This window comes from Pelagibius litoralis, from assembly GCF_011683915.1.
Classification (GTDB): domain Bacteria; phylum Pseudomonadota; class Alphaproteobacteria; order Kiloniellales; family Kiloniellaceae; genus Pelagibius; species Pelagibius litoralis.
Map to the genome: position 1 here is coordinate 1 of NZ_JAAQPH010000033.1, position 40715 is coordinate 40715.

At 63.4% G+C, this 40715-nt stretch carries 38 protein-coding genes and 1 pseudogene; 28 read left to right on the forward strand and 11 right to left on the reverse strand.

The features are described from left to right. Positions 1-29: 29 nt before the first annotated feature. Genes HBA54_RS26340 through HBA54_RS26360 form a run of 5 tightly spaced genes read right to left on the reverse strand, consistent with a single transcriptional unit; the run spans position 30 to position 5397 of the window. Positions 30-545: a DUF3833 domain-containing protein gene (locus tag HBA54_RS26340; protein WP_240932925.1), complete on the reverse strand. Its 516-nt coding sequence runs from the start codon at positions 543-545 to the stop codon at positions 30-32. A gap of 4 nt (positions 546-549) precedes the next feature. Beyond that, on the reverse strand, positions 550-1956 hold the full coding sequence (locus tag HBA54_RS26345) for an MFS transporter (RefSeq protein WP_167230887.1): 1407 nt from the start codon (positions 1954-1956) through the stop codon (positions 550-552). A gap of 6 nt (positions 1957-1962) precedes the next feature. Beyond that, entirely contained in the window at positions 1963-3162 is a 1200-nt protein-coding gene (locus HBA54_RS26350; protein WP_167230890.1) for an SAM-dependent methyltransferase, read from the reverse strand. A 46-nt stretch (positions 3163-3208) separates the two neighbouring features. After that, positions 3209-4039, reverse strand: a complete 831-nt coding sequence (locus HBA54_RS26355; protein WP_322096126.1) for a DUF1365 domain-containing protein — start codon at positions 4037-4039, stop codon at positions 3209-3211. Beyond that, the gene (locus HBA54_RS26360) at positions 4036-5397 is read right to left on the reverse strand and encodes an NAD(P)/FAD-dependent oxidoreductase (protein ID WP_167230893.1); all 1362 of its coding nucleotides are present in this window, start codon (positions 5395-5397) and stop codon (positions 4036-4038) included. The genes HBA54_RS26355 and HBA54_RS26360 overlap by 4 nt, the downstream gene beginning before the upstream one ends. Positions 5398-5770: 373 nt before the next feature. On the opposite strand from HBA54_RS26360, the gene HBA54_RS26365 reads away from it, so the two are divergent. From HBA54_RS26365 to HBA54_RS26380, 4 genes are all read left to right on the forward strand, one after another. Continuing rightward, on the forward strand, positions 5771-7078 hold the full coding sequence (locus HBA54_RS26365; protein WP_167230896.1) for a replication-associated recombination protein A: 1308 nt from the start codon (positions 5771-5773) through the stop codon (positions 7076-7078). Positions 7079-7231: 153 nt separating this feature from the next. Further along, complete coding sequence (locus HBA54_RS26370; protein ID WP_167230899.1) at positions 7232-7897, forward strand: cysteine hydrolase family protein; 666 nt, start codon at positions 7232-7234, stop codon at positions 7895-7897. A gap of 126 nt (positions 7898-8023) precedes the next feature. Then, positions 8024-8419: a fluoride efflux transporter CrcB gene (gene crcB / locus HBA54_RS26375; protein ID WP_167230902.1), complete on the forward strand. Its 396-nt coding sequence runs from the start codon at positions 8024-8026 to the stop codon at positions 8417-8419. Beyond that, complete coding sequence (locus tag HBA54_RS26380) at positions 8416-9462, forward strand: RluA family pseudouridine synthase (protein ID WP_167230905.1); 1047 nt, start codon at positions 8416-8418, stop codon at positions 9460-9462. The genes crcB and HBA54_RS26380 overlap by 4 nt, the downstream gene beginning before the upstream one ends. Positions 9463-9528: 66 nt before the next feature. Here the strand turns inward: HBA54_RS26380 and HBA54_RS26385 are convergent, their stop codons facing one another. Next, positions 9529-9945 (reverse strand): hypothetical protein, encoded by a 417-nt coding sequence (locus HBA54_RS26385; RefSeq protein ID WP_167230909.1) that lies wholly within the window; start codon positions 9943-9945, stop codon positions 9529-9531. A gap of 336 nt (positions 9946-10281) precedes the next feature. Beyond that, positions 10282-10851 (reverse strand): hypothetical protein, encoded by a 570-nt coding sequence (locus HBA54_RS26390; RefSeq protein WP_167230912.1) that lies wholly within the window; start codon positions 10849-10851, stop codon positions 10282-10284. A 122-nt stretch (positions 10852-10973) separates the two neighbouring features. On the opposite strand from HBA54_RS26390, the gene HBA54_RS26395 reads away from it, so the two are divergent. The 3 genes from HBA54_RS26395 to HBA54_RS26405 are packed head-to-tail and all read left to right on the forward strand — an operon-like array spanning position 10974 to position 14543. Next, complete coding sequence (locus HBA54_RS26395) at positions 10974-11663, forward strand: HAD-IA family hydrolase (RefSeq protein ID WP_167230917.1); 690 nt, start codon at positions 10974-10976, stop codon at positions 11661-11663. Then, entirely contained in the window at positions 11660-13792 is a 2133-nt protein-coding gene (locus tag HBA54_RS26400; protein ID WP_167230920.1) for an AsmA family protein, read from the forward strand. Before HBA54_RS26395 ends, HBA54_RS26400 begins: the two co-directional genes overlap by 4 nt. Positions 13793-13808: 16 nt before the next feature. Beyond that, the gene (locus tag HBA54_RS26405) at positions 13809-14543 is read left to right on the forward strand and encodes an ATP12 family chaperone protein (protein WP_205944938.1); all 735 of its coding nucleotides are present in this window, start codon (positions 13809-13811) and stop codon (positions 14541-14543) included. Between the two features lie 64 nt (positions 14544-14607). Here HBA54_RS26405 and HBA54_RS29550 read toward each other — a convergent pair whose 3' ends face one another. Together HBA54_RS29550 and HBA54_RS30040 are read right to left on the reverse strand one after the other, a co-directional pair. Beyond that, positions 14608-15237: a globin family protein gene (locus tag HBA54_RS29550; protein WP_437126267.1), complete on the reverse strand. Its 630-nt coding sequence runs from the start codon at positions 15235-15237 to the stop codon at positions 14608-14610. Then, positions 15235-15534, reverse strand: a pseudogene (locus HBA54_RS30040) (methyl-accepting chemotaxis protein); the annotation flags it as partial. The gene HBA54_RS29550 and the pseudogene HBA54_RS30040, both read right to left, overlap by 3 nt. 236 nt (positions 15535-15770) lie before the next feature. Between HBA54_RS30040 and HBA54_RS26420 the strand changes: the two are divergent. The 8 genes from HBA54_RS26420 (at position 15771) to HBA54_RS26455 (ending at position 23911) form a co-directional block, all read left to right on the forward strand. Continuing rightward, positions 15771-17303, forward strand: coding sequence for an acyl-CoA carboxylase subunit beta (locus HBA54_RS26420; protein ID WP_167230923.1), 1533 nt, complete (start codon positions 15771-15773; stop codon positions 17301-17303). 69 nt (positions 17304-17372) lie between these two features. After that, on the forward strand, positions 17373-17987 hold the full coding sequence (locus HBA54_RS26425) for a glutathione S-transferase family protein (protein WP_167230926.1): 615 nt from the start codon (positions 17373-17375) through the stop codon (positions 17985-17987). Between the two features lie 142 nt (positions 17988-18129). Next, the gene (locus HBA54_RS26430; RefSeq protein ID WP_167230929.1) at positions 18130-20136 is read left to right on the forward strand and encodes an acetyl-CoA carboxylase biotin carboxylase subunit; all 2007 of its coding nucleotides are present in this window, start codon (positions 18130-18132) and stop codon (positions 20134-20136) included. A gap of 15 nt (positions 20137-20151) precedes the next feature. Continuing rightward, complete coding sequence (locus tag HBA54_RS26435) at positions 20152-20592, forward strand: hypothetical protein (RefSeq protein ID WP_167230932.1); 441 nt, start codon at positions 20152-20154, stop codon at positions 20590-20592. Next, positions 20589-20867, forward strand: a complete 279-nt coding sequence (locus tag HBA54_RS26440; RefSeq protein ID WP_167230935.1) for an acylphosphatase — start codon at positions 20589-20591, stop codon at positions 20865-20867. Before HBA54_RS26435 ends, HBA54_RS26440 begins: the two co-directional genes overlap by 4 nt. Positions 20868-20909: 42 nt before the next feature. Beyond that, positions 20910-22349, forward strand: coding sequence for an MltF family protein (locus HBA54_RS26445; protein WP_167230938.1), 1440 nt, complete (start codon positions 20910-20912; stop codon positions 22347-22349). A gap of 86 nt (positions 22350-22435) precedes the next feature. Beyond that, positions 22436-22762, forward strand: a complete 327-nt coding sequence (locus HBA54_RS26450; RefSeq protein ID WP_167230941.1) for an ArsR/SmtB family transcription factor — start codon at positions 22436-22438, stop codon at positions 22760-22762. Between the two features lie 84 nt (positions 22763-22846). Beyond that, positions 22847-23911, forward strand: coding sequence for a permease (locus HBA54_RS26455; protein ID WP_167230944.1), 1065 nt, complete (start codon positions 22847-22849; stop codon positions 23909-23911). Here the strand turns inward: HBA54_RS26455 and lipB are convergent. Then, positions 23875-24594 carry a lipoyl(octanoyl) transferase LipB gene (gene lipB / locus HBA54_RS26460; protein ID WP_167230947.1) on the reverse strand — a complete coding sequence of 240 codons (720 nt, stop codon included), beginning with the start codon at positions 24592-24594 and terminating at the stop codon, positions 23875-23877. The genes HBA54_RS26455 and lipB overlap by 37 nt on opposite strands. Positions 24595-24774: 180 nt before the next feature. Here lipB and HBA54_RS26465 point away from each other — a divergent pair, with 180 nt between their 5' ends. Together HBA54_RS26465 and mgtE are read left to right on the forward strand one after the other, a co-directional pair. Beyond that, positions 24775-27054, forward strand: a complete 2280-nt coding sequence (locus HBA54_RS26465) for an NADP-dependent malic enzyme (protein ID WP_167230950.1) — start codon at positions 24775-24777, stop codon at positions 27052-27054. 6 nt (positions 27055-27060) lie between these two features. Beyond that, positions 27061-28464, forward strand: a complete 1404-nt coding sequence (gene mgtE, locus HBA54_RS26470; protein ID WP_167230953.1) for a magnesium transporter — start codon at positions 27061-27063, stop codon at positions 28462-28464. Positions 28465-28508: 44 nt separating this feature from the next. On the opposite strand, the gene HBA54_RS26475 is transcribed toward mgtE, so the two are convergent. Further along, positions 28509-28733 (reverse strand): hypothetical protein, encoded by a 225-nt coding sequence (locus HBA54_RS26475; RefSeq protein WP_167230956.1) that lies wholly within the window; start codon positions 28731-28733, stop codon positions 28509-28511. A gap of 171 nt (positions 28734-28904) precedes the next feature. Between HBA54_RS26475 and HBA54_RS26480 the strand changes: the two genes are divergently transcribed. From HBA54_RS26480 to HBA54_RS26530, 11 genes are all read left to right on the forward strand, one after another. Next, on the forward strand, positions 28905-29381 hold the full coding sequence (locus tag HBA54_RS26480; protein ID WP_240932926.1) for a PaaI family thioesterase: 477 nt from the start codon (positions 28905-28907) through the stop codon (positions 29379-29381). Between the two features lie 90 nt (positions 29382-29471). Beyond that, positions 29472-30644 carry an isovaleryl-CoA dehydrogenase gene (locus HBA54_RS26485; protein ID WP_167230998.1) on the forward strand — a complete coding sequence of 391 codons (1173 nt, stop codon included), beginning with the start codon at positions 29472-29474 and terminating at the stop codon, positions 30642-30644. Between the two features lie 71 nt (positions 30645-30715). Then, positions 30716-30907: a DUF1272 domain-containing protein gene (locus HBA54_RS26490; protein WP_167230959.1), complete on the forward strand. Its 192-nt coding sequence runs from the start codon at positions 30716-30718 to the stop codon at positions 30905-30907. 61 nt (positions 30908-30968) lie between these two features. Further along, entirely contained in the window at positions 30969-31649 is a 681-nt protein-coding gene (locus tag HBA54_RS26495; protein WP_167230962.1) for an SDR family oxidoreductase, read from the forward strand. Between the two features lie 18 nt (positions 31650-31667). Further along, a complete protein-coding gene (locus tag HBA54_RS26500) occupies positions 31668-32165 on the forward strand; it encodes a DUF3291 domain-containing protein (protein ID WP_167230965.1) in 498 nt (165 codons plus the stop codon). Beyond that, complete coding sequence (locus tag HBA54_RS26505) at positions 32156-33292, forward strand: acyl-CoA dehydrogenase family protein (RefSeq protein WP_167230968.1); 1137 nt, start codon at positions 32156-32158, stop codon at positions 33290-33292. Before HBA54_RS26500 ends, HBA54_RS26505 begins: the two co-directional genes overlap by 10 nt. 45 nt (positions 33293-33337) lie before the next feature. Next, positions 33338-33940: a 2-hydroxychromene-2-carboxylate isomerase gene (locus tag HBA54_RS26510; RefSeq protein ID WP_167230970.1), complete on the forward strand. Its 603-nt coding sequence runs from the start codon at positions 33338-33340 to the stop codon at positions 33938-33940. A gap of 115 nt (positions 33941-34055) precedes the next feature. After that, entirely contained in the window at positions 34056-34949 is an 894-nt protein-coding gene (locus HBA54_RS26515) for an adenylate/guanylate cyclase domain-containing protein (protein ID WP_167230973.1), read from the forward strand. 189 nt (positions 34950-35138) lie between these two features. Beyond that, complete coding sequence (locus tag HBA54_RS26520; RefSeq protein WP_167230976.1) at positions 35139-35921, forward strand: PP2C family protein-serine/threonine phosphatase; 783 nt, start codon at positions 35139-35141, stop codon at positions 35919-35921. 63 nt (positions 35922-35984) lie between these two features. Then, entirely contained in the window at positions 35985-38720 is a 2736-nt protein-coding gene (locus tag HBA54_RS26525; RefSeq protein WP_167230986.1) for a protein kinase domain-containing protein, read from the forward strand. A 238-nt stretch (positions 38721-38958) separates the two neighbouring features. Then, a complete protein-coding gene (locus HBA54_RS26530; protein WP_167230988.1) occupies positions 38959-39909 on the forward strand; it encodes an OmpA family protein in 951 nt (316 codons plus the stop codon). The last annotated feature ends 806 nt before the right edge of the window (positions 39910-40715 follow it).

Sequence of the window (40715 nt, forward strand, 5' to 3'; positions counted from 1 at the left end):
TCGACCGGGATCTGCTCTAGTGTGCGATGTTACTCGGCAGCGATGCTGTGGCCTTCAAGTGCCGCGGCGTTCTGTGCCGGAACTTTTTGAAAAAAAATCGTCACCTCGCCGATGTCGAAACCGAACTTGCTGACGCGGGCGCGGTTCATCAGAACGTCGTCCGGCTGCAGAAACATCCAGTCATCGAAGTGCACGTTCCAGATGGAATCGCCGACCTTCAGGGCCAGGGTGTAGCGCCAGTTCAGGGCGTTGCCGTAGGAAACGCCTTCGGCGGTGCCGATGACATCCGCGGCGGTGCCTTCGTAGCGATGATCGTCGAGCTTGTTGATCGTCCAGATGCGCTGCTGTTCTTCCCCATCCGAGTAGACGAAATCTTCGACCAGGGTCAGTGTCTTGCCATCCCAGGTGCCGGTGATGTCGACAACGAACTCGCGGCGCAGATTGCCGAAGCGATCCACGAACAGGCCCCAGGCCCGGGTCTCTCCGGCGAGGTAGTCTTCGATCAAAAGGCGCGGCTCGCGGCCGTCGAACTGTTCGGGGGTCATGCTGCTACAGCCTGCTGTGAAGAGAAGAAGGATCGCTGCGAAGCAACGGAGAAGAACCATCGTCGGCCTCTGGCGTTGTTGATCGTCTGCTTTCGCGCCTGTTGATCAGCGCACGAATGCGGTGCTGGCGTTGTGCCGTGATGGGGAAGTTCCAGACCAGCAGGATCGCCGCCAGCTTGAACACAACCGGTGCCAGGCCGTAGAGCAAAGCCAGGGCCCAAACGGCGCCGGGTTGTTCTGCGGCGGGGGTGAAGCCGGCAAGATCCAGCAGCGGAAAGGAAAGGCCGACGGCCAGCGCCAGGGCGAGTTTCGTCGCAATGCCCCAGAGGCCGAAGTACACCCCCGCCCTTTGCCGGCGGCTGTGCAGGCTGTCCAGGTCGATGACGTCGGCCTGTATCGCCGGCGGCAGCGCCAGGTCGGCGCCCAACGCGAAGCCGGAGAGAATGCAGACCACAAGAAAGGCCCAGGTGTCGCCGGGGCCCAGCAAGGGCACCCAGATGAAAACGCCGCAGGCCAACAGCATCGCGAGGCACCAGGCCCTGTGCTTGCCGATCCGCGAGGCGAGGCGCAGCCAGAGTGGCAGCGCCGCGATCCCGCACACGAAATAGGTCAGCAGCAGAGGTCCGGTCCAAGATTCAGCTTCCAGTCCGAATTTCACATAAAGCAGGAACAGCGTGGACGGCAGTCCGATCGCTATCCCATTGAGGAAATAGGCCGAAACCAGCCTCAGGAAAGGGCCGTTGCGCAACAAAATCGCGACGGAGCGGCGCCAGGGCAGGGTGGTTTTCTGCGCTATCGCGGGTTCGTTTACCGAAAGGCAGGTCGCTGCAACGCAGAGTGGCAGCGCGACCAGTATCCCGATAAAAAGCCACTCGAGCGTCAGGCTCCGGTCATCTCCGACCAGGCTTGGCAGCGCGGCTGCGATCACCGTGCCGACGACCACGAAGCCTTCGCGCCAGGCGGCGATCCGGCTGCGCTCGTTGTAGTTCTGCGACAGCTCTGCGCCCCAGGCGGAATAGGGCAGGAGGATCATGGTGCTGCCCAGGTAGAGGGCCATGGTCCAGGCTGTCAGGTAGATGAAACCCGGCGCCTGCGCGGGCAGGAAAAGGAACCAGGCGCTGATCAGGAGGATCGGAACGCCCAGCAGCATCCAGGGACGCCGGCGCCCCCAGGGTGTGCGCAGGGCATCGGAAAGGCGCCCCATCAGGGGGTCGGTGAAGAGATCCCAGATGCGGGCGATGAGAAGGGCCCCGCCGACGGACGCCAGGCCGAGGCCCAGTTCCTCCGCATAGAAAGCCGGAAGGTAGACGTAAAGCGGCACACCGATGGCCGCCAAGGGCAGCCCGGGCAGACCGTAGGCAAGCAAGAGGGGCCGGGAGAGACCCGCGCCCTTGGCGTTTGTGTCTGGCAAAGCCGGTTACCCGCGGGACAGGGCGATCTGACGGACATCGATACGGCCGATCTGAAATCCCACCTCGCAGTAGGCGAGGTAGTAGTGCCACATCCGCCGGAAGCGTTCGTCGTAGCCGAGCGCCGAGATACCGGGCCAGGCGGCTTCGAAACGCTGGGCCCAGTCCGCCAGAGTGCGGGCATAGTCCAGGCCAAAACCACGGTCGCCGACCCACTCCAGGCCGGCCTGTTGAATGTTTGATTTCAAAGCCTGGCGCGACGGCAGAAGACCGCCTGGAAAGATATGGCGCTGGATGAAGTCAGCACCGCGTCGGTAGGGCTCCCAGATCGCATCGTCGATGGTGATGATCTGCAGTGCGATCCGTCCGTCGGGATGCAGGGCCTCACGCAGTTTGTCGAAGAAGACCGGCCAGTAGCGCTCGCCCACCGCTTCGAACATTTCGATCGACGCCACGCGGTCGAAACTGCCCGTTACGTCGCGGTAGTCCTGACGCCTGATTTCGACCTTCTCGTTCAAGCCGTCCAGGTGAACCCGCTTGCGGGCATAGTCGTACTGCTCTTCGGATATGGTGATCCCGGTCACCCGGCAACCGGTCTGCTTTGCGGCATAGGCGGCAAAGCCGCCCCAGCCGCAACCGACCTCCAGCAGGTGATGGTCGGGGTTCAGCTCGGCGAGCTGCGTCATGGCCTGGTACTTATTCTGCTGCGCCGATTCCAGGCTGTCGGCTTCGGAGGCAAAGACCGCCGACGAATAGGTCATGCTGGGGTCCAGCCACTGCTCGTAAAACGCGTTCCCGAGATCGTAGTGGTAAGCGATGTTGCGCTTTGACCCGGTCTTCGAATTGACCCGCAGCAGGTGCGGCAGGCGGTGCAGGAAGCGCATGAACGGATGCCCGTTGACCACTTTCTGCCAGGCGGCTTCGTTCAGCGCACCGACCTTGATCACCGCCGCCAGGTCTTCGGTTTCAAAGTCGCCGTCCACATAGGCTTCGGCAAAGCCGTTGTGTCCGCCAAGCAGCAAGCGGCGGACAAAGCGTGGCCTGATAACCCTGAGCATTGCCGAAGGGCCGGGCTCCGCACCTTCAAAGAGATGCCGCGAACCGTCCGGCAGTTCCAGAAGCACAGAACCGGCGCGAAGGCAGCGGCCCAGGGTGATCAGGAGTCTGTAAGGACCTAAGGACACCAGATTGTTTTGCCTAAGGTTCATCGCGATGTCCAGTTGGCTTGTGTAAGGGATTGACCTGAAAAGGCTGTTACGGAGCGGCCCGGGTAACCGCCTGCGCCGGCGGTGCGCCACGCCGGTAAAAGCGCCCGCCCTTGCGCCAGATCCAAAGCGCCTCCCAATGGATCGCAGCCATCACCTTGGCGGTCATGAGAGGGTAGCGCAGGAGCGCACGCCACAGCCCGCCGTGATCGATGGCGACCCGCCGCCCGGTGAGCGTTGCCAGAAGAACTTCCCCTTCGGCGACGGCCTGGCGGATCAGGATTGAAAGACTCTCCTGCGGTTCGCGCAGCCTGAAACGATAGGCGGAGGCCATCTCAATGAAGGGTGAGACGTAGAATTTTTTCTCGCAGCTTTGCAGGATCGGTTTGTTGTCGCGATTGTCCTCGGCAACCGGGATCAGATAGCAGTGCTGCTCGCCGAAGGTGTTCTTCACCTCGTAGATAATGGCGCGCAGCGACCCGTTGCGATGATGGCAGAACCAAACCGAAAGAGGGTTGAAGACGTAACCCAGGATACGCGGAAAACAGAGCAGGCGAAGGGCGCCACCCTCCAGGTCGATGCCCGCTGCCAGCAACTGCGCTTCCGCCCAGGGCCTCAGTGGCGTTCCGTCCCGCGGCCCGTGATCGCTATCGCGAAAACTGAAGATGTTGAAGCGGTTGTGAGAAAGCAGCGGCAGGCTGCGGGTCAGGCGCGGCAACTCGTCCAGATCGAGAAAGAGCGAAAAAACGCTGTAGCGAAAGCGGTGCGTGAAGGGACGCATACGTTTGTGCATCACCTGCCCGAAGTAGAGGCAGGATCGAAGCGCCCCGCTTTCCGCGACGGTCGCAGCCGGGTCTGTCTTTGCCGGGTGTCGCGTCACTCGGCAGCCTCCATGACGGCGGCGGGAACCACGGCCTCTGCCGCGGGGCTGCGCGGGATGACGTCTTGCGCCCAGGGGGCCGGCGCGCCGAGGGCGGCGGCGACACCCAGGCCGGCCTGCAGCCCGTCCTCATGAAAGCCATAACCGCAGTAGGAGCCACAGAACCAAGTGCGCAGGGAGCCCTGGATATCCGGCAGGGTCCGTTGTGCCTGCAGGGCCGCGGCATCGAACAGCGGGTGGTCGTAGACGAAGCTTCGCAGTACCGAGCCCAGCGCCGGTTCGCGCTCCGGGTTCAGGGTAACGAACAGCGGATGGCGCCGGTCGATGCCCTGCAGTTGGTTCATCCAGTAAGTGACAGAGACCTTCTGCGTATCGAAGTCGCCCAAGGTCGCCCCGTCGGCCGGCGCGGCGATGCTGCCGCTGGTGTAGTTCCAGCTTGCCCAGGCGCCGCGCCGCCGCGGCATCAGGCTGGCATCGGTATGCAGCAGGGCACGATTTTCTTCGTAGCGGAAGGCGCCCAGGACGGCCCGCTCCTTGTTCGTCGCACCGGCACCGAGCATGCGCAGAGCCTGGTCGGCATGGCAGGCGAGCACGACCTGATCGAAGCGTTCCTCATCCCGGCCGGCGGCGCGCAGGTAGACGCCGTCGGGCGCGCGCCGCAGGGCGGCGATCGGGCTTGCCAGGCGCACCTCGCCCCTAAGCGCGTCCCTGATGCGGCTGACATACTCGCGGCTGCCGCCGGTAACGGTGCGCCACTGCGGCCGACCCTTCATCAACAGCAAGCCATGGTTCTCACAGAACTGGATGAAGGATTGGGCCGGGAAGGCCAGCATGTCTTCCAAGGGCGTCGACCAGATCGCCGATCCCATCGGCAGCAGGTGGTCCCGGGTAAAGGCTTCTCCATAGCCGCCATGGGTGAGGAGTTCACCAAGGCTCATGCTGGCGGTTTCCGCCTCTCGCATGGCGCCGGGGGCATCGCGGTAAAAGCGCAGCAGATCGCGCAGCATCGACCAGAAACGCGGCCGCAGAAGATTGCGCTTCTGAATGAACAGCCCGGCGGCACTGCCCCGGTATTCCAGGCGGCCGTTGTCGAGCGAGACCGAGAAGGACATATCGCTGCGCTGGGTCGGCACAGCCAGTGCCTCGAAAAGCCTGGTCAGGTTGGGGTAGGCAAGTTCGTTGTAGACGATAAAGCCGGTATCGACGGCCAAGGGCGCCCCGCCCAGGGTGATGTCGACCGTATTGGCGTGACCGCCAAGGCGTCCTTCCGACTCAAAAAGCGTTACGTCATGACTTTTGTCTAAGGCCCAGGCCGCACCCAAGCCGGTGATGCCGGCCCCAACAACTGCAATCTTCATACTCTTCCCTTATCGACCTGCGCCTTTGGGCGGCTCCGTGATTTTTACGATCCCGGTCTGCCGAGGGCACAACCTCTCTTTTAGATACCTAGTGCGGCGTACCGCGCAGGGACAGGCCGCTTTTCAATCCGTTGTCGATCTTTCCGGAACGCCCCACCCTGTGTGCCGCTGCGCCCTGACCAACGCATATTCACTTGTACTGATACGCGGCTAAATCCTTAATGGATCATGATCTTGGATAACCGATAGGCTGTCGTAGGGGGCCGTCGCCTTGTTGTAGGCTCCATTGGTCGGCTGCCGCCACAGGCGGGCCTTGAAGCGGAGAGTCCAATGCGTCAGAAAGCCCGATGACGGGAGAAAGGCGCGCCACGCCATGACAGGACTATTTGAAAGCCAGGCCCCGCGGCCCTTGGCCGATCGTCTCAGGCCGCAAAGCCTCGCCGAGGTGGTGGGGCAGGACCACCTTCTGGGGCCGGAGGGCCCCCTTGGCCGGATGCTGGCGTCGGCCCGTCTGGCATCGCTTGTTCTTTGGGGGCCGCCGGGTTGCGGCAAGACCACGATTGCGCGGCTGCTGGCCCAGGAGACGACCCTGGAGTTCGAACCGCTCTCGGCGGTCTTCTCCGGCGTCGCCGATCTCCGCAAGGTTTTCGAGCGGGCCAAGCAGCGCCGTCTCGCCGGCCGCGGCACTTTGCTTTTCGTCGATGAGATACATCGCTTTAATCGGGCCCAGCAGGACGGCTTCCTGCCTTTTGTCGAAGACGGCACCGTTGTTCTGGTGGGCGCCACGACCGAGAATCCTTCCTTCGAGCTGAACGCGGCTTTGCTGTCGCGCTGTCAGGTCCTCGTCCTCAAGCGGTTGGAGGAAGCGGCCCTGCGTGAGCTTCTGGCGCGGGTCGAGGCCTTGGAGGGCCGCAATCTGCCGCTGACCTCCGAGTCGCGGGCGGCCCTGATGGCCATGGCCGACGGGGACGGGCGTTACCTTCTGAATCTGGCCGAAGAGGTGCTGGCGCTCGCCGGCCGGGAGCCCCTGGACACCGCCGCCCTTGCCGCGGTGGTCCAGAAGCGCGCGCCGATTTACGACAAGGGCCAGGAAAGCCACTACAACCTCATCTCGGCTCTGCACAAATCGCTGCGCGGGTCCGACTGCGATGCGGCGCTCTACTGGTTCGCCCGGATGCTGGCCGGCGGCGAGGACCCCCACTTCATCGCCCGCCGTCTGGTGCGCTTTGCCGTCGAGGATGTCGGCCTGGCTGACCCGGATGCGCTGCCGCAGTCGATGGCTGCCTGGCAGGCTTTTGAGCGGATCGGCTCACCGGAGGGCGAGTTGGCCCTGGCCCAGGCGGTGATCTATCTGGCCACCGCGCCAAAGTCCAACGCCGCCTACAAGGCCTATAAGGGCGCGCGCAAAAGCGCCGGGGAGAGCGGCTCGCTGGCGCCACCGGCGCATATTCTGAACGCGCCGACGGGCCTGATGCGCGACCTGGGTTACGGCCAGGGTTACCATTACGACCACGACACGGCAGAGGGTTTTTCGGGTCAGGATTATTTTCCTGAATCCTTGGGGCGACAGCCCTTCTACCGCCCTGTCGAGCGCGGGTTTGAGCGAGAGATCCGCAAACGGCTCGACTATTGGGCGAAGCTTCGCAACCGTCAGCAAAGCGGTGATGGAAGCGAGGGTTAGAGCCAGCCTTGCGTTTCGCGCGCGGCTGCCATTCCGCCTTGCCTGTTGTTTGCTGGCGTAATGGTCGTAGTTTGTCACCGTGACAATGACGCCGGGCTGCTTAGGGCCCGAGTGGCAAATTAACCAAACTCACTAGGATCATAGGGGCGTTGCATGGCCAACTACTGCGTGCCTGATAAGGGCAAAGCAGCTCTTCTTTGTATCTCTGCGCAGCGTGATTTCATCACGCCGGGCTCGCCGCTGCGGGCCTCGGGAACCCGTTCGGCGCTGCCGAACATGAAGCGGCTTGTTGAGGCGTTTCGGGCCCAGGGCGCACCGATCTTTCACTCGGTCCGGCTGTATAAGGCCGATGGTTCCAACGTCGATGCCTGCCGCCGTCAGGCGGTCGAAGAAGGCATGCGCATTCTCATGCCCGGCACTTTGGGCGCCGAGCTGATCGACGATCTGCAGCCCAGCGCCGACATGCGCCTGGATCCGGAGCTGCTGTTCTCCGGCGAGTTCCAGGAGGTCGCGGGCAACGAGTTCGTCCACTACCGCCCGCGTTGGGGCGCCTTTCACGATACGGCGCTGGAAGCCAAGCTGCGCGAACAGGAAGTAACGACCCTGGTGATCTGCGGCTTCAGTTTCTCGACGGGCGGCCGCGCCTCGGTCTACGAAGCGTCGGCACGCGATTTCAGGATTATCCTGGCGACCGATGCGCTTTGCAACGCGACCGAGGACTCGGTGCGCGAACTCGGCCGGATCGGGGTCTATCTCATGGACAGCGCCAACTGCCTGTCCTGGATGGGCAGCGGTGGCCCCCGTTCGGTGGCTGCATAGAGCGCAGACCCGAAAGGGCCCACACCGCAGCAAGGGCGTTTGCGCCCCGGTTTCGTCTCTGATAGCTAGAAAGCCGCCGCCGCCCGATCGGGCGGACGGCCTTGGTTTGGCAAGGGGACGGGGCGCATGCAGGTTCAGGTCTTGGCGAGCGTTGCGCTGGGCGGTGCCCTGGGTGCGCTTGGACGCTATTTGATGATCGCCCAGGTGAGCCATTGGTTCGGTCCCTGGATCGGGGGGTTTCCGCTGGGGACCCTCAGCGTCAATGTGCTCGGGTCTTTCGTCATGGGGCTCCTGGTGGAGGTCATGGCGATAACCTGGTCGCCCTCGGCAGAGCTTCGCGCGCTCCTCACCATCGGATTTCTGGGGGCATTCACCACCTTCTCGACTTTTTCCCTGGAGGCCTTTCTGCTCTACGAGCGCGGCGCCGTCTTCCAGGCGGCAGGCTATGTCGCCGCTTCCGTGGTCTTTTCCATCGCCGGTTTTGCTGCGGGCCTCTATCTGGTGCGGATCAGCGTCGGATGAGCCAGGTTCAGCAGATCACCGTTGCGGCGGAAGAAGCCGGCCAGCGGCTGGACCGATGGTTCCGCCAGCGCTTTCCCCAGGTCACCCAGGGGCGCCTGGAAAAGCTCCTGCGAAAGGGCGAGGTGCGGGTTGACGGGAAACGGGCAAAGTCGGCCCACCGGATCGAGGCCGGAGAAACCGTTCGCATACCTCCCTTGCCGGACCCGGAAACAGCGCGGCCGGCAAGTGATCGGCCCGGGCGGGTGCGCCTCTCGGCGGAGGCCGAGGCGGACCTGCTGGGCAGGGTCCTGTACCGCGATGCTTCGGTCATTGCCCTGGACAAGCCGGCCGGCCTGGCGGTGCAGGGCGGCAGCGGTCAGTCGCGTCACCTGGATGGTATGCTCGACGCCCTTCGGTTCGGCTCTGGCGAGCGGCCGAGACTGGTCCATCGGTTGGATAAAGATACCGCCGGGGTCCTGCTGCTGGCACGCAACGCCGCCAGTGCCCGCGCGCTGACGGCGGCCTTCCGCGGCAAGACTACCCAGAAAGTCTATTGGGCCCTGGTCAGGGGCGTGCCGGAAGAGCGGCGGGGCTTGATCGACCTGCCTTTGGCCAAGGTCCGGTCCGCTTTGGGCGACGCAGTGGCGCCCGCCGGCGAGGACGGCAAGGCCGCCCAGACCCTGTACCGCGTGGTCGAGAGCTACCGCCGTGATGTGGCCTGGCTGGTGCTGATGCCACTGACCGGGCGTACGCATCAACTGCGGGTCCATTGTGCGGCCATGGGTACGCCCATCGTTGGGGACGGCAAGTACGGTGGACGCGATGCCTTTCCGGCGAAGCTGGATCTGCCGAAGTCCATGCACCTCTTGGCGCGGGAGCTTGCTTTGCCGCATCCGGATGACGGCACCACCCTGCGGACCACGGCACCCTTGCCGGCCCATATGGCGGAAAGCTGGAAGAAGCTGGGGTTTGATGAACGAAAAGGCGAGGCGGCTTTCGAAGCCCTGTTGGCCTATGCCGAAGGCATCAGCCACTCACCCGGCCAGGGCCACAGGTCTTACTAGATCGCCGCATCCACATCTTTGGATTGGCGTCTTTGCCTAGAGGCCCTGTTTGCCCTTACAGACCGGCTAGAATGCGGAGAGACGACGCGGCTCGGATCGCTGTACCAACTGGCGATAGCGCTTGCTCTGGGCCGTGACAGTCGGACGGTTCTGGTTGCGCAGGGCGGCGGCGGTTTTCTTGCGCCATTCCATATCGCTCATCACCGTGGCCAAAGAGAAGCCCCACTCGGAACCTGCCTCCGGCTGATATTTAGTGCTCTCCGCTGCCGAATAGTGACGCTCAACTGAATTGAGCCAGTCGTCGGCGGCTGCCGGAGAAGAAATCGCGATGGCCGTGGCCGCGGCGATGGTGAAACCCGCAAGTTTGCCCGTGATGTGTTTAGAGAACATGCCCACCCTCTGGATTTGTTGTCTGGAGCCCAAGGTATAAGCATGATTTTTTCTTAATTCTCCTTCTAAAATCTTAATATCCAAAAATGACATCAATCAAAACCCATAGATGTCACAGCATTAGTCAAGGATATGGCATTTTTACTTGGTTAATTGTTTGTTAATAGTTGGGCAAATGTGACCGAAATGTGGTCTACTCATAAAGAATCTTTTTTTATCAGGTAGATAGGGCTGTGGATAAGGGTGCGGCAAATAAGATGGGTGACAGATTTGGCCCCACTTCGGTCACCATTTGCGAGGCAAGGCGCCATATAAGCACTTCACCTTTTAGCCACGAGAATGAGGCGGAACTGCCGCATTGGTTAAGGAATTGCGACGATCAGAGACGGTTCAGGCAGACTCGGTTGGCCCATCGCCGGGCACCGGCGTTTACTCGCCCTTGCGCCGGGGACTGAAGAGGTCGCGGGCCACCTGCCTGATAAGCTGTTGGAAACGATCGGAGTCCGGCGCTTCAGCCTCCTCGACCCATCCCTGTACTGCGGAAACCAAGCGTTCCCCGTTGCAAAAAGCCGCCAGAACCTCGATGCGGCCGTCGCTGCGCGCTTCGCCCCCGTCGGGCTGGTTCTTGCAGAGGGCCAAAACCTCGGTAGAGGCTGGGGCGTTGAACAGCAGCAAGAGCTTGAAGCGGGGATCCTCTGCTTCTGACGGTTCGGTGGCAACGCGCAGCCTGCGTGTCTGAATAGCCTTCTCCATCGTCCCGGCGATCAGGGCTTCCAGCGCCGGCGACGCGGCAAAGGCCTGGCCGTGGATTTCCAGGTGAAGCGGCCCCTGGTTCCTGGTGGCGGCGATCAGGAACTCCTGTGCGCCGCTGGGGTGCATGAAGCGGGTGTTGGTGGCGGGGCCCTGGTCGCAGGCGCTCACGGCCAGCATCAGGCCCAGAGACAGGCAGAGCCGGGGCCGGCTAGGGTGTCTGCTGCCGGGTTGCGCTGTGTTTGCCATGCTGGCGCCTCGCTGCTTGGGCCGGGTCCGGGACCGTCATTCCCCGCCATTGCAGAAAGTCGCGGCGGGAAAGGGCGAATCACCTTAAGCATGCGGGCCCAACGTGATAGAGACAACGCGCAATGAATCAGCTCCCTTTTCGCCACCGCTTCATCGTTTTCGACCTCGATGGAACACTGGTCGACAGCCAGCACACCATCGTCCACTGCATGGGCCAGGCATTCCGCGCCGACGGCTTGGCGGCCCCGACTGCGCCTTCGGTTCACAGCATCATCGGGCTGAAGCTGGAGGTGGCGGTCAACGTGCTGTTGCCGGAACCCGATGAGGGCCGGGCCCAAAGGGTCGCCGGCCTTTACCGTGAAGCCTTTCACGAGCGCCTCAGCCAGCCCGATCATGAAGAGCCGCTGTTCGAAGGCGCGCGGGATGTCCTGGCGGCCCTTGATCACCCGGAGCTGATGCTCGGCATCGTCACGGGCAAGGGACGGAACGGCCTGGTCAGGGTGTTGGAAGGGCATGGCATCGAAGACTGCTTCGCGACGCTCAGAACAGCGGACGACGGCCCCAGCAAGCCGCATCCCCATGTCTTACAATTGGCCATGGCGGATGTCGGGGCCGATCCGCAGGATACGGTGATGATCGGCGACACGACCTTCGATATTCAGATGGCGCGGGATGCCGGCTGCGATGCGCTGGGCGTGGATTGGGGTTACCATCATCGCGATCAGCTGCATGCCGCCGGAGCGGGCCTGGTGATTGATAAGTTTACTGATCTACATGAGGCTCTTGTGAGCCTTAGCGGAGCAACAGGATGAGATTGAGGCGGGTTCTCTATTGGAGTGTCGCGGTGGTTACCGGGATTGTGGTCGCCGGTTACGCCGCGCTGTCGTCGCTGCAGTTCGACGACCTGACGACGTTGCTTCAAGGAGAAGTCAAACGGGCGACCGGACGCGATCTGGTGATCGCCGGGCCGGTCGACCTGCAGATCTCCTTCAGCCCTTCGGTCGATCTTCAGGATATTCGCTTTGCCAATGCTTCCTGGGGCAGCCGCGCGGAAATGGCCACCATCAGCCGCCTGGAGGTGGAGGTCGAACTGTTGCCGCTGCTGACCGGCGATATCGTCGTCAATCGGCTGGTTCTGGTCGATCCGGATATACTGCTGGAGACCGACGCCGAAGGCCGCGGCAACTGGGAGTTTGAAACGGCGGCCTCCGGGGCAGCGGATCAGGGGACGGAGACGGCGGGAAAGGATAGCGGCGGCGGCTTGCCCGACATACAGGCCTTTGCGGTTCAGGGCGGTCGCCTGACGGTCAAGGGTGCGACCCCCGAGGAGCAGTTGCGGGTCGATCTGACCGAGGCTTCCGGCCTGGTTCCGGAAGGTGGCGCAGCGCGCAGTCTGATGGTGGCGGGACGTTACAACGACAGTCCGTTTCGGGTGGAAGGCACCTTCGGCAGCCTGCGGGCCGTTCTCTCAGGCGATGCCAGCCCGCTCGATCTGGCCGTGGAGGCAGGGGGGGCCAAAGGAACCATCAAGGGAACCGCCGGCGATCTTGTCGGGGCTGCGAGGGCGAAGCTGGCCGTTACCGCCCAGGGTGACAGCCTGGCGGCACTGACCCCCCTGGCCGGGACCGAGATCCCCAACCTGGGGCCCTATAAGTTGACAAGCGATGTCAACATTAATGGGAATCTCATTGATTTTTCTGGATTAACGGCGCAGGTCGGCGGCAGCGATCTGGCCGGCGCCGGTACGCTTGATCTCAGTGGCAAGCGCCCGGTTGTGACCGCTGATCTGGCCGCCAAGACCCTGGATATGGCGGACTTTGCGCCGCCGACGGAATCGTCGGCCCCTAACGATCAAGAGAAGGCGGAGCAAAGCGGAGAGAAGGGTGGCCGGATCTTCTCGAAAGAGCCGTTGGCGCTCGATGGGCTCGCCGCCCTGGACGGCGAACTGGCGCTCAGCGCTGGGGAACTGCGGGCGACGCCGCGGGTCATTCTGAATGACGTAAAGCTCTCCGCGCACCTGAAAGAAGGCCGGCTGCAGGTTGAGCCGATGCAGGCGGTCTTGGCCGGCGGCACGCTGACTGGCCGCGGCAGCCTGGATGCCCGGCGGGAGCCGGCTGTCGTGGACCTGGTGCTGCAAGGCGAGGGCATGGATTTCGGGGAGTTGCTGCAGGCCGCTGAAATCAGCGACCGGGTCGGTGGGCCCTTGGCGCTGGACGTTGCCTTGTCGGGCAAGGGCGGCAGCGCCCATGCCCTGGCATCCAGCCTCGACGGACATGTCCAGGCGGTCTCTCAGGACGGGACCATCGACAATGCCCTGCTCAGCTTCTTCAGCGCCGGCCTCAGTAACATTACCGGTCCGCTGTTCGGAACGGCTGATCAGGCCAATCTGGACTGTATCATCGGGCGTTTCGATATTGTGGCGGGCCAGGCCAAGAGCCGCGCGCTGGTGATGGATACCGGAACCTTCGCCATTGCCGGGCGCGGCGGTATCGACCTGGAGGCTGAAAGGGTCAGCCTGACCTTCGACACCGAGACCAGCGAACCGAGCCTGGCGAGCCTGGCGGTGCCGTTCAAGGTCATCGGCCCGATGGAGGACCCCAGCATCGTCCCCGACGCGATCGGGGCGGCGGTGAATGTGGTGGGGACAGTCGGGACGGTGGCCGAGACCAGCGGGAACATTGTCGCCGGTGCGGTCGATACCCTGGGGGGGCTGGTCGGAACCGGTCCGCTGATCGGCAAGATCGGCGGCGATCAGACCCTTTGCGGCGAGGCGCTGACGGCCATCGGCCTGGCCCAATCCGGCCCGGCTAACTCTGATCCGGCCAACTCCGAGGTCCAGCCTGCCGGCGGCGCTGCGCCGGGCCAGGCGACCGAAGAGCCGTCACCCACAGGTGTGATCGAGGATATCGGAGAAGGCCTTAAGAACCTGTTCGGTAACTGATTTTTCGGTTTACTTCATGCAAAAGATCAAGCGTTTCTACAAGACGGCCACGGCGGGCGCCGATGCCGGCGATGCCCCGGGTTTTCAGGTGCTGCTTGACGGGCGGCCTGTCCGCACGCCGGCCAAGGCGCCTCTGGTGGTGTTGTCGCAGCCGCTCGCTCAGGCTATCGCCGAGGAATGGCAGGCGCAGGATGAAGAAGTCGATCCGGCGCTTATGCCGCTCAACAGTCTCACCTGCACGGCAATCGATATCGTTGTTCCGCAGCGCGACAGGATCGTCGCGGATCTGGCGGACTATGGCGGCCATGACCTGATCTGCTACTGGACCGATGAGGTGGGCGAACTGCTGGGCCTGCAGCAACAGCACTGGCAGCCGCTGCTGGATTGGGCGGCTGATCGTTTCGCGGCACCGCTTCTGAAAACCGGCGGGGTCGTTTCGCAGGAACAGCCGGCGGCCAGCTTGGCGGCCCTGAAGCAAGCCGTGGCCGATCACCAGGGTATGGCCTTGACCGGGCTTGCGGCAGCAGTACAGGCGGCTGGCTCCCTGATTATCGGCCTGGCCCTGTCGCATGGTAGGCTGGATGCCGATCAGGCCCATGCCGTGTCGCAGCTGGACGATACCTACCAGGCACGGCGTTGGGGCGAGGACGCCGAGGCGGCGGCACGGCGCGAGAATCTGCGCCAGGAGCTGCTGTCGGCGGAGCGGTTTCTGGAACTGCTGCGATGCGGCGAGGGTGTTGCTGCTTCCTAGAAGCTGCTCAGACGCCAGGCGGTTGATGTGGACGCGGGCGCGCTTTCCGGTCTCGATCGGATCCCTAGACGTCCCGCGTGGCCGGCGGCTCCTGCGCGCCTGTCATCATGACTTCTGCCAGGGTGCCGTAGGTCTTGGCCCAGGCCGCCTCGACCGCTGGCGTATAGGCGTCCTGCAGGCCCTGCTGGAGAGTCCAGAGCAGCGCCTCGGCGACGCTCGTGTAGTGCTTCAACTCGACGCCGTAAGCATGGTGGCGCTGGCCCATTACCTTGACCGCCGGTACCAGCTTGTCGAGTTTCTCGAGGCTTGAGACCGCAGTCTTCAGCACGGCCATGAGCTTGCGGCCCTGCTCGGTCATGTCACCTTTGAAAAGCGGCTTGGTGCTGGGGTCGATCTCGAACAGCCTGCCGTAGAACAGGGCTGCGGCGTCATCGGCGATGGGCTCGACCAAAGCAAAGGTTTCCTGCACCAGCTTGATCTCTGCGGCCGAAAGCGGGCCGCTGACCACAGGCGCAGGCTTTGATGCCCTGGCCGGCGCGCTTGCCTTCGCCCTGGTTGGCCGCGCCGCCGGTTTGGGCGCTGCGGTCCGCTCAGGTGTGGTGGGCTGGGGGGCGACGTGAACCGGGGCCGGCTGGCGTTCGGCGTCTTCGTTGAGTTTCGACAGCTGATTGATCCGGTGGGTCAGGCTGCCCACGATATCGCCGATCTGGTTGGTCGCCTTGCTGGTCTGCCCCGCCAGCTGCTTCACCTCGCCGGCAACCACGGCAAACCCCTTGCCGGCTTCACCGGCGCGCGCCGCTTCGATGGTGGCGTTCAGGGCCAGCAGGTTGGTCTGCTTGGCGATCGCTTCGATCTGCCCGGCCATGTTGGCGACATTTTCCACCTCGCTGCGCAGCGCCTCGATCTGCTCGGCGATCCCGCCGGCGGGTTCCTGCCCCGCATTTTCATTACTCTTAACGTTTGCTGCGGTGCGGGCGTGACTGGCTGACATAGGGTGTCCCTGCTGAAGCGGTTTCGGTGTCTGGGGATGGTTTCCTCATTCGTTTCTATCCAGACGTCGTTAACAATCGGCTAATACTAATCAATTTGTTCAGACTTAACCCAGGCGGGGCGGGCCAGCCGGAGGCTCGGCAGTGGTGCTGCCTCCTGGCACGTGCTATCAGCTTTTGCGGATATATCCACCGGCAGCGGGTGGCCAGTTTCTTAGGGCAGGGGACGACAACGACGATGCAGGACATCCTTCAGCAGCTTCAGGCCAAACGGGATCAGGCGGCGATTGGCGGCGGCCAGCGGCGCATCGACTCGCAGCACGCAAAAGGCAAGCTGACGGCGCGCGAACGGCTGGAGATCCTGCTCGATGAAGGCTCCTTCGAAGAGTGGGACATGTTCGTCGAGCATCGCTGCAGCGATTTCGGCATGGAAAGCCAGACGGTCGCCGGGGACGGTGTCGTTACCGGGCACGGCACCATCAATGGCCGGCTGGTCTTCGTCTTCTGCCAGGACTTTACCGTGTTCGGCGGGTCGCTGTCCGAGGCGCATGCCGAGAAGATCTGCAAGGTAATGGATAAAGCGCTGCTGGTGGGCGCACCGGTGATCGGGATCAACGATTCCGGCGGCGCCCGCATTCAAGAAGGCGTGGCCTCGCTGGCCGGCTATGCGGAGGTGTTCCAGCGCAACGTGCTGGCTTCCGGTGTGGTGCCGCAGATCTCCATGATCATGGGGCCCTGCGCCGGTGGTGCGGTCTACTCGCCGGCCATGACCGACTTCATCTTTATGGTGAAGGACAGCTCCTACATGTTTGTCACCGGCCCCGACGTGGTGAAGACCGTGACCCACGAAGAGGTTTCGGCCGAGGCGCTGGGCGGTGCCACCACCCACACCACCAAGTCGGGCGTGGCCGATCTGGCCTTTGAAAACGATGTCGAGGCGCTGCTCGAATTGCGACGCTTTGCCGATTTCCTGCCGGCCTCCAACCGCGAAGCGCCGCCCTGGCGGCCGACCGACGACCCCGCCGCCCGGGAGGAATCCTCGCTCGACAGTCTCGTTCCCGCCGATCCCAGCAAACCCTACGACATGAAGGAGCTGATCGAGAAGGTCGTCGACGACGGCGATTTCTTCGAACTGCAGCCGACCTACGCCGGCAACATCCTTACCGGTTTCGGCCGCATGGAGGGCCAGACGGTGGGCTTTGTCGCCAACCAGCCGATGGTGCTGGCCGGCTGTCTGGATATCGCTTCCTCCATCAAGGCGGCGCGCTTCGTGCGCTTCTGCGACTGTTTTAATATCCCCATCGTCACCTTCGTCGATGTGCCGGGTTTCCTGCCGGGCACCTCCCAGGAGTTCGGCGGCATCATCAAGCACGGCGCCAAGCTGTTGTTTGCTTATGCCGAGGCCACTGTACCCAAGGTCACCGTCATCACCCGCAAGGCCTATGGCGGGGCCTATGACGTGATGGCCTCCAAGCATCTGCGCGGCGATGTGAACTATGCCTGGCCGACGGCGGAGATCGCCGTCATGGGCCCCAAGGGCGCGGTGGAGATCATCTTCCGCGGCGACATCGGCGATGCCGACAAGATCGCTGCGCGCACCGAGGAATACCGCCAGAAGTTCGCCAACCCCTTTGTCGCCGCTTCCCGCGGTTTCATCGACGACGTGATCATGCCGCACGGCACCCGGCGGCGGCTCTGCCGGGCGCTCGCCATGCTGCGCGACAAGCAGTTGGAAAACCCCTGGAAAAAGCACGACAACCTGCCGCTTTGAGCTTGGCGGGGCGATTGTCCGAATGCCGGGTGAGATGAAGTCGCCGTGACCTCAGAGGAGAGATCGTTCGTGAAACTCTACGCCGATTCATCGTCAGGAAACTGCTATAAAGTGCAGTTATTATTGAGTTTTCTTGGCCTTCCTTACGATCTGGTCGAGGTCAACGTTCTATCAGGCGACACCCGCAAACCGGGGTTTTTGGCCAAAAACCCCAACGGCCGTATCCCGCTGCTGGAACTGGATGACGGCAGCCTCCTGCCGGAATCCAATGCCATCCTGTTTTACCTGGCCGAGGGCACGCCCTTCCTGCCTGAGGATCGCCTCGGGCGGGCGCGGGCGCTGCAGTGGATGTTCTTCGAGCAATACAGCCACGAGCCCTATATCGCCGTGCTGCGGTTCTGGCGAAAGTATCAAGGCAGGACGCGCGAAAGTGAGCCCGGCTGGGCCGAGCGTGAGGAGAAGGGCTACGCCGCCCTGGATGTCATGGAGCGTGCGTTGATGGAACGGCCTTGGTTTGTCGCTGAAAGCCCGAGCATCGCCGACATTGCGCTTTACGCCTATACCCATGTCGCCGCCCACGGAGACTTCGACCTTTCTTGCTATGGCGCGATCAATGGCTGGCTGGACAGGCTGGCGGCTCTGCCCGGCTACATTGCCATCGCGCCACCTCCCGGGCGTGCCTAGAGCAACGGCGCGACCGCCAAGCGGATTGCAACACCAGCCGCAAAACAAGTACATATCCAGAGGTAACAAAACAGCAAAACAACAGGGTGTCGCTTGTCCGGGCTTCGATCCGGACTTCAACAAGCCGACGCGATAGGGGCGGATGTTCAAGAAGATCCTGATTGCCAACCGCGGCGAGATCGCCTGCCGCATCATCAAGACCTGTAAACGCCTGGGCATTCAGACCGTTGCGGTCTACTCCGCAGCGGACGCCGACGCCCTGCACGTACGCCAGGCCGACGAGGCGGTTGCCATCGGCCCCGCCGCGGCGGCCGAGAGCTACCTGGTGATGGACAAGATCATCGCCGCGGCCAAGGAAACCGGCGCCGAGGCGGTGCACCCGGGTTTCGGTTTCCTGTCGGAGAACGCCGCTTTCGTCGAGGCCCTGGAGGCTGCCGGCCTGATCTTTATCGGCCCGCCGGTGAAGGCCATCGGCGCCATGGGTGACAAGATCACCTCGAAGAAGCTCGCGGCGGCGGCCAAGGTCAGCACGGTTCCCGGCCATCCCGATGCCATCGAGGACGAGGAAGAGGCGGTCAAGGTCGCCGGGGAGATCGGCTATCCGGTGATGATCAAGGCCTCGGCCGGCGGTGGCGGCAAGGGCATGCGGGTCGCGGCCTCCGAGGCCGAAGTGCGCGAAGGTCTGCGCTCCGCCCGCAACGAGGCCCGCTCCAGCTTCGGCGACGAGCGCGTTTTCATCGAGAAGTTCATCGAGCAGCCGCGCCATATCGAAATCCAGGTATTGGCCGATGCCCATGGCAACACCCTGCATCTGGGCGAGCGCGAATGCTCGATCCAGCGCCGTCATCAAAAGGTGGTGGAAGAGGCGCCGTCGCCCTTCCTGGACCCCAAGACCCGTGCCGCCATGGGGGCCGAGGCGGTGGCCCTGGCGGCGGCGGTCGACTATCGCTCCGCCGGTACGGTTGAGTTCATTGTCGATAATAAGAAGAACTTCTATTTTCTTGAAATGAATACGAGAATTCAGGTTGAACATCCGGTAACCGAACTGATCACCGGGCTCGATCTGGTGGAGTGGATGATCCGGGTGGCGGCGGGCGAGCCGCTGGCCTTTGCCCAGGAGGACGTCCAGTTGAACGGCTGGGCTGTCGAGACGCGGGTCTACGCCGAAGACCCGCTGCGCGACTTCATGCCCTCCATCGGCCGTCTGGTGCGTTACCGCGAGCCGGTTCAGCCGGAAGAGGGCGGCATCACCGTGCGCATCGACAGCGGTGTCGAGGAGGGCTCGGAGATCTCCATGTTCTACGATCCCATGATCGCCAAGCTGGTGACCCACGGTCCGGACCGCGCCGCTGCGATCAATGCCATGCAGGCGGCCCTGGATGCCTACTGCGTGCGCGGCATCAACCACAACATCGCTTTCCTGACCGCGGTGATGACCAATCCGCGGTTCAGGGCCGGCGACATCTCGACCAATTTCATCGCCGAGGAGTTCCCCGATGGGTTCCAGGGCGCCGTTGCCGCCCCTGAGACCTTGGAGGCGATGATCGGCATTGCCGCTATCCTGCAGCACCGCCGGGCCGGCCAGGAAGCCGCCATCTCCGGCCAGATGGACGGGGTGCCGGACTTTGATCCGGCCAAGCCGGGGGACTGGGTCGTGATGCTCGGCCAGGATCAGCATCCCCGCCGGGTGACCCCGGTCGAAGGCGCCTATCGCGTCACGCATGGCGAAGCCGCCTTGTTAATCGAGGTCGAAGGACGCCTGGGCGATCTGGTGACGGCCTGTTTCATAGACGGCCGTCCGGTGACGGTGCAGGTCGAACGGCGTGGCCCGGCGCTACGCCTCAGCCATGCCGGCATCGTGGTCGAGGCCCTTGTCCTGGCACCGCGCGCCGCCGCCCTGGCCGCCCTGATGCCGGTGAAGGAGCCGCCCGATCTGTCGCGATTCCTGCTGTCGCCCATGCCGGGCCTGCTGATGTCGCTGGCGGTCGAAGAGGGGCAGGCCGTGAAGGCCGGCGAGGAATTGGCGGTGGTGGAGGCGATGAAGATGGAGAACATCCTGCGCGCCGCACGCGACGGCAGGGTCGCCAAGGTCCACGCCGGGCCGGGAGAAAGCCTGGCGGTCGATCAGGCGATCCTCGAATTCGATTAGAGCCGGGCACGGGCTGTGGATCAGCTTGAACGCCCCTCAGAACTTTTGTGGGATGAGCGGCGCGCCTGGTTCGAAGAGCAGGAGGCGCAGCGCGCCAAAGCCGGGGCACCGGCGCCCAGCGAGCAGGCCTGCGCCTTGATCATCGACCTTCAGGCCGTGTTCTGCAGCGGGGCCTGGGCCGCGGCGGTGATCTTGGCCTATGCCATTGCTGAGGCACAGAGCAGCCACCGGGCCGCGCGGCCCGAGGGTGTCGGCGAAGGCGACTGGAAATGGCTGCGCGCTCTGCGCAATCGGCTGGTACACGAGAACCCGGGCAAGGCCAGCTTCACCGTCGAAGACCAGTGGATGCGCCGCGACCTCTGGGAGGAGCGGGCGCGGCACGCCGTGGTCATTGCCTTTGCCGCCCTTTACCCTGACCTGTCCGGACGAGAGAACGCGGCGGGGGAACGGCCGTGACCAAGGCTCTGCACGTCGTGATCTCCGGCCGGGTGCAGGGGGTCTGGTTTCGTGGCTGGACACGCCAAGCTGCGGCATCGTTCGGCCTGGACGGCTGGGTGCGCAACCGGCGCGACGGCAGCGTCGAGGCGGTCTTTTCCGGCGATGCGAAAAAGGTGGAGGCCATGCTCCAAGCCTGTTGGCAAGGGCCGGATAGGGCCCGCGTGACCACCGTGGACAGTTCCGTGTATGATGACAAAGTTGAACCGGGTTTCGTTGTAAAGACAACGGCTTGAAGTGGTTTTCTTGGCGCGCGCTTGAGGATGCTGGAGAGCATAATGAGACGATGTCGGCTGTTGATTGTCGCTTTGCTCGTGGTGCATCTGCACCCTTGCGGTACTGCCCTGGCCGATGCCGAGGGCGACCCGGACGCGCTTGTCGAGGCCGCACTGAAGCCTTGGACCGGCGACCTCGCGGGCATAAAGGCGCGCGGCTTCCTGCGCATGGCGATCCCGCACAATCCCCTTTTCCTGGCCTTTGACGGTGAAGCGCGGATCGGTGTGGCGGCGGAGATCGAGCGCGAACTCGAGGCTTATCTGCGCAAGAAGCTGAAGGCGCGGGTCGATGTCGTTTTGATGCCCTTGGCGCGCGACCGGCTGTTGCCGGCGGTGATTGAGGGGCAGGCCGACATCGCCGCGGCAAATCTGACGGTTACACCGGAACGCGAGGACATCGTCGCGTTCTCCAACCCGACGCGCAAAGGGGTCGCTGAAATCATCGTCTCCGGGCCGGCGGCCGGTGCAATCGCCAGCTTTGACGACCTGGCCGAGGTCGGTCTGCATCTGCGACGCTCCAGCAGCTACTACGGTCATGTCACCGCCCTCAATGCCGCGCGGGAAGCAGACGGCAAGCAGGCGATCCCGATCATCGAAATGGACGAAGCGCTGGAAGATCACGATTTGTTGGAGATGGTGCAGGCGGGCATCATTGAGGCCATCGCGGTCGATGACCACAAGGCGGGCCTCTGGGCGCAGGTCTTCGACAAAATCGTACTGCACGACGGCTTGGTGCTGGCCGACGGAGGACAGATCGCCTGGGCCCTGCGCAAGGACTCGCCGGAGATGTTGACGCTGATCAATGGTTTCGTGGCGACCGTCCGTAAGGGCACGCTGCTGGGCAACATCCTGGACAAGCGTTATCTGAAATCATCCGACTGGGTTCAGCGGGTCGACTCCCGCGAGGCCCGTGCGAGGTCCCTGGAAGTGGCGACGCTGATCCGTGACTATGCCGGCCAGTATGATTTCGACTGGATCATGATCCTCGCCCAGGGTTTTCAGGAATCCGGTCTCGATCAGTCGAAGCGCAGTTCTGCCGGCGCCATCGGCATCATGCAGTTGCTGCCCACGACAGCCCGGGACCCGAATGTTGGTATTCCGGATATCACCTTGGCCGAGAACAATGTCCACGCTGGCGTGAAGTACCTGCGGTTTTTGAGAGACCGGTATTTTTCCGGCGATGAGATCGCGCCGCTGGATCGGGTCTTGCTTTCCTTCGCCTCTTACAACGCAGGGCCGGGCAATATCGCGCGGGCGCGCAAGCGGGCCGCGAAGATGGGGTTGGACCCCGATATCTGGTTCGACAATGTGGAGATCGCCGCCGGCAGGGTGATCAGCCGCGAGCCCGTTATCTACGTCCGCAATATCTTCAAATACTCGGTGGCTTATGCCCTGAGCAGCGAGATCGCCGAGACCCGCCGGGCTCTTTCAGGGAACCAGTAAGCGTCGTCGAATACCGCTTTTCTGGTCATTTCTATAATTCTAGAAATATCGTTGACTCCTTGTCTCCCCCGGCGTAGGGTTTGAGGATGGAATTGAATCAGGCTGCCCGCTGCCTTGAGAAACTCGGCCATCCGATCCGCCTGGAGGTCTTTCGCCTGCTGGTGCGGGCCGGGCCGGAAGGCTTGCCGGTCGGGGAGATCCAGGAGCACCTGGGGGTGCCGGCCTCGACCCTGTCGCACCATATCGCCCATCTGGTGAACGTCGGGCTGGTGGCGCAGGAAAGGCAGGGGCGCCAGCTCATCTGCCGCCCTGAGTTTGGCTTGATGGACGGTTTGATCGATTTCCTGACGGCGGAGTGCTGCATGCTGGTGGACAAGCCATCAGAGGAAGATAAGACGCGCGAGGCGGGCTGAGCTTTCGGGTTTGCGCTCTTTTTTTGATGAAATAATTCGAAGATCCCGGAAGGGTCGAAGCTAAATCCTGGAAGGAGTGATCAGATGACCAGCCTTGTTTCCGCCATGTCCGGTGCGGTATTTGGCGCCGACGGTTTCGTCCGGCGCATCGACCGCGTCTGGCTGGCGCTGCTGCTGCTCTTTGCAGGCCTGGCGCTGGCGGTTCCGAGCCAGGCGGTCGACAGCCTGGCTTTCATGCTGGACGCCTTTTTCTGGCTGCTGCCCTTCCTCCTGCTCTCGGTCGCCCTGGCCGCCTCGCTGAAGGCCGCCGGCGCCGACAGCCTGATCGCCGGGGTGGCCAGCCGCTCGGCGACCACGGCGATCGTCATCGCTTCGCTCGCCGGGGCGGTTTCACCTTTCTGTTCCTGCGGGGTGGTGCCGCTGATGGCGGCGCTCTTGCTGGCCCGCGTGCCGCTGGCCCCGGTGCTGGCTTTCTGTGTCGCCTCGCCGTTGATGGACCCCGAGCAATTCATCCTTATGGCGGCGACTCTCGGTCTGCCTTTCACCCTCACCAAGACCCTGGCGGCCATGGGCCTGGGGCTTGCTGCGGGCTTTGCCACCCAGGGCCTCCAGCGGGCCGGCCTTTTTGCCGATCCTTTGAAAGCGGCGATCGGTTGCGGTGGTTGCGGCACCCCCAGCCTGCCGGAGGGAAGCCTGCGCTGGGCCTTTTGGGATGAGGCGCCGCGCCGCGCGACCTTTGTTGCCGAGGCGCGTTCGACGACCCTGTTCCTCAGCAAGTGGCTGCTGCTGGCTTTCGCCCTGGAAAGCCTGATGGTGGCCTGGATCCCTGCCAGCCTTGTCGCCAGCACCCTGGGTGGCGACGGCTGGCAGGCGATCCCCCTGGCCGTGGTGGTCGGCGTTCCCGCCTATCTGAACGGTTTTGCCGCAATCCCCCTGATCGGCGAGCTGATGGCCATGGGCATGGCGCCCGGCGCGGCCTTCACCTTTCTCATCGCCGGCGGCGTTACCAGCCTGCCGGCCGCCATGGCGGTCTATGCGGTGGTGCGCCGCGCCGTCTTCTTCTGGTATCTGGCGGTGGCACTGGCCGGTTCGCTGCTGGTCGGCGTTGCGGTTCAGGCTTTCCTGACCACCACCGGATCGACGTTCTGAACCGGGCCGAAGATCCCCTCGAAGCTGCCGCGCAGCGCCGCATCCAGATCGGCCATGGTCACCGGCAAGCCCAGGTCGACCAGTGAGGTCACGCCATGTTCGGCGATGCCGCAGGGGACGATGCCGCTGAAGTGCTCCAGATCCGGCTCCACGTTGATGGCGAGGCCGTGGTAGGTCACCCAGCGGCGGATGCGCACACCGATGGCGGCGATCTTGTCCTCGCGCGGCCCCAGCGCTCCGTCGTTGCGCGCAACCCAGATACCGACGCGGCCCTCGCGCCGTTCCCCGGTGACGGCGAAACTCGCCAGGCTGCGGATGATCCATTCTTCCATGTCGTGGACGAAGTGGCGCAGATCGGGGCCCCGGCGCTTCAGGTCCAGCATCACGTAGACGACGCGCTGGCCGGGCCCGTGATAGGTGAACTCGCCGCCGCGCCCGGTCTTGAAGACGGGGAAGCGGTCCGGCGCGAGCAGGTCCTCGTTGCGGGCCGAGGTGCCGGCGGTGTAGAGCGGCGGGTGTTCGACCAGCCAGATCAGCTCCGGCGCGCCCTGGTCGCGGATCGCCGCAACGCGCCGCTCCATGACGGCCACCGCATCGGGATAGGCGGTCAGCCCCGGCTCGACCCGCCATTCCAGCGGGGCGGGGTCCTGCGGTGTTACCAGTTTTGCGGCCGAAGCATCCATGACCGCAGAAGATAGCCACTGGCGGCGGAATTACCATCGGTTTCGCTATCCGGCGGGGGGCCTTAGGCTCTTGCGCTCGGGCGCAGCGGCGGTCATCTTCTGACCGTCGTACACCATTCGCCTGGGTTTGCAGCCTGGCCTGCGGCGGGCAAAAAGAAGAAAACAGAGATGGGGGACAGCATGGCAAAAGATCTTCGCGAAGCGGCCTTGGCCTATCACCGCGAGCCAAAGCCGGGCAAGCTGGAGATCTCTGCCACCAAGCCCCTGAGTACCCAACGCGACCTGGCCTTGGCCTATTCGCCCGGTGTGGCCGCCGCCTGCGACGCCATCGTCGAAGATCCTGCCGAAGCCTCCTCGCTGACCGCCCGCGGCAACCTCGTGGGGGTGGTGACCAACGGGACGGCGGTTCTCGGTCTCGGTGCGATCGGCCCGCTGGCTTCCAAGCCGGTGATGGAGGGCAAGGCGGTCCTCTTCAAGAAATTCGCCGGTATCGATGTGTTCGATATCGAAGTGGATGCCCTTGATCCGGATCGCTTCATCGACGTGGTGGCGGCGCTGGAGCCGACCTTCGGCGGCATCAATCTGGAAGACATCAAAGCGCCGGAGTGCTTCGTGATCGAGGCGGCTCTGCGTGAGCGCATGAACATCCCGGTGTTTCATGACGACCAGCACGGCACCGCGATCATCGTGGCCGCGGCGATCTACAACGGCCTGCGTCTGGTCGGCAAGGACATCGGCGATGTGAAGCTGGTCACCTCCGGTGCCGGGGCGGCGGCGCTCGCCTGTCTCAACCAACTGGTCTCCCTGGGCGTCAAGCGCGAGAACATCTGGGTAACCGACATTCTGGGTGTGGTCTACGAAGGCCGCGAGGAGCAGATGGACCAATGGAAGTCCATCTACGCCCAGCCCACCGAGGCGCGCGGCCTGGGCGACGTGATCGCCGGGGCCGATGTCTTCATGGGGCTTTCCGCCCCCGGCGTTCTGAAGCCGGAGATGGTGAAGCAGATGGCCGAGAAGCCGATCATCATGGCGCTGGCCAATCCGACGCCGGAGATCATGCCGGAGGAGGCCAAGGAGGCCCGGCCCGATGCGATCATTGCCACCGGCCGATCCGACTTTCCCAATCAGGTGAACAACGTTCTCTGCTTTCCCTACATCTTCCGCGGCGCCCTGGATGTCGGGGCGACAACGATCAACGAAGAGATGAAGCTGGCCTGCGTCAGGGCCATCGCCGATCTGGCCATGAAGGAGCAGAGCGAGGTCGTGGCCAAGGCGATGGGCGGCGAGGGGCGCAGCTTCGGGGCCGATTATCTGATTCCCAGCCCCTTCGATCCGCGCTTGATCTTGGAGATTGCCCCTGCGGTGGCACGCGCGGCTATGGACAGCGGCGTGGCGACGCGGCCGATCGAGGATTTCGAGGCCTACTGCCAGAACCTGCAGCGCTTCGTTTTCCGCTCAGGCCTGATCATGAAGCCGATCTTCCAGCGCGCCAAAGAGAACCCCAAGCGGGTGATCTACGCCGAGGGCGAGGACGAGCGGGTTCTGCGCGCCGTCCAGGTGGTGATCGACGAGGGGCTGGCACAGCCGATCCTGGTGGGTCGCCCGGAAGTGGTCGAGGTGCGCGCCAAGCGCCTCGGCCTGCGCCTCAGGCCGGGTGAGGATGTGCCGCTGATCAATCCGCAGGACGATCCGCGCTTTCGCACCTACTGGCAGAAGTATCACGAGCTGATGGAACGCAAGGGTGTGTCGCCGGAGGCGGCGCGGGAGATCGTGCGCACCCGCCCCTCGGTGATCGCCGCCCTGGCGGTGAAACTCGGCGATGCCGATGCCATGATCTGCGGGACGACAGGCCGCTACAAACGCCACCTCGACCATGTGACCGGCGTGATCGGCAAAGCGGAGGATACGGAGGATTGTTCGGCCATCAGCCTGGTGATTCTGCCGAGCGGTTCTTTCTTTATTGTCGATACCTACGTCACGCCCGATCCGACGGCGCGCGAACTGGTGGAGATGACCGTGCTGGCATCCCAACATATCCGCCGCTTCGGACTGCAGCCGAAGGTGGCGCTGTTGTCCCATTCCAACTTTGGCTCCGGTGACACCGCTTCGGCGAAGAAGATGCGCAGCGCCCTGGAAATTCTGCAACGCGACTATCCGGACCTGGAGGTCGAAGGCGAGATGCATGCCGATGCGGCCCTTTCGGAGACCATCCGCGAGAACGTTTTCCCCAATTCCAAGCTGAAGGGCACCGCGAACCTGTTGGTTATGCCGACGCTGGACGCCGCGAACATTGCCTTCAACATGGTGAAAGCCTTGGGCGAGGGCCTCTCGGTCGGACCGATCCTCATCGGCATGTCGGCACCGGCCCACATCCTTACCCCTTCGGTCACCGCCCGTGGTATTGTGAACATGAGCGCGATCGCAGTTGCCGACGCACAGGATCGTTCGATCGAAGAGTAGCCGCCCATGGCAGAGACGCCGCCCGAACATGACGACAGCGACCCCTGGCTGCCTGAGGTTCAGCCGGACAGCTACGGTATTTCAGCGGAACTGGTCCGCAAGGTAGCCAAGGCGCTGGCGGCGGGTAAGGAACGCAAGGTACACCGGCTTGTCATCGACCTGCACGAAGCCGACCTTGCCGATCTGCTGGAGCATCTTGACCGCGACGATCGCCCGCGGTTGATCGAGTTCCTCGGAAACGACTTCGATCTCGAGGTTCTGACCCACCTCGACAGCTCTTTGAGAGAAGAGCTGATCGAGGCGATGGAGCCGCGCCAGTTGGCGGACTCGCTTTCCGACATGGACAGCGACGATGCGGTGGACATCTTCGAGGACCTTGACGAGGACGCGCAGCGCGAGGTCCTTGAAGCCCTGCCGCGGGCGGACCGCTTGGTGCTGGAGGAAAGCCTAAGCTTTCCTGAAGACTCTGCCGGCCGCATTATGCAGCGCGAGCTTCTGGCGGTGCCTTCCAGCTGGACGGTCGGCCAGACCATCGATTACATGCGCGCGGCCAAGGACCTGCCCGACGATTTCTACGACCTCTACATCGTCGATCCCAAGCACCAGCCGATCGGCTTCGTTCCGCTCAGCCGGGCGATGCGCACCAAACGGCCGGTGCCTCTGACCGACATCATGACCGATGACATGAAGGTCGTGCCGATTGAGATGGACCAGGAAGAGGTCGCCTACCTCTTCCGGCAGTACGGTCTTGTATCGGCGCCGGTGGTCGATCCCGGCGGGCGGCTGGTCGGTGTGGTGACCGTCGACGACGTGGTCCACATTATTGACGAAGAAGCGGAAGAGGATTTGCTGAAGCTGGCTGGCGTGAAGGAGACCGATCTTTACAGTGCGGTCCTGGATACCACGCGTTCGCGTTTCTCCTGGCTGCTGATCAACCTCTTCACTGCGGTGGCGGCCTCAATCGTTATTGCCGTATTCGAGGAGACCATCGAGCGGGTCGTTGCCCTGGCGGTTCTGATGCCTATCGTGGCGTCAATGGGCGGCAACGCCGGAACCCAGACCCTGACCGTGGCCGTGCGCGCCCTGGCCATGCGCGATCTCTCTGCCGGCAATGCCTGGCGTTTCGTCGGCAAGGAGGTTCTGGTCGGTCTGGCCAATGGCTTGATGTTCGCCGTCCTGGCCGGTGCCCTGGCATGGCTCTGGTTCGACGCGCCCATGATCGGGGTGATCATCGGCGCGGCCATGGTGATCAATCTGGTGGTTGCGGCGCTTTCAGGCGCTTTGGTGCCGCTCGGCCTGGAAAAGCTGGGGGTCGATCCGGCGGTCGCTTCCAGTGTGCTTCTGACCACGGTGACGGACGTGATCGGATTCTTTGCTTTTCTTGGCCTGGCGACTGTTTTCCTGCTGTAGCGGGCGGAGACTAACGGACGGGCCAACGGGCGGTCCGGCGGCGATCAGTTGTTCTTTATCCGTTGCTTTCGTCTCTGAAATTTCTTCGGATCGTAGGGATCGGGGTTCACCGTGTTGAGGTTTTCCTTCAATTCCTCGACATTGAGGGTCTCGATATAGGCCTCCCGCTCTTCACGGGCGGCCCGCTCGGCGGCCGACTCGCAGGCGGCTGTCAGTCCCACGGCCGCCAGGGCCAGTACTATGCCAAAGGTGCGTATACGCTGCGTCATATCCCTCGATCCAAACAGGCCGGCTGCGCGGCTTCGCCCCGCCGCCGCTCCGAAGACCGGCAATATCGCGCGTCAGAGGGGGGCTTCGCAACCCGTCTGAGACGGTTATGGTACAGATTAGCGTGAGGCGAGGGTGCGGCAGCGGGCTGCGCAGAAGGGGACTTTTCCGGAATGCCTGAATTCAAGATGCCTGAGTTCAAGCCCAGGGACGCGGGCTTTGCCGCGCGGGTCCGCGACAGTTTCGGCCGCCAGAGCATCATGGATCTGATGGGCGCGCGGCTGACCCGGGTTGATCCGGGGGAGGTGGAAATCGAGCTGCCGTTCCGCCCGGATCTTTGCCAGCAGCACGGGTTTTTCCATGCCGGCGTCACCAGCACCATCGCTGATTCCGCCGGCGGCTATGCTGGCTTCAGCCTGTTTCCGGCCGATGCCTCGGTGCTGACGGTGGAGTTCAAGATGAACCTGCTGGCCCCGGCTGACGGGGATCTGCTGCGCGCCGTCGGCCGGGTCATCAAGCCCGGCCGGACCCTGACCGTCACCGAGGCCGAGGTGATCGTGGTGAAGGACGGCAAGGCGAAAGCCTGCGCCCATATGCTGCAGACCCTGATGTGCCTGCAGGGCCGCGCCGACATGCCGGCAGCGGGTTAGGCACAGATGTGGCAGCGGCCATTGATCCTTTCGGGCCACGGTCCGGCGGCTTAGACTGGGGCCGACAGGAACCAGATGAGCGGCAGGTCCATGATTCCCAATCAGCTTCCCAGCCTTAACTTCGACCTCGGTGAGACCGCCGATATGCTGCGCGATACGGTGATGAGTTTCGCTTCGGAGGAGATCGCGCCGCTGGCGGCGGAAATCGATCGCAGCGACAGCTTTCCACGCCAACTCTGGCCCAAGATGGGCGCGCTCGGTCTGCATGGCATGACGGTGGGCGAAGAATACGGCGGCAGCGGTATGGGCTATCTGGAGCACTGCGTCGCGATGGAGGAGGTGAGCCGTGCCTCGGCTTCCGTCGGCCTCAGCTATGGCGCCCACTCGAATCTCTGCGTCAACCAGATCCACCGCAACGGTACGGAAGAGCAGAAGCGCCGCTATCTGCCCAAGCTGGTTTCCGGCGAGCACGTCGGCGCCCTGGCCATGAGCGAACCGGGCGCCGGTTCGGACGTGGTCGGCATGCGCACCCGCGCCGATAAAAAGGGCGACCGCTATGTGCTGAACGGCAGCAAGATGTGGATCACCAACTGCGACGAAGCCGATACCCTGGTGATCTACGCCAAGACCGACCCCGACGCCGGGCCGCGCGGCATTACGGCCTTTCTCGTTGAGAAGGGCTTCAAGGGTTTTTCCATCGCCCAGAAACTCGACAAGCTGGGCATGCGCGGCTCCCCGACCGGCGAACTGCTGTTCGAAGACTGCGAGGTGCCGGAGGAGAACGTGTTGGGCGCCCTCGGTAAGGGTGTCAACGTGCTGATGAGCGGCCTTGACTATGAGCGTGTGGTTCTGGCCGCCGGACCGACCGGCATCATGCAGTCCTGCATGGACCTGGTGGTGCCCTATATCCACGAGCGTAAACAGTTCGGACAGGCGATCGGCGAGTTCCAGCTGATGCAGGGCAAGCTCGCCGACATGTATACGACGATGAATGCCTCCAAGGCCTATGTCTATGCGGTGGCCAAAGCCTGCGACCGCGGCGAGACGACCCGCAAGGACGCCGCCGGGGCGATCCTCTATGCCGCGGAAAAGGCCACCTGGATGGCGTTGGAGACGATCCAGACTCTGGGCGGCAACGGCTACATCAACGACTATCCGGCCGGACGTCTGCTGCGCGACGCCAAGCTCTATGAGATCGGCGCCGGCACCAGTGAGATCCGCCGCATGCTGATCGGTCGCGAACTGTTTAACGAGACCAAGTAGTTGACGTTGATGGTCTGGGGTGTTGTTTCCTCCGGCCAAGTGATGTTCTCTAGGCCGCGAGGGAGCGGCTTATGGCCCTGCAGATGAAACCCGCCTGCGAGCGCTGCGAGAAAGGGCTTGCCATGGATGGGGAAGCCTTTATGTGCAGCTATGAATGCACCTTTTGCCCGGTCTGCGCCCGGGCCATGGCGGCGCGTTGTCCCAATTGCGGCGGCGAGCTGGTTGCCAGACCCCGGCGCGATGCCGGGCCGGTACTGGCCTAGGACGGCGCACGCGCCGTGCGGCTCTGAGGCAGTTTCCGGAGTCTTTTTTTGGGAGAGCAGTTTGCCCAACGTTTTGATTACCGGTGCCAATCGCGGCCTCGGCCTTGAGTTCGTCCGTTCATTCGCGGCCGACGGTTGGCGTGTGCATGCCTGTGCGCGAAATATCGAGAAAGCGAAGAAGGTGAAGGCGCTGTCCGGCGATGTGATCTGTCACAAGCTGGATGTCACCAACGGCCTGAAGGTTGCCAGCCTGGCGCGCGAGCTTGCCGACGAACCGCTTGATCTGCTGATCAACAACGCCGGCGTCTACGGTCCGCGGACCGGGTTCGGCGAAACCGACTATGAGGAATGGGCTTCGGTCCTGCAGGTCAACACCATGGCCCCCCTGCGGGTGGTGGAGCGCTTCGTCGGCGTGTTGGAGAAGAGCGCGGGCAAGACCATCGTCAACATCTCCAGCCGCATGGGATCGATTGCTTCGAACAGCAGCGGCAGTTCCTACATTTACCGATCCTCGAAGGCGGCCTTGAACATGGTTACCAGGGGCCTCTCCGTCGATCTCGGCCCCAAGGGTTTCACCGTGATCTCTTTTCACCCGGGCTGGGTACAGACTGACATGGGCGGTGAGTCGGCAGACATTCCTGCAGAAGACTCCATCGCCGGCATGCGCAAGGTGATAGCCGGCCTGACGCCTGAAGATAACGGCAAGTTCTTCAACTACGACGGCAGCGAAATCGACTGGTGATCGGTTTGCGAGGTAGCGATGACTGAATTTCATCTGGCTCAGGTCAATGTCGGGCGTCTCCGCGCGCCGATCGAAGACCCGACGATTGCCGGTTTTGTCAGGCGCCTCGACGACATCAATGCCCTGGCTGAGCGCAGCCGCGGTTTCGTCTGGCGGCTGCAGAGCGAAAGCGGCAATGCGACCGATATCCTCACATCGCCGGACCCCAGGTTCATCGTCAACATGTCGGTCTGGCAAGATTTGGAATCGCTCTTTGCCTACGTCTACAAGACAGACCACACCAAGGTCATGGCCCGGCGCCGGCAATGGTTCGAAAAGCCGCCGGGTGCCTTCATGGCGCTCTGGTGGGTGCCGGCCGGCAGTCTTCCCAGTGTCGAGGATGGGCTGCAGCGTGTTGCGCTGCTTGAAGCCGAGGGGCCGACAGCAAAGGCCTTCACCTTCAAGACAGCCTTCGACGTTCATGGCCGGCCCATGGACCGCTCCGCGCTCGTAAGAACAGCCGAACCATGCTTCTGAACGAAGAACAGAATCTGATCCGCGATACCGCGCGCCAGTTCGCGCGCGCGCAGTTGGCACCGCATGCAGCGACCTGGGACAGCGAGGCCCGTTTTCCCAAAGAAGCCATCGCCGCCATGGGCGAACTTGGCTTCATGGGGATGTTGGTGCCGCCGGATTGGGACGGTGCCGGAACCGATCACGTCTCCTATGCGCTGGCGCTGATGGAGGTCGCGGCGGGCGATGGTTCCTGTTCGACCATCATGTCGGTTCATAACTCGGTCGGCTGCATGCCGATCGCGAAGTTCGGCTCGGCGGAGCAGAAGGAACGCTTCCTTAAGCCCATGGCACGCGGCGAAATGCTGGGCGCATTTTGCCTGACCGAACCGCAAGCAGGCTCCGACGCGGCGGCGATCAAAACCGCGGCGAAGCGCGACGGCAACCACTATGTGCTGAACGGCGTGAAGCAGTTCATCACCTCCGGTCAGAATGCCGGTGTGGCCATTGTCTTTGCGGTGACCGATCCTGAAAAGGGCAAGCGCGGTATGTCGGCCTTTGTGGTGCCGACCGATACGCCGGGTTATCGGGTGGCCTCGGTCGAAAAGAAGCTGGGGCAGAAGGCTTCCGAGACCTGCCAGATTGTCTTTGAGGACTGCCGCCTGACCCCCGACCTGTTGCTGGGCGAGGAGGGCGAGGGCTACAAGATCGCGCTTGCAAATCTGGAGGGCGGGCGCATCGGCATTGCCGCCCAGTCCGTCGGCATGGCCCGGGCCGCCTATGAGGCGGCTTTGGCTTACGCCAAAGAACGGCAGACTTTCGGTTCTGCGATCGTCGAGCATCAGGCCGTAGCCTTTCGCCTGGCCGACATGGCGACCCAGATCCATGGGGCTGAGCTGATGGTGCTGCACGCCGCCGCGCTGCGCGACGCCGGGCGGCCTTGCCTGAAGGAAGCGGCCATGGCCAAGCTGCAGGCCTCTGAGATGGCGGAGAAAGTCTGTTCCGACGCCATTCAGATCCATGGCGGTTACGGCTACCTCGCCGACTTTCCGGTGGAGCGCATCTATCGCGACGTGCGGGTCTGCCAGATCTACGAAGGCACCTCGGACATCCAGCGCCTGGTCATCGCCCGCCAGGTCGCAAGCGATTAGTATGGCGGAGATCTTTCGGCACAGCACCATAGGAAAAGCGACCTGATGCCAGAGCCCATCGACTTCTATTTCGATTTCTCCAGTCCCTACGGATATCTGGCCGCGGCCTGCATCGACGAGATGGCCGAGCGGCACGGGCGGTCGGTCCGTTGGCGCCCCATTCTCCTGGGGGCGATTTTTCAGGAAACCGGCGGCCGGCCCCTTCTGGGTATTCCCATGAAGGGCGACTACGCGCGCCATGACCTCGCACGGTCGGCGCGCCTGATCGGGGTGCCTTTTGCGCTTCCCGAGAGTTTTCCGTTCATGTCGGTGGCGGCCTGCCGGGCATACTACTGGATGCTGAATCAGGACGCCGGGCAGGCGGTCGCCCTGGCTAAAGCGCTCTACCGTGAGGCCTTCGGAAAGGGACAGGACATCGATTCGCCGGAGGCCGTGGCGCGGGTCTGCATTGCCGAGGGCCTGGACGGCGATGCGATCCGGGCGGCTTTGCGCGATCCCGGGATCAAGCAGCAGCTGCGCACGGAAGTGGCAGCCGCAATCGCCAAAGGCGTCTTTGGCTCCCCCCTTATTATTGTTGACGGCGAAGTCTTCTGGGGCCATGACCGTCTCGACCAGGTGGCCCTTTGGCTCGAACGCGGCGGCTGGTAGGCTGCGGACTGTCTGCCCCGGGCTGTTGTGCAGCTGCGAAAAAGGGTCCACAGCGCAGCTTTGATTTGCTAGACAATGGGCGTTCGCCGTCCCTTTAAAAGGCTTGATGTGTCTCATGAATGACGGGTCTTCAGATGGGTCCGACAAGGACGGTCAGGTTCTGACCGTTCTCTTCGCCGACATCGACGGCAGCACCAAGCTGTACGAGGCTTTTGGCGACGAGACCGCACACCGACTCACGGCTGAGTGTCTGACCGTTCTGGATACCCAGGCGGGTATCGCCGGCGGCCGGGTGGTCAAGACGTCCGGGGATGGGGTGATGTGCGTCTTTGCGACGCCGGATGAGGCCTTTCGTGCTGCGACCCTGATGCGCGACGCGCACAAGACCGGACAGGTTTCCATCCACGCCGGCTTCCACTTCGGCCCGGTGATTGAGGATTCCGGCGACTTCTACGGGGACACGGTGAATGTCGCGGCGCGGGTGACCGACCTGGCGAAGGCCGGCGAGATTCTGATCACCGAAGACACGGTCGTGCGGCTTTCACCGCTGCTGCGCAGCTCGACCCGCTGGCTCGACAAGGCTGCGATGAAGGGCAAGAAGGATCCGGTCGCCATCTACGAAGTGGTGACCGAGGATGAGAACGCGACCGTCATTCGCGGACCGCTGCTTGCCATGGACAGTGACAAGCTGCGCCTGGACATCGCCTATCGGGGCAAGACCTTCAGCCTGGAGGAACCGATGGCGGAGTTCGTCGTCGGGCGGCAGGAAAATTGCGACCTCATGGTCGACAGCTCCTACGCTTCGCGGCGCCATGCCACGATCCAGGCGATTCGCGGCAAGGTGTTCCTGAAGGATCACAGCACGAACGGCACCTACGTGCGCAACGAGACCGGCGAGGTTGCCTACGTGAAGCGCGAGATGGTCCAGCTGACCGGAAGGGGCGGGATCTTCCTGGGGCGTGAGCCCGACCTGGCCGCCGAGGATGAAATTCGCTTCAGCCTGCCCTAGGCCGGTCGCGGGCGGTGGTCGGGTTGTCCTGCGTGGCTTTACCGCATCCCTCAGCTGTTCCATACTTTATTCGGGAGAGACAGGGTCGCATGATCAGATCTGCGGGCGCAGGGGCACAGGCTTGGCCAGCCGCTGAGCGGCATGCTTCGCACTATCTGTTGGCCACTGGCGGTGAGGGACCGGGGTGTAATGTCGCATAACGGCAGAAATCAAGAGGCGGAGGGGGCATCCTCAGCCGGTTCGGCGGCCGCCACGCTTGGGCATCACAGCGACGTTGGCCGGGTGCGCCGTCACAACGAAGACAACTATGCCTTGCGCGACGACCTGGGCCTCTGGGTCGTGGCCGACGGCATGGGCGGCGCTGCGGCGGGTGATAAGGCAAGCGCCATCGTCGTTGACGTTGTCGCCCGCGCGGTCGAGCGCGGCTCAGCCCTGGAGGAAGCGATCGCCGAAGCCAACCGTTCGATTTTGGATGCGGTGAAGTCAGGTGAAGGCAAACAGGGTATGGGCTCCACGGTGGTGGCGGCCCGTTTTGCTGGGAGTGATTATCACATCGCCTGGGTCGGCGATGCCCGGGCCTATCTCTGGGCCGATGGGCTGCACCGTCTGTCCCACGATCACTCCCGGGTTCAGGAACTGGTCGATGCCGGCCTGATCACTGACGAGGAGGCCCGCCAGCATCCGCACCGCAGTGTCATTACCCGCGTTCTCGGAGGACCTGACGGCACGGCGGCTGCGCCTGACCAAGTCACCGGTTCGCTGCAGCCGGGCCAAGGCCTGCTGCTGTGCAGCGACGGTCTGACATCGGAAGTGGCGGATGCTGAAATTGAGGGTGTGCTGTCCCGCGAATTGAACTCTGCGGCCTCGGGCCAGCAGGTCGTCGATCAGTTGGTGGCCAAGGCCCTTGAACAAGGCGGCAGCGACAACATTACGGTGGTTCTGGTGGGACTGCCGAAGGAAACAGCGGTGTGACCGCAGAGCTTTTTGGGGTGGCGTGGGTGACAGTATTACCGGGTGGCAAAGAGGACGCGCGCTATGAGCGATAATTCGCGGGGCGGCAGTGGCGTGGGCTCTACGGGCGCGGCGGACTCCGGCATGGCGGGGGTCTTCGAAGCGGGTGCGCTGATCAGCTATACCTATCGCGTCGAGGCCTTGCTTGCGCGCGGTGGAATGGGCGAGGTCTACCGGACCTCCCATACCGAAATCGGTACCCAGCATGCGATCAAGATCGTGCGGCCGGATCTTGCAAACAACGACAAGATCATGGAGTTGTTTCGACGCGAGGCCTCGGTCTTGCGAACCATACGTGATGATGCCGTTGTCGGTTACGACGGGGTGCTGCGCGATGAAGAGGGCCGGGTCTATCTGGTCATGGAATTCGTCGACGGGCCCTCATTGACCGACTACATCGCCACTCAGGGAACGCTTGATCCGGCGGAAGTGCGCGATCTGCGCGATCGCTTGGCCCACGGGTTGGCGGCGGCCCATGACAAGGGTGTTATTCACCGCGACATGTCGCCGGACAACGTCATCCTCGGCGATGGTCAGCTTTCACAGGCCAAGATCATCGACTTTGGGATCGCCAAGCTGGCGGACTCTTCGGCGACAACGATCATCGGCGATGATTTCGCCGGCCGCTATGCCTATGCCTCGCCGGAGCAGATCGGCCTTTACGGCGGTCAGGTGGATGCCCGTTCCGACATTTACAGCCTCGGTCTGGTTCTGGCGACTGCCGGTACGGGCAAAGCGCTCAACATGGGCGAGATCAGCGAGTCCCTTGTTTCGGTGATTGAGGCGCGTAAGCGCATCCCGGATTTCAGCTCAGTGCCTGAAATACTGCGCAACGAACTGGGGGCGATGCTGCAGCCCGATCCGGCGGACCGGCCGCAAACCATGCGGGACGTGATCGGCCTCGATGCGCGTTTGGAGGCGGAGCCGGAGGCTGCGCCGGAAACGCCGACAGAGCCGCAGACGCATAAGGCAGTGCCGCTCGCCGCCGAACCGGCCGGACGGCCTGCAGCGGCGGCTGGCAGCGGGCGGCCCTGGCTGTGGCCGGCCGTGACCGCCGGTGTCGCGATTGCTGCGGCGGGTGGATACTTTGTATGGCAGGGTTCGCAGGAGGCGGAGGGACCGCGGCCCGCACAGCAGGAACTTGCCGAGGTAGAGAAACCAGCAGCACCTGCGCCTGCGCAGTCTCTTCTTGAGCAAACAGTGCCGGACGCCGGCCGGCAGGCAACGTCGTCCGATGCGCCGCCCGATACATCTGGCGGGATGGCCGAACCGGTGGCCGAACAGCCGGCGGCCTTGTCGGCGGAAACGTCCCCCGAGACGCCGGTAGAGACGAATGAGGTGGTTCCTGCGGGGGCGCCGCAAGCCGCTGAGGCGCCGGCCGAAGAGGTCATGGTCGAAGAGGCCGCCGCCGAGGCGGAGAAGACTGAGGAGGCTGTTGTCGAGGCGCCGGAGGAATCGGCGGCACCGTCAATGGCGGAAAGCGCTGGGGAATCTCCTGAGGAATCTGCCCAACAATCCACCCAGCAGTCAGCCGGGGAATCATCCGGGCAATCTGAAGAGGATACCGCCGAGGTGGCTGCTGAAGCCGTCGTCGCCGTATCACCGGCCGAGCCAGCAGATGCCGGATCCCCCGCGGCTTCAAGCGAGACGGTTCCGCAAGCGCCGGATAGCGGGGAAGCTGTGGCGCCCCTTGCCGTTGATGAACCACCGGCTTCGGCGCCGCCTGCTGCTGTCCCGGTCGAAGAGGCATCTACCGGCACCGAAGCGGCTGAGGTGTCGACGGAGGTGTCAGCGGGGGAGGTAACGGCGCCCGCTGCCGAGGCGCCTGAGAGCGCGCCGGAGGTTGCTGAAGAAGCGCCGGCGCCCGCGGAGCAGGTCGCTGCTCTTCCGGCGCCCTCTGAGGCCGAGCTGCGCGAAGCGGCCAGAGAGGCGGCAGAGTCAGGCTTGAGCCGCGAACAGAAGCGCGAGATCCAGCAGGATCTGCAGGTTCTTGGCCACTATCCGGGTGGGATCGACGGCAGTTTCGGTCCGGGCACCCGGGCCGGAATCGAAAGCTATCAAAAAGTCGCCGGCCTCGAAGAGACCGGATATCTGACCGATGTGCAGCGTCAGGACCTGGCTGCCGCAGCCGCCGGGCCGCGGGCCGAGGAAGCGCTTCGCGCGGCGGCTGAGAAAGAAGCGGCGGCGGCGGAAGCGGCAAGAGCATCGGCTGCCGCAGCAGCCGAAGAGCGCCGGAAGGCGGAAGATGCTGCTGCCCGGGCACGGGCGATTGCTGAAGCAAGACAGGCGCAGAGCCCGGCAGGCCAGCAACAGGTGGTGTTGCCCGACGAAAGCGAGCTGGATCGGCTGCGGCGGGTCGCAGAGGCAGGCGATCCGATTGCCCAGGCCAGCCTGGGCCTAAAGTACTACAGAGGCGAGGGCATAAGGCGCAATCTGCAGGAAGCTTTTCGCTGGACTGCAAAGGCGGCGGAGCAGGGCGAGGCGCGGGCGCAGTCCAACCTTGGTTTCTACTATATGAATGGGGAAGGCGTCAGGCGCGATCCTGCCCAGGCGGCCCGCTGGTGGCAGGAGGCGGCAGCCCAGGGCTTGCAACAGGCTCAGTTTAACCTGGGTCTGCTCTACGAGACCGGTCAGGGCGTGAGCGCCGATCCCGAGGAAGCGGCGAAATGGTATCGCCTGGCCCTGGCGCAGGGGGATCGCCAGGCAAAAAGCCGCCTGGACGGTTTGATTCGCCGGGGTCTGGTGGCCGCGGACAACTAATTTTCTTCTTAAGGTTGATTATTACGGAAGATTGTTTCGCCATGCGAGAAAAAGCCGTGATGGAGACTCTGTCTTAGCAATTACATGGTAATTCAAACTCTTGGCAGAGCTTTGCTTGCACCGATCAGAGAATCTGGCTATACCGCTGTTCTATGTGTTAATCATGTATTCTGTCGGATGTCGTGCAGTCCTTGCAGGGCATTCATCGCAGGGGATTTTATCAAAGGGGAAAGCCGATATGATGGCGAAGGGATTTATCGTTGGCGCCGGCCTCGCGGTTGCTGTTTCGATGGCCGCGCCGGCCTATGCGATTACGCCGTTCAATGTTCCCGGTACGGATTTTTGGGACCATCCTTTCGGCAGCGTGTTTGATACGCGCAGCGGCTTGGATCTGGAATCGAACGGCATTGCGTTCAATCAGGGCCTGCAGGCCGGTTATGCGGAACTTTCCGAAGACCGTTCGGATGCCTGGCTTGGTGCCGACTGGGATTTCGTGGATGGCGAGCTTTTCAATCACAAGGCCCGCACCGCGAGCAAGAATTCCGTTGTGCTGCCTGACGCACCCATGGATCGCGAGCTGAGCGAAGAGCAGATGGCAACCTTCCAGGCGGCGTTGGAGCGGCTGCGCAGAGGGTTCGACATGGGTGGCCGCTATTTGGCCCCGGCCGATGCTTCTTTTGCCCAGGTCAAGTACGACTGCTGGATGGAGGCGACTGAAGACGGTCGGACCGGCGATGCCGAGTCCTGCCGCGCCGAGTTCGAGTCGGCCATGGCCGCTGTTGAGGCCCAGGCGAACTACGCACTGACCGACGTGAACTACGAGTCACCGGCACCGGCCATGGTGGCCAAGACGCCGACAGCCGATCAGTTCATCGTGCTGTTCGACTTCGACAGCAGCATCTATGCACCGGGCAACAGCACCATTGTCTCAGAGGCGCTCAATGCTGCCCTGGTCAATGCGGACCGTTCCATTGATATCACCGGTCATACCGATAGCTCCGGCGCTCTGGCCTATAACCAGACGCTTTCCGAGCGGCGGGCCAACCGGGTAATCGATGAACTGGTTTCCGGCGGTGTCGACCCGACGCGGATCAGCGGCCGGGGCGTGGGTGAAACCCAGCTCCTCATCCCCACCGGCGACGGTGTGCGTGAGGAAGGCAACCGTGCCGTTGTGATCGAGCTGAACTAAGGACTGGTCAAGCCAAGGGAACCTTCGGGGCCTTGCGCTCCGGAGCGGGTCCTGGTCAAGACGCCAGAAGATCGGTTGTTTCGATAATCTGGCAACAGGTTCGGTGAGAAAAACCCCTACGAGTTCTCTCGTAGGGGTTTTCTTTTGTCCTGACCATCACCTCATGAGGGCGGCGAGATCAGCAAAGCGGGCCTGCCTTGGGATACCTCACTGACATGCCCCTTCCCAAGGCAGGGCGATCTCATAAGGCATCGCAATCTCCGGGGTGGAGGCGTTAGCCCTTCAGGGGCAGGGGCCAACGCCGCCGATGCAACTGGCGGACCGGCGGCGGGTCCCTCGCACTCTCCGACTACCGCCTCCTTCGGCCTCTACGCCCACTACAAGATAGGCCAAGGGTCTTCAGGGCTTTTGGGCTCGCGGCCCGCGGTTTGATGTTTCGCATCGCCGCGCTGACCTGCCTTGACGGCTGGTGCCCGGGTGGCCCTTTCGTGAACAAGCACGGTCGCACCTTGGGCGCAGGCCTGAAAACCGAGATCTAGATCGGATCATGTTTTGACGGAACCACTTCGTGGTTTCGACAAAACATGTGAATTCGATCGACATCAAGCAGTTAGCAGGCTGCTGAAAAAGTCTGACGTATAGGGTTTTGGGCCTTGGTTTGAGGTCAGCCCCCTATGATGGTGGTTTTGGGTGCTGGTCTATCCCGGGTGATCGGCGCTTTGGTGGAGCGTTGGTCTCATGTTTGGGCCAGGAGCTTTGGTATTCGCACAAGATTGCAGGCGGTGGCGGTGAGGGTGAAGGCCCAG

Coding starts and splice junctions, on each gene's coding strand:
- HBA54_RS26450 (WP_167230941.1), top strand. CDS start 22,436: ATGGAATTGAATCAGGCTGCCCGCTGCCTTGAGAAACTCGGCCATCCG.
- HBA54_RS26500 (WP_167230965.1), top strand. CDS start 31,668: ATGACTGAATTTCATCTGGCTCAGGTCAATGTCGGGCGTCTCCGCGCG.
- HBA54_RS26420 (WP_167230923.1), top strand. CDS start 15,771: ATGCAGGACATCCTTCAGCAGCTTCAGGCCAAACGGGATCAGGCGGCG.
- HBA54_RS26445 (WP_167230938.1), top strand. CDS start 20,910: ATGAGACGATGTCGGCTGTTGATTGTCGCTTTGCTCGTGGTGCATCTG.
- HBA54_RS26385 (WP_167230909.1), bottom strand. CDS start 9,945: ATGTCATTTTTGGATATTAAGATTTTAGAAGGAGAATTAAGAAAAAAT.
- HBA54_RS26475 (WP_167230956.1), bottom strand. CDS start 28,733: ATGACGCAGCGTATACGCACCTTTGGCATAGTACTGGCCCTGGCGGCC.
- HBA54_RS26390 (WP_167230912.1), bottom strand. CDS start 10,851: ATGGCAAACACAGCGCAACCCGGCAGCAGACACCCTAGCCGGCCCCGG.
- HBA54_RS26455 (WP_167230944.1), top strand. CDS start 22,847: ATGACCAGCCTTGTTTCCGCCATGTCCGGTGCGGTATTTGGCGCCGAC.
- HBA54_RS26395 (WP_167230917.1), top strand. CDS start 10,974: ATGAATCAGCTCCCTTTTCGCCACCGCTTCATCGTTTTCGACCTCGAT.
- HBA54_RS26370 (WP_167230899.1), top strand. CDS start 7,232: ATGGCCAACTACTGCGTGCCTGATAAGGGCAAAGCAGCTCTTCTTTGT.
- HBA54_RS26365 (WP_167230896.1), top strand. CDS start 5,771: ATGACAGGACTATTTGAAAGCCAGGCCCCGCGGCCCTTGGCCGATCGT.
- HBA54_RS26520 (WP_167230976.1), top strand. CDS start 35,139: ATGTCGCATAACGGCAGAAATCAAGAGGCGGAGGGGGCATCCTCAGCC.
- HBA54_RS26340 (WP_240932925.1), bottom strand. CDS start 545: ATGACCCCCGAACAGTTCGACGGCCGCGAGCCGCGCCTTTTGATCGAA.
- lipB (WP_167230947.1), bottom strand. CDS start 24,594: ATGGATGCTTCGGCCGCAAAACTGGTAACACCGCAGGACCCCGCCCCG.
- HBA54_RS26350 (WP_167230890.1), bottom strand. CDS start 3,162: ATGAACCTTAGGCAAAACAATCTGGTGTCCTTAGGTCCTTACAGACTC.
- HBA54_RS26485 (WP_167230998.1), top strand. CDS start 29,472: ATGATTCCCAATCAGCTTCCCAGCCTTAACTTCGACCTCGGTGAGACC.
- mgtE (WP_167230953.1), top strand. CDS start 27,061: ATGGCAGAGACGCCGCCCGAACATGACGACAGCGACCCCTGGCTGCCT.
- HBA54_RS26430 (WP_167230929.1), top strand. CDS start 18,130: ATGTTCAAGAAGATCCTGATTGCCAACCGCGGCGAGATCGCCTGCCGC.
- HBA54_RS26480 (WP_240932926.1), top strand. CDS start 28,905: ATGCCTGAATTCAAGATGCCTGAGTTCAAGCCCAGGGACGCGGGCTTT.
- HBA54_RS26400 (WP_167230920.1), top strand. CDS start 11,660: ATGAGATTGAGGCGGGTTCTCTATTGGAGTGTCGCGGTGGTTACCGGG.
- HBA54_RS26530 (WP_167230988.1), top strand. CDS start 38,959: ATGATGGCGAAGGGATTTATCGTTGGCGCCGGCCTCGCGGTTGCTGTT.
- HBA54_RS26405 (WP_205944938.1), top strand. CDS start 13,809: ATGCAAAAGATCAAGCGTTTCTACAAGACGGCCACGGCGGGCGCCGAT.
- crcB (WP_167230902.1), top strand. CDS start 8,024: ATGCAGGTTCAGGTCTTGGCGAGCGTTGCGCTGGGCGGTGCCCTGGGT.
- HBA54_RS26505 (WP_167230968.1), top strand. CDS start 32,156: ATGCTTCTGAACGAAGAACAGAATCTGATCCGCGATACCGCGCGCCAG.
- HBA54_RS26380 (WP_167230905.1), top strand. CDS start 8,416: ATGAGCCAGGTTCAGCAGATCACCGTTGCGGCGGAAGAAGCCGGCCAG.
- HBA54_RS26525 (WP_167230986.1), top strand. CDS start 35,985: ATGAGCGATAATTCGCGGGGCGGCAGTGGCGTGGGCTCTACGGGCGCG.
- HBA54_RS26515 (WP_167230973.1), top strand. CDS start 34,056: ATGAATGACGGGTCTTCAGATGGGTCCGACAAGGACGGTCAGGTTCTG.
- HBA54_RS26490 (WP_167230959.1), top strand. CDS start 30,716: ATGGCCCTGCAGATGAAACCCGCCTGCGAGCGCTGCGAGAAAGGGCTT.
- HBA54_RS26465 (WP_167230950.1), top strand. CDS start 24,775: ATGGCAAAAGATCTTCGCGAAGCGGCCTTGGCCTATCACCGCGAGCCA.
- HBA54_RS26360 (WP_167230893.1), bottom strand. CDS start 5,397: ATGAAGATTGCAGTTGTTGGGGCCGGCATCACCGGCTTGGGTGCGGCC.
- HBA54_RS26510 (WP_167230970.1), top strand. CDS start 33,338: ATGCCAGAGCCCATCGACTTCTATTTCGATTTCTCCAGTCCCTACGGA.